Source organism: Streptomyces griseus, assembly GCF_900460065.1.
Lineage (GTDB): Bacteria > Actinomycetota > Actinomycetes > Streptomycetales > Streptomycetaceae > Streptomyces > Streptomyces griseus.
Genome location: NZ_UAVD01000019.1, coordinates 1 through 55,671 on the forward strand (window position 1 = coordinate 1; position 55,671 = coordinate 55,671).

50 protein-coding genes and 1 pseudogene (1 of these 51 only partly in view) are annotated in these 55,671 nt (G+C 72.6%); 12 read left to right on the top strand and 39 right to left on the bottom strand.

Translation table 11 applies throughout. From position 1 onward, the window contains the following. Nucleotides 1–24: 24 nt before the first annotated feature. Entirely contained in the window at nucleotides 25–642 is a 618-nt protein-coding gene (locus DTB53_RS08655) for a YceI family protein (RefSeq protein WP_012378875.1), read from the top strand. Between the two features lie 97 nt (nucleotides 643–739). On the opposite strand, the gene DTB53_RS08660 is transcribed toward DTB53_RS08655, so the two are convergent. From DTB53_RS08660 to DTB53_RS08675, 4 genes are all read right to left on the bottom strand, one after another. Further along, on the bottom strand, nucleotides 740–1,771 hold the full coding sequence (locus DTB53_RS08660) for an iron-siderophore ABC transporter substrate-binding protein (RefSeq protein WP_012378876.1): 1,032 nt from the start codon (nucleotides 1,769–1,771) through the stop codon (nucleotides 740–742). 78 nt (nucleotides 1,772–1,849) lie between these two features. Beyond that, complete coding sequence (locus tag DTB53_RS08665; RefSeq protein WP_042498289.1) at nucleotides 1,850–2,701, bottom strand: ABC transporter ATP-binding protein; 852 nt, start codon at nucleotides 2,699–2,701, stop codon at nucleotides 1,850–1,852. 19 nt (nucleotides 2,702–2,720) lie between these two features. Further along, on the bottom strand, nucleotides 2,721–3,809 hold the full coding sequence (locus DTB53_RS08670; protein ID WP_012378878.1) for a FecCD family ABC transporter permease: 1,089 nt from the start codon (nucleotides 3,807–3,809) through the stop codon (nucleotides 2,721–2,723). Beyond that, nucleotides 3,806–4,873 carry a FecCD family ABC transporter permease gene (locus DTB53_RS08675; protein WP_003966026.1) on the bottom strand — a complete coding sequence of 356 codons (1,068 nt, stop codon included), beginning with the start codon at nucleotides 4,871–4,873 and terminating at the stop codon, nucleotides 3,806–3,808. The genes DTB53_RS08670 and DTB53_RS08675 overlap by 4 nt, the downstream gene beginning before the upstream one ends. Before the next feature lie 255 nt (nucleotides 4,874–5,128). Between DTB53_RS08675 and DTB53_RS08680 the strand changes: the two genes are divergently transcribed. Then, on the top strand, nucleotides 5,129–5,692 hold the full coding sequence (locus DTB53_RS08680) for an MSMEG_1061 family FMN-dependent PPOX-type flavoprotein (RefSeq protein WP_012378879.1): 564 nt from the start codon (nucleotides 5,129–5,131) through the stop codon (nucleotides 5,690–5,692). A gap of 187 nt (nucleotides 5,693–5,879) precedes the next feature. Continuing rightward, nucleotides 5,880–6,428, top strand: coding sequence for a hypothetical protein (locus DTB53_RS08685; RefSeq protein WP_012378880.1), 549 nt, complete (start codon nucleotides 5,880–5,882; stop codon nucleotides 6,426–6,428). 78 nt (nucleotides 6,429–6,506) lie between these two features. On the opposite strand, the gene DTB53_RS08690 is transcribed toward DTB53_RS08685, so the two are convergent. After that, the gene (locus tag DTB53_RS08690; protein WP_012378881.1) at nucleotides 6,507–7,121 is read right to left on the bottom strand and encodes a GNAT family N-acetyltransferase; all 615 of its coding nucleotides are present in this window, start codon (nucleotides 7,119–7,121) and stop codon (nucleotides 6,507–6,509) included. A 92-nt stretch (nucleotides 7,122–7,213) separates the two neighbouring features. On the opposite strand from DTB53_RS08690, the gene DTB53_RS08695 reads away from it, so the two are divergent. Then, nucleotides 7,214–7,687: an NUDIX hydrolase gene (locus tag DTB53_RS08695; protein WP_012378882.1), complete on the top strand. Its 474-nt coding sequence runs from the start codon at nucleotides 7,214–7,216 to the stop codon at nucleotides 7,685–7,687. Nucleotides 7,688–7,899: 212 nt separating this feature from the next. Here DTB53_RS08695 and DTB53_RS08700 read toward each other — a convergent pair whose 3' ends face one another. Together DTB53_RS08700 and DTB53_RS08705 are read right to left on the bottom strand one after the other, a co-directional pair. Continuing rightward, entirely contained in the window at nucleotides 7,900–9,423 is a 1,524-nt protein-coding gene (locus DTB53_RS08700; RefSeq protein WP_012378883.1) for a catalase, read from the bottom strand. Between the two features lie 152 nt (nucleotides 9,424–9,575). After that, nucleotides 9,576–9,842: a GlsB/YeaQ/YmgE family stress response membrane protein gene (locus tag DTB53_RS08705; protein WP_003966032.1), complete on the bottom strand. Its 267-nt coding sequence runs from the start codon at nucleotides 9,840–9,842 to the stop codon at nucleotides 9,576–9,578. Between the two features lie 345 nt (nucleotides 9,843–10,187). Here DTB53_RS08705 and DTB53_RS36830 point away from each other — a divergent pair, with 345 nt between their 5' ends. Next, complete coding sequence (locus DTB53_RS36830; protein WP_003966033.1) at nucleotides 10,188–10,358, top strand: hypothetical protein; 171 nt, start codon at nucleotides 10,188–10,190, stop codon at nucleotides 10,356–10,358. Between the two features lie 21 nt (nucleotides 10,359–10,379). Here the strand turns inward: DTB53_RS36830 and DTB53_RS08710 are convergent, their stop codons facing one another. From DTB53_RS08710 to DTB53_RS08725, 4 genes are all read right to left on the bottom strand, one after another. Beyond that, a complete protein-coding gene (locus tag DTB53_RS08710) occupies nucleotides 10,380–11,363 on the bottom strand; it encodes an NAD(P)/FAD-dependent oxidoreductase (protein ID WP_012378885.1) in 984 nt (327 codons plus the stop codon). 258 nt (nucleotides 11,364–11,621) lie between these two features. Further along, complete coding sequence (locus DTB53_RS08715; protein ID WP_042496022.1) at nucleotides 11,622–11,864, bottom strand: hypothetical protein; 243 nt, start codon at nucleotides 11,862–11,864, stop codon at nucleotides 11,622–11,624. Nucleotides 11,865–12,058: 194 nt separating this feature from the next. Next, a complete protein-coding gene (locus DTB53_RS08720; protein WP_012378887.1) occupies nucleotides 12,059–12,931 on the bottom strand; it encodes an AraC family transcriptional regulator in 873 nt (290 codons plus the stop codon). Nucleotides 12,932–13,024: 93 nt separating this feature from the next. Beyond that, the gene (locus DTB53_RS08725) at nucleotides 13,025–13,906 is read right to left on the bottom strand and encodes an NAD(P)-dependent oxidoreductase (RefSeq protein ID WP_012378888.1); all 882 of its coding nucleotides are present in this window, start codon (nucleotides 13,904–13,906) and stop codon (nucleotides 13,025–13,027) included. Nucleotides 13,907–14,044: 138 nt separating this feature from the next. Here DTB53_RS08725 and DTB53_RS08730 point away from each other — a divergent pair, with 138 nt between their 5' ends. Further along, on the top strand, nucleotides 14,045–14,632 hold the full coding sequence (locus DTB53_RS08730; RefSeq protein WP_012378889.1) for a TetR/AcrR family transcriptional regulator: 588 nt from the start codon (nucleotides 14,045–14,047) through the stop codon (nucleotides 14,630–14,632). A gap of 103 nt (nucleotides 14,633–14,735) precedes the next feature. Here DTB53_RS08730 and DTB53_RS08735 read toward each other — a convergent pair whose 3' ends face one another. Together DTB53_RS08735 and DTB53_RS08740 are read right to left on the bottom strand one after the other, a co-directional pair. Then, on the bottom strand, nucleotides 14,736–14,969 hold the full coding sequence (locus DTB53_RS08735; RefSeq protein ID WP_003966039.1) for a hypothetical protein: 234 nt from the start codon (nucleotides 14,967–14,969) through the stop codon (nucleotides 14,736–14,738). A gap of 83 nt (nucleotides 14,970–15,052) precedes the next feature. Next, entirely contained in the window at nucleotides 15,053–15,592 is a 540-nt protein-coding gene (locus DTB53_RS08740; protein ID WP_012378890.1) for a hypothetical protein, read from the bottom strand. Between the two features lie 112 nt (nucleotides 15,593–15,704). Between DTB53_RS08740 and DTB53_RS08745 the strand changes: the two genes are divergently transcribed. Both DTB53_RS08745 and DTB53_RS08750 read left to right on the top strand, forming a co-directional pair. After that, nucleotides 15,705–16,715 (top strand): YdcF family protein, encoded by a 1,011-nt coding sequence (locus DTB53_RS08745; protein WP_012378891.1) that lies wholly within the window; start codon nucleotides 15,705–15,707, stop codon nucleotides 16,713–16,715. 118 nt (nucleotides 16,716–16,833) lie between these two features. Further along, nucleotides 16,834–19,131, top strand: a complete 2,298-nt coding sequence (locus DTB53_RS08750; protein WP_012378892.1) for a FlgD immunoglobulin-like domain containing protein — start codon at nucleotides 16,834–16,836, stop codon at nucleotides 19,129–19,131. A 41-nt stretch (nucleotides 19,132–19,172) separates the two neighbouring features. Here the strand turns inward: DTB53_RS08750 and DTB53_RS08755 are convergent, their stop codons facing one another. From DTB53_RS08755 to DTB53_RS08840, 18 genes and pseudogenes are all read right to left on the bottom strand, one after another. Next, on the bottom strand, nucleotides 19,173–20,477 hold the full coding sequence (locus tag DTB53_RS08755; protein ID WP_012378893.1) for a hypothetical protein: 1,305 nt from the start codon (nucleotides 20,475–20,477) through the stop codon (nucleotides 19,173–19,175). Between the two features lie 203 nt (nucleotides 20,478–20,680). Continuing rightward, nucleotides 20,681–22,060 carry a hypothetical protein gene (locus DTB53_RS08760; protein ID WP_012378894.1) on the bottom strand — a complete coding sequence of 460 codons (1,380 nt, stop codon included), beginning with the start codon at nucleotides 22,058–22,060 and terminating at the stop codon, nucleotides 20,681–20,683. A gap of 3 nt (nucleotides 22,061–22,063) precedes the next feature. Then, nucleotides 22,064–22,258: pseudogene (locus DTB53_RS37975) on the bottom strand (hypothetical protein); the annotation flags it as partial. Nucleotides 22,259–22,414: 156 nt separating this feature from the next. Then, nucleotides 22,415–23,827, bottom strand: a complete 1,413-nt coding sequence (locus tag DTB53_RS08770; protein ID WP_012378895.1) for a GH1 family beta-glucosidase — start codon at nucleotides 23,825–23,827, stop codon at nucleotides 22,415–22,417. A 35-nt stretch (nucleotides 23,828–23,862) separates the two neighbouring features. Beyond that, entirely contained in the window at nucleotides 23,863–24,849 is a 987-nt protein-coding gene (locus tag DTB53_RS08775; protein WP_003966046.1) for an ABC transporter ATP-binding protein, read from the bottom strand. Then, nucleotides 24,846–25,850, bottom strand: a complete 1,005-nt coding sequence (locus DTB53_RS08780; protein ID WP_012378896.1) for an ABC transporter permease — start codon at nucleotides 25,848–25,850, stop codon at nucleotides 24,846–24,848. Before DTB53_RS08780 ends, DTB53_RS08775 begins: the two co-directional genes overlap by 4 nt. Nucleotides 25,851–25,912: 62 nt before the next feature. Then, entirely contained in the window at nucleotides 25,913–26,893 is a 981-nt protein-coding gene (locus DTB53_RS08785) for an ABC transporter permease (RefSeq protein WP_003966048.1), read from the bottom strand. After that, on the bottom strand, nucleotides 26,890–27,984 hold the full coding sequence (locus tag DTB53_RS08790) for an ABC transporter ATP-binding protein (RefSeq protein ID WP_012378897.1): 1,095 nt from the start codon (nucleotides 27,982–27,984) through the stop codon (nucleotides 26,890–26,892). Before DTB53_RS08790 ends, DTB53_RS08785 begins: the two co-directional genes overlap by 4 nt. Before the next feature lie 28 nt (nucleotides 27,985–28,012). Next, nucleotides 28,013–29,692, bottom strand: a complete 1,680-nt coding sequence (locus tag DTB53_RS08795; protein ID WP_012378898.1) for an ABC transporter substrate-binding protein — start codon at nucleotides 29,690–29,692, stop codon at nucleotides 28,013–28,015. Nucleotides 29,693–29,780: 88 nt separating this feature from the next. Beyond that, nucleotides 29,781–30,755 (bottom strand): LacI family DNA-binding transcriptional regulator, encoded by a 975-nt coding sequence (locus DTB53_RS08800; RefSeq protein WP_012378899.1) that lies wholly within the window; start codon nucleotides 30,753–30,755, stop codon nucleotides 29,781–29,783. Between the two features lie 300 nt (nucleotides 30,756–31,055). Continuing rightward, complete coding sequence (cimA, locus tag DTB53_RS08805; protein ID WP_003966052.1) at nucleotides 31,056–32,663, bottom strand: citramalate synthase; 1,608 nt, start codon at nucleotides 32,661–32,663, stop codon at nucleotides 31,056–31,058. A 308-nt stretch (nucleotides 32,664–32,971) separates the two neighbouring features. Next, nucleotides 32,972–33,586 (bottom strand): TetR/AcrR family transcriptional regulator, encoded by a 615-nt coding sequence (locus DTB53_RS08815; protein WP_003966053.1) that lies wholly within the window; start codon nucleotides 33,584–33,586, stop codon nucleotides 32,972–32,974. Further along, complete coding sequence (locus DTB53_RS08820) at nucleotides 33,583–34,626, bottom strand: agmatine deiminase family protein (protein WP_012378900.1); 1,044 nt, start codon at nucleotides 34,624–34,626, stop codon at nucleotides 33,583–33,585. The genes DTB53_RS08815 and DTB53_RS08820 overlap by 4 nt, the downstream gene beginning before the upstream one ends. Nucleotides 34,627–34,803: 177 nt before the next feature. Continuing rightward, nucleotides 34,804–35,907, bottom strand: a complete 1,104-nt coding sequence (locus DTB53_RS08825) for a branched-chain amino acid aminotransferase (protein ID WP_012378901.1) — start codon at nucleotides 35,905–35,907, stop codon at nucleotides 34,804–34,806. A gap of 256 nt (nucleotides 35,908–36,163) precedes the next feature. Continuing rightward, a complete protein-coding gene (locus DTB53_RS08830; RefSeq protein WP_012378902.1) occupies nucleotides 36,164–37,207 on the bottom strand; it encodes a 3-isopropylmalate dehydrogenase in 1,044 nt (347 codons plus the stop codon). A 110-nt stretch (nucleotides 37,208–37,317) separates the two neighbouring features. Then, nucleotides 37,318–37,446, bottom strand: coding sequence for a hypothetical protein (locus tag DTB53_RS37350; protein ID WP_003966058.1), 129 nt, complete (start codon nucleotides 37,444–37,446; stop codon nucleotides 37,318–37,320). A 321-nt stretch (nucleotides 37,447–37,767) separates the two neighbouring features. Next, a complete protein-coding gene (locus tag DTB53_RS08835) occupies nucleotides 37,768–38,319 on the bottom strand; it encodes a GNAT family N-acetyltransferase (RefSeq protein ID WP_012378903.1) in 552 nt (183 codons plus the stop codon). Between the two features lie 242 nt (nucleotides 38,320–38,561). Next, the gene (locus DTB53_RS08840) at nucleotides 38,562–39,629 is read right to left on the bottom strand and encodes a S1 family peptidase (RefSeq protein WP_012378904.1); all 1,068 of its coding nucleotides are present in this window, start codon (nucleotides 39,627–39,629) and stop codon (nucleotides 38,562–38,564) included. A gap of 203 nt (nucleotides 39,630–39,832) precedes the next feature. Between DTB53_RS08840 and DTB53_RS08845 the strand changes: the two genes are divergently transcribed. Then, on the top strand, nucleotides 39,833–40,543 hold the full coding sequence (locus tag DTB53_RS08845; protein WP_042496027.1) for a nitroreductase family protein: 711 nt from the start codon (nucleotides 39,833–39,835) through the stop codon (nucleotides 40,541–40,543). Between the two features lie 148 nt (nucleotides 40,544–40,691). Here the strand turns inward: DTB53_RS08845 and pruA are convergent, their stop codons facing one another. Both pruA and DTB53_RS08855 read right to left on the bottom strand, forming a co-directional pair. Beyond that, nucleotides 40,692–42,323, bottom strand: coding sequence for an L-glutamate gamma-semialdehyde dehydrogenase (gene pruA / locus DTB53_RS08850; protein WP_012378906.1), 1,632 nt, complete (start codon nucleotides 42,321–42,323; stop codon nucleotides 40,692–40,694). Nucleotides 42,324–42,402: 79 nt separating this feature from the next. Further along, complete coding sequence (locus tag DTB53_RS08855) at nucleotides 42,403–43,329, bottom strand: proline dehydrogenase family protein (RefSeq protein ID WP_012378907.1); 927 nt, start codon at nucleotides 43,327–43,329, stop codon at nucleotides 42,403–42,405. A gap of 191 nt (nucleotides 43,330–43,520) precedes the next feature. On the opposite strand from DTB53_RS08855, the gene DTB53_RS08860 reads away from it, so the two are divergent. After that, on the top strand, nucleotides 43,521–44,669 hold the full coding sequence (locus DTB53_RS08860; protein ID WP_030705632.1) for a PucR family transcriptional regulator: 1,149 nt from the start codon (nucleotides 43,521–43,523) through the stop codon (nucleotides 44,667–44,669). Between the two features lie 52 nt (nucleotides 44,670–44,721). Here DTB53_RS08860 and DTB53_RS08865 read toward each other — a convergent pair whose 3' ends face one another. The 3 genes from DTB53_RS08865 to DTB53_RS08875 all read right to left on the bottom strand — a co-directional run bounded on the left by DTB53_RS08865 (nucleotide 44,722) and on the right by DTB53_RS08875 (nucleotide 46,812). Then, nucleotides 44,722–45,504 (bottom strand): isoprenyl transferase, encoded by a 783-nt coding sequence (locus DTB53_RS08865; protein WP_012378908.1) that lies wholly within the window; start codon nucleotides 45,502–45,504, stop codon nucleotides 44,722–44,724. An 82-nt stretch (nucleotides 45,505–45,586) separates the two neighbouring features. Continuing rightward, on the bottom strand, nucleotides 45,587–46,117 hold the full coding sequence (locus tag DTB53_RS08870) for a hypothetical protein (protein WP_012378909.1): 531 nt from the start codon (nucleotides 46,115–46,117) through the stop codon (nucleotides 45,587–45,589). After that, nucleotides 46,114–46,812 (bottom strand): hypothetical protein, encoded by a 699-nt coding sequence (locus tag DTB53_RS08875; protein WP_012378910.1) that lies wholly within the window; start codon nucleotides 46,810–46,812, stop codon nucleotides 46,114–46,116. Before DTB53_RS08875 ends, DTB53_RS08870 begins: the two co-directional genes overlap by 4 nt. 316 nt (nucleotides 46,813–47,128) lie before the next feature. On the opposite strand from DTB53_RS08875, the gene DTB53_RS08880 reads away from it, so the two are divergent. Both DTB53_RS08880 and DTB53_RS08885 read left to right on the top strand, forming a co-directional pair. After that, nucleotides 47,129–47,551, top strand: a complete 423-nt coding sequence (locus DTB53_RS08880; RefSeq protein ID WP_012378911.1) for a hypothetical protein — start codon at nucleotides 47,129–47,131, stop codon at nucleotides 47,549–47,551. Between the two features lie 13 nt (nucleotides 47,552–47,564). Further along, nucleotides 47,565–50,447 carry an ATP-binding protein gene (locus DTB53_RS08885; protein ID WP_012378912.1) on the top strand — a complete coding sequence of 961 codons (2,883 nt, stop codon included), beginning with the start codon at nucleotides 47,565–47,567 and terminating at the stop codon, nucleotides 50,445–50,447. A gap of 21 nt (nucleotides 50,448–50,468) precedes the next feature. Here the strand turns inward: DTB53_RS08885 and DTB53_RS08890 are convergent, their stop codons facing one another. From DTB53_RS08890 to ilvC, 3 genes are all read right to left on the bottom strand, one after another. Further along, on the bottom strand, nucleotides 50,469–52,967 hold the full coding sequence (locus DTB53_RS08890; protein WP_042496031.1) for a Tox-REase-5 domain-containing protein: 2,499 nt from the start codon (nucleotides 52,965–52,967) through the stop codon (nucleotides 50,469–50,471). A gap of 280 nt (nucleotides 52,968–53,247) precedes the next feature. Beyond that, complete coding sequence (serA, locus tag DTB53_RS08895) at nucleotides 53,248–54,840, bottom strand: phosphoglycerate dehydrogenase (protein WP_003966070.1); 1,593 nt, start codon at nucleotides 54,838–54,840, stop codon at nucleotides 53,248–53,250. Nucleotides 54,841–55,138: 298 nt separating this feature from the next. Then, nucleotides 55,139–55,671, bottom strand: partial view of a ketol-acid reductoisomerase gene (gene ilvC / locus DTB53_RS08900; protein ID WP_003966071.1) — the 3' portion only. 469 nt of this gene lie beyond the right edge of the window; 533 of the gene's 1,002 nt are visible here — the last part of the coding sequence; the start codon falls outside the window, past its right edge; the stop codon is at nucleotides 55,139–55,141.

A 55,671-nucleotide genomic window follows, 5' to 3' on the forward strand; every position in this document is an offset into this window, starting at 1 on the left:
GCAGCGCATCCCCGAGGAGGAGCCATGGCTCTGTTCAACCGCAAGTCGACCGCCGCCCCCACCGTCACCGAGGCCCCCGCGGTGGACCCGGCGCTGGCCGCCCTGACCGGCACGTACACCCTGGACCCCGCGCACAGCAGCATCGGTTTCACCGTGCGCCACGCGATGGTCACGAACGTGCGCGGCTCCTTCGGTGAGCACGAGGGCACCCTGGTCGTCGACGGCACGGACCCGGCGAACTCCTCCGCCTCCATCGACGTGAGGATCGCCAGCGTGGACACCGGCATCGCCGACCGCGACGGCCACCTGGTCAGCGGCGACTTCTTCGACGCCGAGAAGTTCCCCCTCATGACGTTCCGCTCGACCAGGGCCGAGCAGCTGGGCGGCGAGGCGTACCGGATCACCGGCGACCTGACCATCAAGGACGTCACGCGCCCGCTCGCCATCGACCTGGAGTTCAACGGCTCCGCCACCGACGTCTACGGCAACGAGCGCGTCGGCTTCGAGGGCAGCGCGGACATCCTGCGCTCCGACTGGGGCCTGACCTGGAACGCGGCGCTGGAGACCGGCGGCGTCATGGTCAGCGACAAGGTGAAGCTGACCTTCGACATCTCCGCGATCAAGGCGGCCCCGGCGGCCTGACGCCCTCGGCGCCCCGACACGACGGGCCGCGCCGCCCGTACACAGCAGCGCCCCGCACCCGGTTCTCCCGGGGACGGGGCGCGCGGTGCGTCCGGGACTACTTCGCGACCTTCTCCGCGAAGATCGGGACGACCTTCTCCAGCGCGTACGAGACGGACAGGATGGAGTCCGTGGCGAACGCCTGGGAGATGTCCTTGTCGTCGAAGACGAGGGCGTTGCCCGCCTTCACCGACGGCACCGCCTTGTACAGCGGGTCGCCGCTGATGTCGGTGGCCGGGATGCCGATCGGGGTCATGACCGTCAGGTCGGCGTCGAGCAGGTCCAGGTTCTCCTTGGAGACGGACACCGAGAAGCCCTCGCCGGCCTGGGCCTCGGCCTTCGGGTTGTTCTCGAAGCCGAGCCGCTCGACGAAGTCGATGCGCCCGGTGCCGCCGACGTAGACGCCGAAGCCCTCGGAGGTGCGCGAGCCGATCGTGATGGTCTTGTCCTGGAACTCGGGGTGGGCCTTCGCGGCGGCCTCGAACTTCTTCTCCGTCTCCGCGATCAGCTTCTCGCCCTTCTCCGGCACCCCCATGGCGGCGGCGATCATCGTGGCCTGCTGCTCCCACGAGAGCTTGTACTGGTCGCCGCCCTTCGGCACGCCCACGGTCGGGGCGATCTTCTTCAGGGTGTCGTAACGGGTCTGGTCGCCGCTGGACTTGGTGTCCAGGATCAGGTCGGGCTGGAGGGAGGCGATCTTCTCGAACTCCGGCTCCATCGTGCCGATGAGCTCGGGCTTCTTGTCGTACATGCCCTTGGCCCACGGGCCGACGCCCTCGCCGCCGAACGGCAGCCAGTCGCTGGCCCCGACCGGCTGGCCGCCGAGCGCGAGCACGGTCTCGGCGTCGCCCCAGCCGAGCGCGACGATGCGCTTGGGCTGCTTGTCGACGGTGACCTCACCGAACTTCGTCGCCACCTTGGCGGGGAAGGCGCCCGAGGAGGCCCCTTCGGAGGCGGAGGCGGCGGAGCCGTCGGAACCACCGTCCGACGAACCGCAGGCCGAGAGGCCGACGAGCAGGGCGGCGACAGCGCCGGCCGCGAGGACGGGGGTGCGGCGGGGGCGCCGGGCACGGGAAGCGGAAGCGTTCATACCCTTTAGGTTAGCCTCACCTAATGACAACGGTGCCATCGGGCTGCCCCCGGGCACGACCGCCCGGGGTACCCCACCTCAGGCGGCCGGGTCCCTCACATGGTGGCGGCCCAGCGGCACGACCATCGGGGTGGCCGACGCCGGGTCCTCGATCACCGAGCAGCGCATCCCGAAGACCTCGCCGACCAGCTCCTCCGTCACGATGTCGACCGGCCGGCCCTCCGCGACGATCCGCCCCGCCTTCATGGCGATCATGTGGTCCGCGTACCGGCAGGCCAGGTTCAGGTCGTGCAGCACGGCCACCATGGTGACGCCCCGCTCCCGGTTGAGGTCGGTGAGCAGGTCCAGGACGTCCAGCTGGTGGCTGGCGTCCAGGAAGGTCGTCGGCTCGTCGAGCAGCAGGATGTCCGTGCGCTGGGCGAGGGCCATCGCGATCCACACCCGCTGCCGCTGGCCGCCGGACAGCTCGTCCACCGAACGGTCGGCGAGTTCGAGGACGTCGGTCGACAGCAGGGCCCGTGCGACGGCCTCGTCGTCCTCCGCGCTCCAGCGCCGGAACCAGCCCTGGTGCGGGTAGCGGCCACGTCCCACCAGGTCGGAGACGGTGATGCCCTCGGGGGCCGTCGGGCTCTGCGGCAGGATGCCGAGCACGGCGGCGACCTCCTTCGTCGGCATCTCCTGGATGGACCGGCCGTCCAGGAGCACCGCCCCGGCGGAGGGCGCCAGCAGCCGGGCCATCGCCCGGAGCAGCGTCGACTTCCCGCAGGCGTTGGGGCCCACGATGACGGTGATCCTCCCGGGCGGCACGGCCACGCTCAGTCCGGGGACGATCTCGCGTTCGCCGTAGCCGAGCCGGACGTCCCGGGCTTCCAGGGTGTGATCGGCCACGAGGGGGCCATGCCTTTCGTCGTCCTGTCGATACGTCGCCATGTCCTGGGACCTCTTCATCTCAGCCCCCGCTGCCGACGCGGTTGGCGCGGGCCAGGAGCAGGAGCAGATACGGGGCTCCGATGATGCTGGTGACCACGCCCACCGGCAGCTGCACGGAGGGCAGCGCGTGCTGCGCCGCGAAGTCGGCGACCAGGACCAGCAGGGCCCCGGTCAGGGCCGCCTGCGGCAGGGCCGCGCCCCGGCCCGGGACCAGGCGGCGGGCGATCGGGGCGGCGACGAACGCCACGAACCCGACGGGTCCGGCGGCGGCGGTCGCGACCCCGGCGAGCGCGGTGGCGCAGCCCAGCAGGGCGAGCCGCCCGCCCTCGACCTTCGCGCCGAGCCCGGCGGCGGCGTCGTCCCCGAGCTGGAGGGGGCGCAGCGCGTGGGCGGCGAGGACAGTGAGCGGGACGAGGACGCCGAGGGCGGTGAGCAGCGGCCACACCTGGCTCCAGGAACGGCCGTTGAGGCTGCCCGCGAGCCAGCGGAACGCCTCCTGCGCGTCGGTGGCCTCGGAGCGGGCCATCACGTACCAGACGATGCTGGACAGCCCCATGCCGACGCCGATGCCGACGAGGACCAGGCGCTGGCCGGCGATGCCCTGCCGCCAGGCGAGCAGATAGATGGCGGCTCCGGCGCCCAGGGAGCCGGTGAGGGCGCTCGCGGACAGGGCGAGTCCGCTGACCTGGAAGACCAGGGCTGCGGTGACGGCGACCGCGCTGGCCCCGGCGCTGATGCCGATGAGGTCGGGGCTGGCGAGGGGGTTGCGCAGCACGGTCTGGAAGACGGCTCCGGAGAGTCCGAACGCGACGCCGACGAGGATCGCCAGGAGGGCGCGGGGCAGCCGCAGTTCCAGCACGACGAACCGCGATCCGCCGTCGCCGCCGCCGAACAGGGTGGCGACGACCTTCCCGATCGGCATCACCATGTCGCCGACGGCGAGCGAGACGCCGAACACGACGGCCACGGCGGCCAGCAGGGCCGTGCCGACGGCCACGGAGCGCCGCAGGCTCCGGCCGCGTACGGCGGACACCTGGCGTACGGCGTCGGCGAGCCGCTCCCCGTCCGCGCGGGCGACGTCCCCGGCGACGGCGGTCTCCCGGCTCACAGTTCCACCAGCTTCCTGCGCCGGACCAGCCAGATGAACGGGATGCAGCCGATGGCGGCCGTGATCACACCGACCTGGACCTCTCCGGGGCGGGCGACGACGCGGCCGACGATGTCGGCGACGAGGAGCATGACGGGGGCCAGAACCATGCTGTACGGGAGCACCCAGCGGTAGTCGGGTCCGGTGATGAGGCGGGCGGCGTGCGGTACGGCGAGGCCGACGAAGCCGATGGGCCCGGCGACGACGGTGGCCGCGCCGCAGAGGATCACCACGGCGAGGGCGGACACCATCCGGATGGCCCCGACCCGCTGGCCGAGGCCGCGGGCCAGGTCGTCGCCGAGGGAGAGGGCGTTGAGCTGCGGCCCGAGGGCCAGGGCGAGGACGGTGCCGACGAGGATGAACGGCGAGACCTGCCACAGCACCTCGGCGGGCCGGGCGTTCAGCGCCCCGAGCTGCCAGAACCGGAACTGGTCGTAGCTCCCCCGGTCCTGGAGCAGGATCGCGCTGGTGACCGAGGTGAGGACGGCGGCGGTCGCGGCCCCCGCCAGGGCCAGCTTCACCGGGGTGGCGCCCTCCCGCCCGAGCGAGCCGACCCCGTAGACGAGGAGGGCGGCGAGCAGCGCGCCGAGGAAGCCGAACCAGATGAACTGGGTGGCGACCGTGAACCCGAGCAGGGTGATCGAGCACACCACGGCCACGGACGCGCCCGCGTTGATGCCGAGGAGCTGGGGGTCGGCGAGGGGGTTGCGGGCGACGCCCTGCATCACCGTGCCCGCGAGGCCGAGGGCGGCGCCTGCCAGCAGCCCGGCGACGGTGCGCGGGATGCGGACCTCCTGGACGATGAGCTGGCCCTTGACCGAGGTGTCCGGGTCGAGGACCCCGTCGACGACGTCCCGGAAGGGCACGTCGCCGGAGCCGACGGCGAGACTGGCGACCACGGTGAGGAAGAGTACGGCGAGGGCCCCGAGCAGGCCGAGGGCGAGGACGGGCCGGCTGCGCTTGCGCCGCGTCTCCTTGCCGCCGCCCGACGCCTTCTCCTTCGCCAGGAGGGCGGGGCCGCTCACGCCCGTGCCACCGGGGCGGCCGGAATGCGGTGGTGCACTGTTCGTTCCTCACGCTTGTTCGTCGGGCGCCGGGGGCTCCCCGGGCACGGGTGAGCCCCGGGCACGGGTCAGCGCCGGGGATTCCCCGGGCACGGGGGCGCCCTCGCCGGCCGGTCCACCCCGGACGGGGAACACAGGGGGGCCCAAAGTAAGGTCACCCTAACAGCGCCTGTTCGACCGCGCGCTGCCGCACCCCACGAGCTCCGGAGCACTTCCTTGTCGTACGCCGCCGACCCCGCCGCCCCCGTCATCGGCCCTCTGGCCGGGGCCGTGCCCCTGGGCTCGGCGGAAGAACTGCGTGAACTCCTGGGGACCCCGCATCCGATCGTCATCGACAAGGTCCACGACCGGCTCACCGACGACGACCTGGACCTGCTGGCCCGCTCGCCGCTCTGCACCATGGCGACGTCGGACGCGGCCGGCAACTGCGACGCCACCCCGCGCGGCGACGCCCCCGGCTTCACCCACGTCCTGGACCCGGGCACCATCGCCCTGCCCGACCGCCCGGGCAACCGCCGCGCGGACAGCTTCCACAACATCCTGGCGAACCCGCGCGTGGGCCTGCTCTACCTGATACCGGGCGCGATGGACGTCCTGCGCATCAACGGCCGGGCCCACATCGTCACGGACGCCCCGTTCTTCGACGCGATGACGCTGAAGGGCCAGCGCCCGAAACTGGCCCTGGTGGTCGAGATCGACGAGATCTTCCGCCACTGCCCGGCGTCGCTGAAGCGGTCGGGGGTGTGGGCGCCGGAGACGTGGGCGGGGGCGGCAGGCTGACGACAGGGCCTGAGGGCTGTCCCGCAATTCCCGGTGGATCAGCGCACGGCGTCAGACGCGGTGCGTCGCAAGGCCAAGACGCACCCGCGTACGGGAGGTATTCGGGTGCTTCGACAACGCGGCGAGGCGCCGTAGCTGTCGCCGTGCGCCCGCCGGGAATTGCGGGACAGCGCTTAAGATCCACGACATGATCAGCGATCCCGTGACCGAGCTGCGTCTTGCGGGCGCACCGACGGTGGAGCACATCGACTTCGAGGTCCTCGACGGATTCCGCTTCCCCGACGGCGGGGGGCTCCCGGATTCCTATCGGGCGTTCGTCCGCCACGCGGGATGGGGGCGCGCCTTCGGGCTGTGGCTGGTCTACCCACCGGTTCTGCCGGGGTACGCCGACGGACTGCACGGTCGGGGTGAGCGGCTCACGGAGCGTTTTCGCGCGAGCTACCGAGAGGGCGAGGCCGAGGGGTTCGACTGGATGACCGAGCCGGACGGCCACTGGTCCCTGGCGGCCACCCTGGAGGTCTTCGCGTGGAGCGAGAACGGCGACGCCCTGTTGTGGAACACCGCGTCACGCGACGCGAACGGGGAGTTGGCCGTCTGGGAGTCGCGCGGCGGCGGCTCGCTGCATCACCTCGGCGCGGGCCTCCGTCAGGCGCTGCCGCTGGTGCGCGCCCGCTCCGAGCACTCCTCCGGGCCCCGCCCGTTCGCCGTGGAACCCCTCCCCGCCGTCCGTCTCTGAACAGGCCGAAGCGCCGATCGTGGTCGATGCGGGCCCGACGCGGCGGGCGGGACTCTCGGATCCCGCCCGCCGCGTCGGCTAGCGCGCGGCCGGGGCGGGCTCGCGCCGCATCACCCACAGCGCCGGACCGCCGCCCGGCAGTGCCGCCTCGCCCAGCACCGTGAAGCCGAAGTGCTCGTAGAAGGGCAGGTTGTCCGGCTTGGAGGACTCCAGGTAGACCGGCAGGCCCGCCGCGTCGGCCTTGGCCAGCCCGGAGCGCAGCAGGGCCGACCCGTGCCCCTGGCCCCGGGCGGCCGGGTCCGCGCCGACGACCGCGAGGTACCAGTGCGGCTCCTTGGGGCCCTGCTCGGCGGCGGCCCCGACTGCCTCCCGGAACAGGGGCGCCCGGTCGCCCAGGATCTCCTCCAGCTCCGCGACGGTCTCCGCGTCGGGAACGGCCTTGTCCTGCCCCTCGGGCGCCACCCAGAACGCGGCCGCCGACCCGGTGCGCTCGCACACCCCGTGAAGGCCGTACTGCCGGGTGAAGATCGTGGTGAAGTAGCGGACCAGATCGGGCTCGCGTGAGGCGCCTCCGGGGAAGAACCACCCCATCATCGGGTCGTCGGCGAAGGCGCGGGCCAGGGTGCGGCTGATCGACGGAGCGTCGTCGAGCGTGGCCGTCCGGGGCGTGTTCGTTGTCGACATACGGGTCATTCTGCACCCCGATGATCTTGAGCGGGGAGGGGGGTGCCGAGAGCGACGGGCCCGTCGCATGCCGGTGAGCGCGCCGGGGATAGCCTCCCCGGATGGATCGGCGACTGGCCGCGTACGCGGTGTGCATCGAGGACGGGCGGGTGCTGCTCGCGCTCGCCGTGGGCCCGGGCGGCGAGCGGACGTGGACCCTGCCGGGCGGCGGGGTCGAACACGCGGAGGATCCGTACGACGCGGTGATCCGGGAAGTAGCCGAGGAGACCGGCCTGGAGGCCGTGGTCGAGCGTCTGCTCGGCGTGGACTCGCGGGTGGTTCCGGCGGGTGAGCGCCGCCGGCCCGGAGCCCCCGAGCTCCAGAACATCGGCGTGTTCTACCGCGTCCGCGTCACCGGTGGCCGGCTGTGGCCCGAGCCGAACGGCGACACCGCCGCGTCGGTGTGGACCCCGCCGGCCGAGGTGGCCGGTCTGCGCCGGTCGTCGCTGGTGGACGTCGGGCTCGCCCTGGCCCGGACCCTTCCGCCCTCCGGGCACGTCGCCCCGGTCCCGGTCGGCGGCCTGATCGAGCACTGAGCGGACCCGCGCGACGGGCCGGGGCCGGCGGTGGCAGCCGTCGTGGTCTCCCGCCCGACCGGGACCGGGGCGACGGGCGCGCGCCCGAGCAGGAACAGCGGAACGGGCGAGCCGGGCGCGGCGCCCTCCCGCCCGGTCCACGGGCAGGGACGGAAACGGCAGGGCCCCCGCCCGTCGGGGCGGGGGCCCTGCCGTTCGGCGCCGGATCCGTCTCAGGCCTTGTGCTGCATCGACGACCGCGCCGGGTTGCCCTGCTCCGCCGCCTTCGGGTCCTTCTCGCCCGCCTTCGCGCGGACGCCCTGCTCGACGCGCTTGCCGAGGGTGGCGTCCACGTTCGTCCAGTACTGGAACGCCCGCTTCAGCACCGGCTCGGTCACCCCGTTCAGCAGGTGGCCGACGATGTTGTCCACCAGCCGGTCCCGCGCCGCGTCGTCCAGGACGTCGCGGACCATCGTGCCCGCCTGGCCCCAGTCGTCGTCCTCGGCGTGGTCCACGTAGGCGGCCCGGGTGATGTCGCCGTCGGCGTACCAGCTCGGCGGGGTGCCGTAGCGCTCGGTGTCGGCCGCCGGGCCGCCCTTGGAGTTCGGGGCGTAGACGGGGTCGCTGGTCTTCCGGTACGCCATCGCCCCGTCCTTGGAGTACGTGTGCACCGGGACGACGGGGGCGTTGACGGGAAGCTGCTGGTAGTTGCCGCCGATGCGGTAGCGGTGCGAGTCCGCGTAGCTGAACAGCCGGGCCAGCAGCATGCGGTCCGGGCTCGGGCCGATGCCCGGGACCAGGTTGTTCGGCTGGAAGGCCGCCTGCTCGATCTCGGCGTGGTTGTCCGTGGGGTTGCGGTCCAGCGTCATCCTGCCGACCTCGATCAGCGGGTAGTCGCCGTGCGGCCACACCTTGGTGAGGTCGAACGGGTTGAACCGGTAGTCCTTCGCGTCCTCGTACGGCATGACCTGGACCTTCAGCGTCCAGCTGGGGAAATCGCCGTCGCGGATGTGCTCGAAGAGGTCACGCGTGTGGTAGTCGGTGTCCGCGGCGGCCATCTGGTCGGCCTCGTGCTGCGTGAACGTCTCGACGCCCTGGTCGGTCTTGAAGTGGTACTTCACCCAGAACCGCTTGCCCTCGGCGTTGATCCACATGTAGGTGTGCGAGGTGTAGCCGTTCATGTGGCGCCAGGTCCGCGGGATGCCCCGGTCGCCCATCAGCCAGGTGACCTGGTGGGCCGACTCGGGCGAGAGGGTCCAGAAGTCCCACTGCATGTCGTGGTCGCGGAGGTTGTTGTCCGCGCGGCGCTTCTGCGACCGGATGAAGTGCTGGAACTTCATCGGGTCCTTCACGAAGAACACGGGGGTGTTGTTGCCCACCATGTCGTAGTTGCCTTCGCTGGTGTAGAACTTCACCGCGAAGCCGCGGGGGTCACGCCAGGTGTCCGGGCTGCCCCGCTCCCCGGCCACGGTGGAGAACCTGATGACCAGGTCGGTCGTCGTGCCGGGCTGGAAGAGAGCCGCCTTCGTGTACGCGGAGACGTCCGCGGTCACCTCGAACTTCCCGAAGGCGCCGCTCCCCTTGGCGTGCGGCTGCCGTTCGGGGATGCGTTCGCGGTTGAACTGGGCCATCTGCTCGATCAGGTACGAGTCCTGGAGCAGGATCGGCCCGCCCGCGCCAACGGTGAGCGAATGCTCGTCGCTCTCCACCGGGGCGCCGGAGTCGGAGGTGGTCGGCTTGCGAGAGGTGTCGGTCATGTCGTCGTTCCCTCTTGTCCTCTTGTTTGTCTTCCGCGGACGTGTCGGCGATGGTTCCCCGTACGGCTGCCCTACTGACCCTCTGCCAATGTAGGCAGACACGGACGAATCGACTCGTCGAGGAATCGCTCCCGCCGGCACTCGGCGCAGCGTCAGCGCGACCGCTGTCCGGTGACCAGCCGGTAGACGAGCAGGACGATCACCGAACCGACCACGGCGGCGACCCACGTCGAGAGGCTGAAGAATCCGTCGATCGAGTCGACGCCGAAGATCACCTTGCCGAGCCAGCCGCCGAGCAGCCCGCCCACGATGCCGATGACGATCGTGACGAGGCAGCCCCCGGGGTCCTTGCCCGGCGTCAGCGCCTTGGCGATGAGCCCCGCGAACAGGCCGATGAGGATCCAGGCGATGATGCCCACGGAAAACTCCCTTGATGGTGCCGAGGCCCGGCCACCCTCGTGGTGCCGGGACCCTCCGCGTATCCCCTCAAACGGAACTCACACATCCCTCCGGCCTCGCCCCTCACCCGGGAGCTCCGTCATTGACCTGCCTGCGTTACGCCGGACGGGCGGGGGCGTGGACCGGCACGGGCAGCCGCCCGCATCCGGGGCGGGCCGAGCCGGCTGAGTACGTTCGCCCCCCGGCCTGAGTACGGCGCCGCGCCCCGCGGGCCGTCCGACCGTGCGAGGCTGCACCCCACGGAGCCGGGGGGCTCCGATCACCCGGTCTCGGGTGACGCCGACGGGGTGGGACGGGGACGGGCCATGGATCTGTTCGATGGGGAGCTGGGCGGGCGTGACGAGCCCGCGGCGGGACCCGGGGGCAGCTGCTCCTGGGTCACCGCCGTGATCCTCGGCATCCTGGTGGTGCTGGCGGTGCTGGTGCATACGTTCTTCGGATGGGCCCGCGACCTCCTCGGGGCCCTGATCTCGTGACGTCTCGTGGCGGCGCCCCGCTCAGCCGCGCCGCCGCGCCTCCACCGCGTTCCGGGTGTCCTCGGCGATCAGGTCGCCGTTGACCGCGCCCGCCGCCATGAGGCCCGCCGCGGCGGCACCGATGACCTGCTCGGTGAGGCGGGTGACGTTGCCCGCCGCCCAGACTCCGGGGACCTCGGTCGCGCCGGTCGGGTCGGTCGGGACGTAGGTGCCGATCACCTCGCCGCCCATCTCCTGCGCGACCGGGACCAGGCCCAGCGACTCCAGCACGGCCGAACGCGCGACGAAGCGCGCCTGGACCACCAGCGCCTCGCGGGGGATCACCCGGCCACCGGCCAGCCGTACGCCGGTGAACCGGTCGTCCGCGACCTCCAGGCCCGTCACCTCGCCGTCCACCACGGCCACGCCCCGGGCGGCGAGCTGCTCGTACTCCTCGTCCGAGGGCTCCGGGCCCGTGTGGCGGAAGAGGGTGACGTCCTCGCTCCACTGCCGCCACATCAGCGCCTGGTGCACGGCGAGGGGGCCGGTGGCGAGTACGCCGATCGGGCGGTCCGCCACCTCGCGGCCGTGGCAGTACGGGCAGTGCAGCACCTCGCGCCCCCAGCGCTCCGCCAGACCCGGCACGGGCGGCAGCTCGTCGACGAGCCCCGTCGTCACCAGCAGCCTGCGCGCCTCGACGCTCCGGCCGTCCTCCGTCTCCACCCGGAAGCCCTGCTCCCCCGGCAGCCGCTCGGCCGAGGCCACCCGGCCCGCGACGATCTCCGCCCCGTACCCGGCGGCCTCGCCCCGGCCGATCGCCAGCAGCTCGCCGGGCGGGGTCGACTCGCGCCCCAGGTAGTTGTGGATGTGGGACGCGGGCGCGTTGCGGGGCTCGCCCGCGTCGATCACCAGGACCGAGCGCCGGGCCCGCGCCAGGGTCAGCGCCCCGCTCAGACCGGCGGCCCCGCCGCCCACGATGACCACGTCGTACCGCCGCTGCTTCATCTCGTCACTCCTGCTCTCCATACGGACCACCTCCGGTTGTGGAGATGGTGCGCGCGGCAGGGCCGAAACGACAAACATCCTTGCCGGAACAGCAAGTCAGGAGAGAGCGGACTCGCACCACACGATCTTGCCGGGGTTCCGCTCCTCCCTGCGCTCACGGCAGCAGAGGGCGGCGCGGCCGTCCGAGCCGCACCCGCACCCGTCCACGACGGGAACCGCCCCGCCCCCGACCGCGGATGCGGCCGGAAGCGGGGCGGTTCCCGTCCGTGCGCGGCGGGATCAGTAGCGCACCCACAGCTCGTACACGCCCGGCTTGCCCGCGAACGGGTTACAGATGAAGACGCGGCTCCAGAGAGCGTTGTCGGCGCCGGCGTTCCCGACCGCCTGGCACTCCGCCAGGCTGGCGTGATGGCTGCGGAGGTAGAAGCCGGGGCCCGTCGCGGAAGCGGTCGAGGCGGTGCCGAGCAGCATCGCGCCGGCGGTCGCCACGGTCACCGCGAGAGCGGCAATACGTCTGTGCATGTCGGTAACTCCTATTTCAGTCAACGCACATGACTGTGCATCAGTGAATGGACAGAGCCGAACCGATCAGCGCGCGCCGCCAGGAGAAAGCTAGCGAGCGGAGCACGCCCGCACAATAGGTCTGGACCATTAAGGCATCGCATATGCCCCATGGCCGTAAACCTCTGTCGTGCCGCATATTTCGTTCCGGCGGCTCACGTGCCGGGCGAGCGCTCCACGGGGATCCACAGCTCGGCCTCCGCCCGCTTCCCCTCCTCCGTCAGCCGCACCCGCAGGATCTCCGGGCCGGGCCGCGAGACGTACGGGTTCGACGGGAACCACTGGGTGAAGACGTCCCGCCAGAGGTACTGGAGGGCCCCCGGGAACTCGCCCTCGTTCTCGAAGACCGCCCAGCTCCCCGCCGGTACGGAGAGGGAGTCCAGGTCCTCCGGGGGCTCCGCGCCGCTGACGACCCCGTGGTAGTAGTCGAGTTCGGTGCCCTCCGCGCGGCTCGGGTCGAGCTGGTCGCTCACCCCGACGAGGCCCGCGGGATCCTGGTCGGAGAGGGCCGCGATACGGTCCAGCTCCTCCCGGCCGATCCCTCGGATGAACTCCGCGATGGCCGGATTCGGCCCCTCGTGCACGAGCGGGACGCGGGCCCTCCTGCCCACCACCCGGAACGCGTCCTTCTCCACAAGCCGGTACTGCATGGCCGTACTCCCTTCGACGACGAGTCGGAAGGTCAGCCGTTGCTGGGACCGCAGAACCGCACCGCTCCGCCGGGCCTCGCCGGGGCCGATGCCGTGCACGGCCCGGAAGGCGCGGGCGAAGCCCTCCCCCGTGTCGTACCCGTACCGCACCGCCACGTCCAGCAGCGTCCGGTCGGGGGCGCCGAGCACCTCGGCCCCCGCGACCGTCATGCGGCGGCGGCGGACGTAGTCCGACAGCGGGAGTCCCGCGAGCGCGGAGAACATCCGGCGGAAGTGGTACTCCGACGTCATCGCGATCCGGGCGAGCTCCGCCGCCTCGACGCGCTCACCGAGGTGTGCCTCGATGTGCTCCATCGCCTCGTTCAGCCGTTCCAGCAACTCCTGACTCCTTCCCTTGCCCGTTCACCGTAGGAAGCGGCCATCCTGCCGGACCCGACCGGCCGTGCCCGGATCGGTCGGTGCGGCGAAGCGCTACGCCCCGGGCTTCGCCATCAGCTCCACCAGGGCCGAGAAGCTGTCCGCGCCGCGCCCCGCCTCCACTCCCCGGCGGAACAGGTCGACGACGGCGGCCGGGAGGGCGGTGTCGACGCCCGAGTCGGCGTTGGTCCGCAGGACGTGCTCGACGCTCGCCATCCCCATGGCCAGGCGGTCCACGTCGCCGGTGTGCACCCCGGAGTCGATGCGGTCGGCGTAGAAGGCGAAGAACCGCGTGAGGGAGTTCGCCGTGTCGTCGGCCTGCGCCAGGAAGTCGGCCGCCGTCAGGCCGTTCGCGCGGGCCAGCGCGACGGCCTGCCAGTAGCCCAGCATGGCGGTCCAGAACATGCCCACGCCGAGCTGGTAGAGCAGCGCGGCATGTCCCGGGTCCTCGCCCTGGTGCTCGGCCCGGCCGGTCAGCACGTCGAGCACCGCCCGGTGCCGGTCGAACACCTCGCGCGGCCCGCTGTAGAAGGTCAACGACTCGGGCTGCCCGATGCCGGACGGAGGCACGTTGACGCCACCGGTGAGCTGTACGGCCCCGTGGTCGGCCGCCCAGCGCGCTCCGGCGCGGGCCTCCTCGGGCGTGGCGGAGGTGAGGTTGAGCAGGACCCGGCCGTCCAGGGCGTGCGTGGCGGGCTCCAGCACGGCGTCGACCGCCGCGTAATCCGTGAGGCTGATGATGACCACCTCGTTCGCCACGACGGCCTCGGCCGGGCTCTGCGCGAGCGTCGCCCCCCGCGCCACCAGGCCGTCGGCACGGGAGGCGGTGCGGTTCCAGACGGTGACCGCGTATCCGCGATCGAGCAGGACCTCGGCCATCGCGTGGCCCATGGGGCCCAGCCCGATGACGGTGACGGCGTTCCGCGCGCTGTTCATTGCCTGCCTCCAACAGGTCGGCCGGGCGGGAGGTCAGCACCGCCGCCCGACTAAAACGATCGCTCTATTCAGAGCACGACCAGAACGTAGCACAGCTCTAGAACGAACGCTCTACCCAATGCCCGCTACAGTGACGGCATGGAGACCAGCACCCGGGACCGGATCGTCGTGGCGACCGCGCGCCTCATCCAGCGGCAGGGCTACGTCGGCACCGGCATCAAGCAGATCGCGGCGGAGTCGCAGGCCACACTGGGATCGATCTACCACTTCTTCCCGGGCGGCAAGGAGGCCGTGGCGGTCGCCGCGATCCGGTACAGCGCGCGGGAGTTCACAGCGCTGCTGGAGGACGCCCTCGACGGCGAGGCCGACCCGGCGGAGGCGGTGCTCGCCTGCACCCGCCGGTTGGCCGCCGAACTCAGGGAGTCGGGCTGGGTCGACGGCTGCCCGGTGACGGCGGCGGCCCTGGAGACGCTCGGGACCGCCTCGGAGCTCCAGCAGGTCTGCGCCGACGCGCTGAACGGCTGGGAGCGGCTCGTCCGCGACAAGTTGCTCGGCTGCGGATTCCCGGCGGAGGCCGCCCACGAGCTGGCGACCACCGTCATCAGCGCCTTGGAGGGCGCCGAGGTCACCGCCCAGGTCAACCGGAGCGAGGAGCCCCTCCTCGCGGCGGGCCGGCAGCTGGCCCGCCTCGTGCGGTCGTACGGGGTCGGTACGCCGGGGCGCTGAGGCCCGACCAGGAGGCCGGGGTGCGACCGGGAGACTCCGGGCACGGAGAAGGGTGGGGCGGCGGCCCTTCGGCCGCCGCCCCACCCTTCCGTTCCCAGCCGGTTCAGCTGAGCTTGGCGCCTTCCACGGTGCTCGTGACCGTGCCGGCGGTGGAGGTGGTGGCCCCCGCCGCACCGTCGACCAGCGTGCCGAGCTCGCCGACGTTGTCCAGCGCGCCCAGGCTGACGGGCGGCTCGGCGGCGTGCGCGGTGTCCCCGCCTCCCGGGGGCGGGGAGATGGCGGCGATGACCGCTCCGGTGGCGAGGGTGAGGGCGGCGAGTACGCTTCGCTTCTTCATGACGGGTTCAACGGCCCGGACCCCGCAAAGGGCACGCCCCGATCGGGGATCACCGTCCCGGGCGGGGTCCGCCGCCGCCTCCGTCACCGGACGGCGGAGGCGTCGTCCGCGCGGCGCAACTCCCCGGCCGCCAGCACGAGGGCGGCGGCGGTGGCGGACAGGAGCCCCGGGATCACGAACATCATCCGGCGGCTGCTCGGCAGCAGGGCGAGGTACTCCTCGCGCGTCAGCTCGACCGCCCGGTCCGTGGGCACCGATGTGTCGTGGGCGACGTAGCGGCCCTCGCGCGCCTCCGCGTCCTGGAGCCGCTGGTCCCCCGCCGCCACGAACCCCAGCACGATGATGACCGCGCTGGAGGCCAGCAGGAATCCGAGCCCCGCCCGCACCCTGCCGGGCAGGCAGCGGAACGCCTGCCACTGCGCACTGCGATCCGCACCGGTCGCGAACTGACGTGCCAGGGCGGCCAGGAACAGCAGCAGGGCCAGGCAGAAGACCGCCACCATCGGCCACGCCGGCTCGAACAACGGCAGCGCGCCGGGGAGCCAGGTGAGCGCGGCCAGTACCAGGGCGGCGGCACTCAGCGCGGCCGCCGCGCCGCCGTGCAGTGTGAAGCTCCGTCTCATGGGGCGGAGCCTCGCACAGGGGCCGGCCACCGGCCGCCCCGCCCCCCGCCGGGGCCCGGTTCCGCACACCCTCGCCGTCAACGGCTCCCGGAGTGCTGCCTAGTCTGTGCTCATGCTCGTCTACGCCCCGGCGGCGCTCCTCTTCCTCGTCTTCTGCGTGAGCGTGCTGCGCGAGCGCCGCAAGTTCAGCAACGCCGTCGTCCTCGGACTCGCCGTGCTCTGCGCGCTGGCCGGTCTGCTGTACCGGCTGGTCGACTCCGGCTCCGTCTCCGCGCCCGTCGTGGTGTGGTCGCTGCTGGGCCTGGGGGCGGTGGCGGTGCTCGTGCTGACGTGCTTCCTCTTCCTCAACGGCGTACGCATGCTGCGCAAGGAGGGGAGAAGTCCGTCGAACCTGCTCTCCCTGCTGGCCGCACTGGCCATCCTCGCGGTGGTCGCCCTGCTCGCCATCGCCGCCGCCCTGCGGACACCGGTGCTGATCGGCGTGGCGACGGCGGCCGGCGGGCTGGCGGTCTACTTCTCGTTCCTGTTCCTCTGCTTCGTCTGCTACGCGTTCCTGTACGGGCGGCTGCGGGTGCGCCGCAAGGCCGACTTCGTCGTCGTCCTGGGCTCGGGGCTCGTCGGCGGGTCCACCGTGCCGCCGCTGCTGGCGAGCCGGCTGAAGCGGGGTCAGGCGGTCCACGCGCGGCTCTCCCGGCGCGGCGGGTCCCCCGTGCTCATCACCTCGGGCGGGCAGGGGCCCGACGAGGACCTGCCGGAGTCGCACGCCATGGCCGACCACCTGGTGGCCGAGGGGTTCCCCGAGCACCTCATCGAGCGGGAGGACCGGTCGACGAACACCGAGGAGAACCTGCGGTTCAGCAAGGCGATCATGGAGAAGGCGAAGCCCGACTACCGGTGCGTCGTCGTCACGAACAACTACCACGCCTTCCGCGCCGCCCTCACCGCCCGCCGGGTCCGCATCCGGGGGCAGGTGGTGGGCTCTCCCACGGCCGCCTACTTCTGGCCCAACGCGACGCTCCGTGAGTTCACCGCGATCCTCGTGGACTACCGGCGGAGCAACGCGGTGATGTGCGGGCTGATCGTCCTCGGCGGCGTGGCCGCGTGGTGGGTGAGCCTGCGGTAGCGAGCGCTCCGTATCACTACTTCCGCATGTTTCGGTCACAACTCCCCCACAGGTGAATAAGCTTGATCGCGTTCGCATCGCGGATGCGCACCATCGGTCAACTGACAAGGGGGGTCAGGTGTCCCGACACCTGTACACGAACAGCCGCGCAGGCAACCGCCGTACCGGACGGGCCGCGGGAGCGGCGGCCGTCGCGGTGGTGCTGGCCGCGGGGCTCGCCACCGCGCTGCCGGCCACGGCACACGCCGCCGGGGCGGAGGCGGCCGAGATCCTGATACCCGCGCCCGACGCGTTCGGCGAGGGGCCCGAGAAGATCCTGGCGACCGGCAGGTACGGGGTACTGCACCGGGAGGGCGACGACTACCTCTGGACGAACTCGTACAACAGGCGGACCAGGGTCGTCACCGAGCTCGCCGAGGTGCCGGAAGAACTGCTCGTGGGCGGCCACGACGAGCACAACCGGGCCATCTACACGCGGCAGCGTGCGGACGGCGGGACGGACGTCGTACGGATCGGCATCGAGGACCCCGCCTTCAACAGCACCCTCACGGTGCCCGCCGGATACCTCAACCCGCGGTTCGCGGCCGGCTGGGTGGTGGTCACCGTCGACAAGGGCGACGGGACGTACGAGATGCGGGTGGCCCGGGGCGGGGCCCCGTCGGCGGACCCCGTCGTGCGGCTGCCCGCCGGCGCCACCACGGACGCCCGGCCCGTGGTGCTCGGCGCCCAGGGCAGCGAGGTCCTCATCGGCTACCGCCTCGCGGACGGCTCCCCGGGCTACGGCATCCTCACCGCGTACGACGGCCGGGTGAAGCCGCTGCCGGTGACCGGTGACGCGAGCAGCTTCCGCATCACCCAGATGAACGTCAGCTGGTTCTCGCGGAACGGCAGCGGGGGCCAGGGCCTCCGCATCCTCCCGCGCAGCGGCACGGGCACGCCCGAGGTCGTCCCGCTGGACACCCGGTCCCCGGACAGCGAGGTCACCGCGTTCGTCGTGGAGGACAGCGTCGTCTGGCACGAGGGCCTCGGCGGCCCGCTGCGGCTCACACCGCACGCCGGCGTGGACACCGAGCGCACGCTCCTGCCCACGGTGGAGTTCGCCCAGCTCCGGGCCGAGGGCTACGGGGACGTGCTGGCGCTCGGCAAGGACGCCGACGGCAGGCGAGCCATCCACGTGTTCACCCAGGACGGCAGCGGAACCGTCTTCGACCTGGTGATGCGCGAGGTCCCGAAGGTCAGGACGGCGGACGGCGAGATCGGGGCCCTGAGCCTCGACCGGGGGCGGCTGCGGTACGTCAACTCGCTGGCCGGGAAGGACACGTTGCACGGCAAGGCCGTCGGGACCGGCCTCGACCCGGCGGAGGGCGCCCGGCTCGCCGACTTCCCCGGTCTCGCGGCGGGCCGGTTCACCGACGGCACGGACGAGGGTCTGGCCCGGCTGGTCGCCGACCCGGCCACCGGCAAGGACACGCTGGTCACGGGCGACGACCCGGAGCGGCCGTCCCAGGGCCTGGTCCTGCCCGGCACGGGCGGCCGCATCCTGGACGCCTCACCGGAATTCGTGCTGTACGAGGCGGGCGGCCGGCAGTACGTCGTCGACACCGCCCGCGACCTCGTCGTCCGCGACCAGCCGGTGCAGGGCGCGGCGCTGGACGGGGACCGGCTGATCAAGTCGGCCCCGGGCAAGCCCGGCACGGTGAACGTGGTCGACCCGCGCTCCGGGCGGGCGACCGGGAGCCATGACCTGGGCGTCGACTGCGTGCCCTCCGAGCTCCAGGCCGCCGGCACCCTCGTGTACTGGAGCTGTGCCTCGCAGGACGCCGCGGGCGTGTACGACACGGCGACCCACCGGGACTTCCCCGCACCGGTCTCCGGAGTCCTGCTGGGCGACCGGTTCCTGGCCGCGCGCGAGGCGTCCGGGGAGCTGCGCCTGACCGCTCTGCGGCCCGACGGGTCCACCGGCGACCTGGGCACCGTCACGGGCGTGAAGCCGCCCGCGACCGGCGACGGCCGGGGCTCCACCTGGACCCTGGACCCGGCGGCGGGCAAGCTCGCCTGGGTCGGGACGGACGACACCGTGCACGTCACCGCCCCGCAGCAGGCCGTCTCCCCGCTCGGCGTCGGCCACAGCACCGTGCCCGCCACCTCGGCGGGAGCGTGGAGCGCCGCATGGTGGCTCTCCAAGCCGGCCGCGTCCTGGAAGGTGACGCTGGTGCGCCGCTCGACCGGCGAGACCGTCCGCACCTGGACGGGCGAGGACACGCGGGGCGCGGTACGGGTGGACTGGGACGGTACGTCCGCCTCCGGTGCCCCGGTCCCGGCCGGCGGCTACACCTGGCGGCTGACAGCGGCCCCCTCGGACGGCTCGGGCCCGGACGCCACGGCCTCCGGCACGTTGCGGGTCACCGCCGGCTGAGCCCCGGCCCGCAGGCGAGTGGCGGGCTGCGGGCGGCGGGCCTAGGGAGTGTCTCCCGCCTGCGCGGTGGCTTCCCGCGCCTGGCTCCGGCGGTCGAACGCGCCCCGGGCCGCCGCCCGCAGCCGTACGTAGAAGGGATGGTCCTGGTCCGTCTCCCACAGGTGGAGATAGACCAGCATCTGGTTGATCACGGTGTCGTACTCGATCAGCGTGCCGGACGCCGAGCCCGCCGCCGCGTCCCAGGCGACCAGCTGCGCCTGCTGCTCGGGGGTGATCTTGCCCGCCGCCGCGAAGGAGTCCGCGTACTTCTTGAGCTTGCCGCTCTGGCCGCCGTACCCCAGCTTCTCCTCCAGCATCCTCTGCTGGAACTCGCTGAACCCGTCCCCCTCGCCGAGGTCCTGCCGCAGGCCGGCGAGGACCTGCTTGCGCTCCTCGGCCAGCGCCGCGACCTCGGCGACGGTCGCGCCGGACCGCACCAGTTCCATGACCGGGCTGCTTCCGAACGCCTGATGGGCCGCGACGTGGGTCAGCTCGTGGGCGACGTGCCCGAGCATGAAGGAGGATCCGCCCCTGGCCTGGGTGTCGACGTTGAAGGTGAACGCGGGGTCCTCACCGGCGGCGGTGGTGAGCTTCATCCCGGGCATGCCGCCCCGCGGGTACTGCTTCACGGTCACCAGGTCCACCACGGCCATCAGTTCACCGATGACCGCGCGGGTCTCGTCCGGCAGACCGGCGTCCCCGCGGAGGGCGCGCAACCGGTCGATGAAGCCGTCCATCACGGTGGTGAAGACGGGCCCGGACATGCGCTGCGACGCCTTCTGCGCCTCGCCGGCCGGGAGGCGCCGGTCCATATCCGGGTCCTCGCCCCCGGCCACCATCCGGTCGATCTCGGCCAGCAGCCCGTGGAAGACCGCTTCGGCGTCGAGTGCCGACTGCGCCTCCCGGGCCTGGTTGTTGAGCCGCTCCACCCCGTCGACGCGGTCCCCTTCACCGGACTTGTGGGCGACGTAGGCCTCGCAGGCCGCGACGATGTCCTTGAGGGCGTACAGCCGCGCCACCTGACCGCCGTCCGGCAGGGCGTAGAACGCGCGCAGCGCCTCGTCCACCCTGCCGATCTCCGAGGCGTTCCGCTTGGCCCCGAAGCGCTTGGTGCTCTGCTTGAACTCGTCCTCGGACATCATCCGGGACACGGTGATCATGCGGGTCACGGCCGTGTTGCCCAGGGTGCCCTGGAGGCTTCCCGGGGATCGCGGGCCCGGGGAGTCTGCGTCCCGTTCCGCCGCCCGGGCCACGGGGGCGGGCCGCTGCCGGTCGTGGGTCCTGGCCGGAGTCTCGTGGGAGTGCATGGAGTCACGCTAGGCGGACGGGCGGGCCGCGCCCAGGGACGCGAGGGCAGCATCCGGGCGGGCCGGGGCACCGCCCGCTGCCTCTCCCGGACGGACGGCGCAGCCGACAGGCGAAGGGGCGGGCGCGCGGGCGGGCCGACACGCGGGCAGGCGGACCGGCGGGCGCGCGAGCACGGGCCGGTCCGACTGCGGGCGGACCGGCTTCAGAACCCGCCGCCGTCGAAGCCGCCTCCCCCGAAACCCCCGCCGTCGCCGAAGCCGCCGCCCCCGAAGCCGGAGGAGTCGAAGTCGGAGCCGGAGAAGTCGCCGCCGCCCCAGTCGCCACCCGCGCCGCCGCCGAAGTCACCGCCGCCGTACTCGGAGGCGTACGCCGGAGTGGCGAGCATCGATCCGAGCATGGTGCCGACCAGGAGGCCGGGGAGCAGGCCGCCGCCGAAGTAGCCGCCGGCCCAGGGGCCGTACGCCGGGCCCGCTTCCCAGTACGGGCGGCGGTTGCCGTCGCCGACGTCGACCGTGCGGCTCATGGGGTCCTCGCCCCGGGTGAGCCGTGCCTCGTCCGCGCCGCAGACGGGGACCTCGCGGGACGCGCCGCCGGACGGCGTCCAGAGCACGTCGGCGACCGAGGGGCCGTGGCGGGGGTCGAAGAAGCACGGCGGGCGGCGGGCCGGGATCTCCCCGCCCGTGCGGCGGGCCTCCAGGACCGCGAGGGAGTAGCGGCCGTCCTCCAGGGCTCGGGTGACACCGCGGACGTCCGAGGGGTGCCTGGCCCGGTCCATCTTCGACTTGGCGCTCTCGTAGGAGTCCAGGGCCCGCTCGTAGTCGGCGCGCATGGCGTCGTCCGCGCCCTTCTCGGCGGGGTGGAAGTCCAGGCGTTCCAGGGTTTCGCCGTACGCGGTGATGTCCTCGTCGACGACGACCCGGAGCTTGTCGAGCGCGGCGCGCTCCTCTTCCTCCCTGCGGCGCCTGTTGCGGCGGGAGATCGCGTACGCGCCGGCTCCGCCCGCCGCGACCAGCGCGCCGAGCGTGATCAGACCGCCGACCGGGGCTCCGGCCCCGTCCGCCGCTCCGCCGCCGCCGGACCAGGAGGCGGGGGCGCTGCCCCGGGCCTGTTCGACGGCGCGGTCGACGAAGGCGTTCAGCTGGGTGTCGGCGTCGCCGGCGGTGGTGGGGTTCTCCACGGCGGCGGTGAGGTTCTCCACCGCCCGGGTCGGCATGACCTGCGGGTCCGCGCCCGCGTCGAAGCCGTCGCCGAGGCGTATCGCGTAGACGCCGGTGATGCCGGTGTCGCTGCGCAGGGTCTGGAGGAGGCCTTCCTCGGGGAAGGCCGGGGTATCGGGGAGGACGGCCACGAACACCGGCTTGTCGGCGTCCGTGATCTTGTTCTCCAGAGCCTTCTCGTCAGCGGCGGAGAGCTGATCGCGCGCGCCCGGGTCCACATAGACCGGGTCGTCGCGCAGGGCCTGGGCGGCGTCCTGGATGGTCGCGGCGGGCGCGGCCGACGCGGGGGAGGTCGGGGCGAGGGCCGCCGCTGCGAAGATGAGCAGCAGGCCCGCCAGCAGCGCGGGGATGAGCCTTTTCCTCATACTTCACGCTACTCCAGACGGGCGACGAACGCCGTCGCCCGCCCGGGAGCGCCTCTCCTGGGCGGCTCGGTACGCCGTGCGCGGCCGGTCGACCGCCCCGGTCGGATCACCGGTGAGCAGCAGGTGGTCCGCCTCCGCGAACGGCTTCGAGACCTCCTGGGTGACGCCGGTGCCGATCTTCCGCTGGACGAGCAGCCGCCGGGGTCCCCGCCGCCTTCCTCGTGCCGGTCCGGCCGGCCGCGGGGCCGGCCGCCGGTGCCGTCGGGGCGCGGATGGGGGGTGCGGGGCACCTGGGAGCGCTCCCCTCCCGGGACGGAGTCCCGGGAGCGTCGGCGCCGGCGGTGCTGTCGGGCGCTATGCGCGCTCGCGGCGGGTGAGGCGGATGGTGTCCCGGTACCACTTGGCGCTGTCCTTGAGGGTGCGGACCTGGGTGTCGTAGTCCACCCGGACGATGCCGAACCGCTTGTCGTAGCCGTACGCCCACTCGAAGTTGTCCAGCAGCGACCAGGCGAAGTAGCCCCGGACGTCGGCCCCTTGCGCGCGGGCGGCGACGACGGCGGCGATGTGGTCGGCGAGGTAGGCCGTGCGGTCGGCGTCGGGGACGGAGCCGTCGGCGGCGACGGTGTCGTCGAAGGCGGCGCCGTTCTCCGTGATGACGGTCGGGAGGGCGTAGTCGCGCTGCAACCGCACGAGCAGATCGGTGAGTTCGGTGGGGGTGATCTCCCAGTCCATCGCGGTGCGGGGCAGGTCGCGCTCGACCACCCGCGTGACGGGCAGGCCGTCGGCCCCGGTGGCCGAGCCGTCCTCGGTGACGCCGGAGAACCGCATGCCTCGGTAGAAGTTGACGCCGAGGACGTCGAGCGGAGCGGCGATGGCGGCCGGATCGCCCTCCCTGACCGGGAGTTCGATGTGCTGGGCGGCCAGGTCCGCGACGACGTCCTCCGGGTAGCGGCCGTGGACGAGCGGGTCGAGGTAGAGCCGGGCGCCCATGCCGTCGGCGCGACGGCAGGCCTCGCGGTCGGCCGCGCTGTCGGTCTCGGGGGTGGCGGTGCCCAGGTTGAGGGTGATGCCCAGCTCCAGGGGGTTGTTTCCGGCGGCGTCCCGCAGTGCGCCGGCGGCCAGGCCGTGGCCCAGGAGCAGGTGGTGGACGGCGCGCATGGCGTCGCCGAGGTCGCGGCGGCCGGGGGCGTGCACCCCGTGGGCGTAGCCGAGCATCGCCGAGCACCAGGGCTCGTTCAGCGTGGTCCAGTGCTCGACCCGGTCGCCGAGGGCCTCGTGGGCGAGGGCGGCGTACTCCGCGAAGCGCAGGGCGGTGTCGCGTGCGGGCCAGCCGCCCGCGTCCTCCAGCTCCTGCGGCAGGTCCCAGTGGTACAGGGTGATCCAGGGGGTGATCCCGCGCCCCTGGACCTCGTCGACCAGGCGTTTGTAGAAGTCGAGGCCCTTGGCGTTGGCGGGGCCCCGGCCGCCCGGCTGGATGCGCGGCCAGGCGAGCGAGAAGCGGTACGTGTCGATGCCGAGGCCCGCGACCAGCTCCACGTCCTCGGGCATCCGGTGGTAGTGGTCGCAGGCCGCATCGCCGCTCTCACCGCCCTCGACGGCCCCGGGCACCCGGCAGAAGGTGTCCCAGATGGACGGGGTGCGGCCGTCCTCGGCCACGGCTCCCTCGATCTGGTACGCGGAGGTGGCGACGCCCCAGCGGAAGTCGGCGGGGAGCCCCCGTACCGGGGCCGGCCGGAGGAGTCGCTGCGGGATGGGGGCGGGGTTCATCGGTCTCCGTACGTAGGAGGGGAGAGGGGCCCTGGTCAGCTGTGCAGATGGCAGGCGACGGCGCGGCCGGGCCCGTCGGCGGGCGGGGCGAGCAGCGGGACCCGGCCGGCGCACGGGTCGAAGGCCTTGCCGCAGCGCGGGTGGAAGGCGCAGCCGGTGGGCATCGCGGAGAGGTGCGGCGGGGAGCCCGGGATGCCGGTGAGTTCGCGCCGGGGGCCGTGGAGCGCGGGGAAGGAGTGCAGGAGCCCGTCGCTGTACGGGTGGCGGGGGTCGCGGTAGATCTCCGCCGCACCCGCCTGCTCCACGATGCGGCCCCCGTACATGATCGCGATCCGGTCCGAGAACTCGATCAGGAGGGAGATGTCGTGGGTGATGAACACGACCGAGAAGTCCAGCTGTCGCCTCAACTGGACGAGCCGTCGCAGGATCTGCCGTTGCATGACGACGTCGAGCGCGGTGGTCGGCTCGTCCATGATGACGATCTCGGGTTCCAGGGCGAGCGCCATGGCGATCATCACGCGCTGCCGCATCCCGCCGGAGAGCTGGTGCGGGTAGGCGGCGAGCCGGTCGGCGGAGATCCCCACCAGGCCGAGCAACTCAACCGCTCGTTCGGTGCGTTGGCGCTTCCTCAGTTCGGGCCGGTGGGCGGCGAGGACGTCGGTGAGCTGGCTGTGGACGGTGTGCACGGGGTTGAGGGAGTTCATCGCCCCCTGGAAGACGATGGACAGCTCCTGCCAGCGGAAGGCGCGCAGCCGCCGCGGGGCGAGGGAGAGGATGTCGACGCGGTCGCCGCCGGGGCGGTGGTAGTGGACCTCTCCCCCGGTGATGACGCCGGGCGGGGACAGCAGCCGGGTCACGGCGTAGGCGAGCGTCGACTTTCCCGAGCCCGACTCCCCTGCCAGGCCGAGGACTTCACCCCGGTTGAGGGTGAGGTCGATGTCGCGCAGGGCGTGGACGGCGCCCGCGTCGGTGCCGTAGTCGACGTTGAGTCCGCTGATGGTCAGGACCGGCTCGGCGCTCATGGGCGCGGCTCCTTGCTGCTGTGCTCGCGGGGTCCGTCGCCGGTGGACTTCCGGGCGACCGGGGTGAAGCCGACGCGCATCTTCATCTTCCGGGAGGAGCCGGTGGCGGTGCGCAGGCGGGGGTTGACGAACTCGTCGATGCCGAAGTTGATGAGGGCGAGCGCGGTGCCCAGCAGGGCGATGCAGAGGCCGGCCGGGACGAACCACCACCAGGCTCCCTGGGCGAGGGCCTGGTTGGACTGGGCCCAGAACAGCACGGTTCCCCAGTTCCAGTGGGAGATGTCGGCGACGCCGATGAAGGCGAGGGTGATCTCGGTGAGGACCGCGAAGATGACCGTGCCGACGAATCCCGAGGCGATGACGGCGGTGAGGTTCGGCAGGATCTCGAAGAGGATGATCCGGGGCGTCGACTCGCCCGTGGCGCGGGCCGCCTCCACGTAGTCGCGGCGGCGCAGGGACAGCGTCTGGGCCCGGAGGATCCGGGCGCCCCAGGCCCAGGAGGTCAGGGCGATGGCGACGGCGATGACGATGTCCCCGGTCTCGGGGACGAAGCTGGCGACGATGATGATCAGCGGGAGTCCGGGCAGCACCAGGAAGATGTTGGAGAGCGCGGAGAGGATCTCGTCGACGGCCCCGCCGAGGAATCCGGCGCTGACTCCGACGAGGACGGACAGGGCGGTCGCGATGACGGCGGCCAGCAGCCCGACGACGAGGACGCCGCGGGTGCCGACGAGGATCTGCGAGAAGACGTCCTGCCCGGTGTGCGTGGTGCCGAACCAGTGCCCGCCGGAGGGAGGTTGGAGCAGCTGGTCGCTCATCGCGTCGGGGTCGTGGGGGGCGAGCCAGGGCCCGGCGACGGCCAGCAGGACGAAGAACGCCAGCAGGATCAGGCCGGTGCGGGTCTTCCCGCCGCGCAGGAACCGGAGCCGGGCCCGGCGGGTGGGCGCCGCGGGCGGGGGCGCGCCGTCGAGGACGGCGACGTCGGTGGCGGTGACGGACATGGGGCCTCAGGCCTTCCGGGTACGGGGTCGGGCGGCGCGTGCTGCGCGGTCGGGCACGGGGTCTACGCCTCCTTCCGGGTACGGGGGTCGAGGGCGGCGTAGACGAGGTCGGCCAGCAGGTTCGCCGCGAGGACGGAGAGCGTGATGATCAGGAAGACGCCCTGCATCAGGGGGTAGTCCTTGCCGCCGACCGCCTGGAGCAGCTGGAAGCCGATGCCCGGGTAGGTGAAGACCATCTCGACGAGCAGGGTGCCGCCGACGATGAAGCCGAGGGAGAGGGCGAAGCCGGAGATGTTGGGGAGCACCGCGTTGCGGGCCGCGTAGCCGAACATGACGCGCCGCTCGGACAGGCCCTTGGCCTGCGCCACCATCACGTAGTCCTCGGAGGAGACGGTGACCATCATGTTCCGCATGCCGAGGATCCAGCCGGCGACCGCGCTGAGGACGATCGTCACCCCGGGCAGGACCGCGTGGTAGAGGGCGCTGGAGATGAACGGCCAGTCGAAGGCCGGGACGAGCGCGTTGTCGTAGCCGCCGGAGTTCGGGAACAGCGACCACTTCTCGGCGAACAGGGCGATGGCGACGAGGCCGAGCCAGAAGTACGGGATGGAGGAGATGAAGGTGGTGACCGGCAGCAGGGAATCGAGCCAGGAGCCGCGCTTCCAGCCGCTGTAGACGCCGATGCCGGTGCCGAGGACGAAGCTGATGAGGGTGGTCGTGCCGACCAGGGCCAGGGTCCAGGGCAGGGACTGGCCGATGACCTCGCTGACCGGGGTGGGGAAGAAGGTGAAGGAGAGGCCGAGGTCGCCGTCGAGGAGGTGGGCCCAGTAGTCGGTGTACTGCTGCCACATCGACTGCTGCTCGTCGAGGCCGAAGAGGGCCTTGAGCGAGTCGATGGCCTTGGTGTCGAGCTGCCCCTGGTAGCGGCTGAGCAGGGCCTGGACCGGGTCGCCCGGCATGAGGCGGGGGATGAGGAAGTTGATGGTGATCGCGGCCCACGCGGTGACGGCGTAGAAGGCGAGGCGCTGGAGGACGTACTTCACCGGGTGGCCTCCTTCGCGGTGGCGGGGTCGGCCACCGGTTCGGTGCCGTTCGCCGCCGCCCCGTCGTAGAGCCAGCAGGCCGCCCACTGCCCGTCGGACAGGTCGAAGCGCGGCGGCGGTTCGGTGCGGCAGCGCTCCATCGCCTTGGGGCAGCGGGGGTGGAAGCGGCAGCCGGCGGGCGGGGTGATCAGGGAGGGCGGCTCGCCGGTGCCGGTCTCCTCCTGGTCCTCCTCGGCGACGACCCGGTCCGGGTCGGGCGCCGAGGCGATCAGGAGCTGGGTGTAGGGGTGGGCGGGGTGCTGGGTGACGCGTTCGCTGTCGCCGCCCTCGACGATCCGGCCCGCGTACATCACGAGGGTGGTGTCGGCGAAGTAGCGGGCGGAGGCGATGTCGTGGGTGATGTAGAGGATCGCCAGGTGGAGGCGTTCCTTGAGGTCGCGCAGGAGGTTGAGGACGCCGAGCCGGATCGACACGTCGAGCATCGAGACGGGTTCGTCGGCGAGGAGGACCTGCGGGTCGGCGCCGAGCGCCCGGGCGATGGCGACGCGCTGGCGCTGCCCGCCGGAGAGCTCGTGCGGGAACTTGTCCAGGAACTGCTGGGGCGGGGTCAGCTGGACCCGGTTCAGCAGGTCGGCCAGGTTCTGTTCGAGTTCCGTCTCCCCGCTGCCCGCCCGGCCGTGGATCTTCAGGGCGCGGGTCAGGTGGTAGCGCACGGTGTGCACGGGGTTCAGCGAGGCGAAGGGGTCCTGGAAGATCAGCTGGACCCGGCGTACGTAGCGGCGGAAGGACCGGCCGCGACCGGCCACCGCCGGCTCGCCGCCCAGCCGTATCTCGCCCGAGGTGAGCGGATGGAGCTGGGCCAGCAGGCGGGCGACGGTGGACTTGCCCGAGCCGGACTCCCCCACCAGGGCCGTGACGGTGCCGCGTCTCAGTCGGAGCGAGACGTCGTCGACGGCGTGGACGCTGCGGCGTCTGCGGGCGACCAGGTCGCGGGCGGTGCGCCGCAGGGGGAAGTGCTTGGTGACTCCGCGCGCTTCGAGCACCACATCGGTGCCGGACGGCGCGTGCCCGGGGTGATCGCTGGTGGTCATGGCCGGTTCTTCCCGTTCTTCCCCGTGCCTACTTGGAGGAGGGCTTGAGGTTGAGCACGATCTCCAGCGCGGTGGGCTGGGTGTGCTGCGGAGGGGCGTACGGGTTGGCCTCGGTGGGCCAGCCGATCCAGTTCTTCGTGGAGTACTCGGCGCCGATGGGCGCGGCGGCCGTCGGGATGACCGGCGCCTCCTCGACGAAGATCTTCTGGATGGTGTTGAGGGCCTTCGTGCGGGCCGCGTCGCCGGTGGCGTTGGCGTACTCCTTGAGCGCCGCGGTGGCCTCGGGGCTCTTGAAGCGCCCGAAGTTGCCCTGCTGGGAGTTCTTGCCGATGGGCTGGAGGATGGCCCCGTCCATGATGTTCTGGTACATGTCGTAGGGGGTCGCGCCGCTGTTGGTCCAGTGCAGGGTGGCGTCGAAGTTGCCGTTGGCGACGTCCGCGCCCCAGGCCTCGGCGGTCTGCGTCTTGACCTTGGCGTCGATGCCGAGTTCCTTGATGTTGTCCTTGATGATCGCGAGCCCGGTGATGTAGTCGTTCCAGCCGGCCGGGTCGGTGAAGGTCAGCTTCACCGGCTTGCCGCCGGGGTCCTTGAGCACCCCGCCGCTCAGGGTGAACCCGGCCTCGTCGAGCACCTTCTTGGCCCCGGCGACGTCCGGCTTGGTGGTGGCGTCCTGGTACTCGGGGGCGAGGAAGGGCTCACCGGCGGGGAGCGGGATGCCGGTCGGGTTGGTGATCTCCGGGTAGAGCGTGGCCTGGGCTTGGATGTGGATGGCCTTGCGGTCGACGACCATCGCCATCGCCCTGCGCAGCGCCGGGTTGTCGAAGGGCTTGCGGGCGGTGTTGAACCACAGGCCGTGGATGCCGAGGCCGGAGGGGAACCAGAGCTGGTGGTTGTCGGGGTCCTTGTCGATGAACAGCTGCTTGTGGTTCGGCATGAAGACGAAGGACCACTCGACCTTGCCGGTGGCCAGCGCGGTGGTGGCGGCGCTGTTGTCGTTGTACGCGGTGTAGCGCAGCTCCTTGACCTTCGTGGTGCCGTTCCAGTAGCTCGGCGTCGCGGTCAGGGTGGTGGTCTGCGGGGTGAACGTCTTGAGCTTGTACGGGCCCGAGCCGACCGGGTTCCGGTTGGGCCAGGTCTCCGGGTTCTTGACCTTCTCCCAGATGTGCTTGGGGACGATGAAGGTCTGGATGATCTTGTTCTGGTTGACGAACTGGGACTCCTCGAAGGTCAGCACGACCTTCCCGTCCTCGACGGCGATCCCGTCGAAGGGGATGCCGTTCCAGTTGAGCGCCGAGTGCTTCTTGAGGAGGTTGAAGGTGTACTCCACGTCGGCGGCGGTCAGGGGCTTGCCGTCGGCCCACTTCGCCCGCTCGTCCAGGGTGAAGGTGACCTTGGTGAAGTTGTCCTCCCAGGCCCATTCGGAGGCGAGCCAGGGGTCGGCCTTCTCCGTGGGCTTGATCATGTTCGTCATGGCCAGCGGCTCGTAGATCATGTACCGGTAGCCGAGGACCGCGCCCGCCGAGGTGTTGAGGAACGGGTTGCTGTTGTTCGTCTGCGGCCCGTCCGGCTTGCCCAGGGTCAGTACGCCGCGCGCGGCGCCGCCCCCTTTGTCGGCGCCCGAGTTGGCGTTCGAGCAACCGGCGGCGAGCGCCACCACGGCGGTGGCTGCGGCGACCGCTCTGAGGGTGGTGCGACGGCGTGCGGACATGGCGACTCCAGGAAGGGGCTGCCGGGGTCGGAGGAACCCCGGCGGGCGGAAGGGGGCGAAGCGGGGCGCGGCCGGGCGGCCGGGTCCGTCACGGCGCCGAGTGGCGCACGACCAGTTCGGTGGGCAGCACGGCCGGCCGGTCGGGTACGGGCGTGCCGCCGAGGTGGGAGAGCAGCATCCGGGCCGCCGTCTCGCCCATCCGGCGGGTGGGCTGACGCACGGTGGTCAGGGGCGGTTCGGTGTGCTCCGCCATCGGGATGTCGTCGAAGCCGACGACGGCGATGTCGTCCGGGACCCGGCGGCCGGCGGCCCGCAGGGCGCGGAGGACGCCCGCCGCGCTGATGTCGTTGTGCGCGAAGACGGAGTCGAAGGCGACGCCGCGCGCGAGGAGTTCCTCGACGGCGAGCCGGCCGCCGTGTTCGGTGAAGTCCCCTTCGACGACCAGCTCGGTGGGCAGCACGGAACGGAATCCGTCCAGCCGGTCCCGTACGCAGCCGAAGTGCTGGGGGCCGGTCAGGACCAGGGGCCGGGAGCGTCCGGCGGCGTGCAGGTGGCGGGCCGCGGACGCGCCCCCCTCGTGGTTGGTGGTCACGACGGAGGGGAATGCGGGGTGGTGGCCGCGATCGTCGATGAGCACGATCGGCAGGCCGTCGCGGTGCAGTTCGGTGAGGTGGCCGAGGGTGTTCTCGGGCTCCACGACGACGAGCCCGTCGAAGGCGCGCGCGGACACCTGGCTGGTGAAGCGCTGGACGGACTCGGCGCCGCGGTTGCAGGTGAACAGCAGCAGCCCGTAGTCGGCGGCTTCGACGGTGTCGACGACGCCCTGGAGCAGTTCGCCCATCCACGGCCAGGTCAGCGAGGGCACGAGCATGCCGACCGTACGGCTGGAACCGCGGGCGAGGCCGACGGCGCCGGAGCTGGGTACATAGCCGAGCTGTGCGATCACTTCACGAACGCGGGCGGCCGTGGAGCGGTCCACCTCGCCCTTGGTGTTGATGACCCGTGAGACGGTCGTCTTGCTGACGCCGGCCTCACGGGCGACATCGGCGATGGTGACACGCATCCGGGCCTCCACTGGACCAGGCAGGGGTGGGGGAACGAGCAGACGGGAGCAGGGTGGGGCAGCGCGGCGGGCAGAACTGCGGCACGTCCGCCGACGCGTTCGGTACCGGTTCCGGAACCGGTACCGGCGTTGCGGCTGGAGTTAACCGCGCCGATACGGGGCCGTCAATACTTCACGCCGAGATTGGTCCGGGCCCATCTGCCCACCGGGCAGGGAGGGTTGTGCGTTCACCTCTTGAACGCGCGAGAGCCGCCACCCGGTGACGGGCGGCGGCTCTGGCGCGGCTGGGTTCGCGGCGGGTTACTCCGTGGGCTCGACGCCCGCGCGCAGCAGTCCGTAGGTGTACGCGTCCTCCAGCGCCTGCCACGAGGCGGCGATGACGTTCTCGGCGACCCCCACGGTCGCCCAGTCGCCGGTGCCGTCGCCCGTGGTGATGAGGACGCGCGTGGTGGACTCGGTGCCCGTGCGGCCCTCCAGGATGCGGACCTTGTAGTCGACCAGTTCCAGCTTGGCGAGCTGCGGGTAGATCCGCTCCAGGGCGACGCGCAGCGCCCGGTCCAGGGCGTTGACCGGGCCGTTGCCCTCGGCGGTGGCGACGATCCGCTCGCCCTTGGCCCAGAGCTTCACGGTGGCCTCGTTGGCGTGGGTGCCGTCGGGGCGGTCCTCGACGATGGCCCGCCACGACTCCGTCCGGAAGTAGCGCCGGGCACGGCCCTCGACCTCGCCGCGCAGCAGCAGTTCGAAGGAGGCGTCGGCGGCCTCGTAGGTGTAGCCCTGGAGTTCGCGCTCCTTGACCCGCTCCACGACCCGGCCGACCAGGGCGCGGTCGTCACCGAGGTCGATGCCGAGCTCCTTGCCCTTCAGCTCGATGGAGGCGCGGCCCGCCATGTCGGAGACCAGCATCCGCATGGTGTTGCCGACCAGCTCGGGGTCGATGTGCTGGTAGAGGTCGGGGTCGACCTTGATCGCGGAGGCGTGCAGCCCGGCCTTGTGGGCGAAGGCCGAGACGCCCACGTACGGCTGATGGGTGGAGGGCGTGAGGTTGACGACCTCGGCGATGGCGTGCGAGATGCGGGTCATCTCGGCGAGCGCGCCCTCGGGCAGCACCTTCATGCCGTACTTGAGTTCCAGGGCGGCGACGACGGGGAAGAGGTTGGCGTTGCCGACCCGCTCGCCGTAGCCGTTGGCCGTGCACTGGACGTGGGTGGCGCCGGCGTCGACGGCGGCCAGGGTGTTGGCGACGGCGCAGCCGGTGTCGTCCTGGGCGTGGATGCCGAGCCGGGCGCCGGTGTCGGCGACGACGGTGGAGACGACGGCCTGGACCTGGGCGGGCAGCATGCCGCCGTTGGTGTCGCAGAGGATGACGACCTCGGCGCCCGCCTCGTACGCGGTGCGGACCACGGACTTGGCGTACGCGGCGTTGGCGCGGTAGCCGTCGAAGAAGTGTTCGCAGTCCACGAAGACCCGGCGGCCCTGCTCGCGGAGGTGGGAGACGGTGTCGCGGACCATCTCCAGGTTCTCCTCCAGGGTGGTGCGCAGGGCCAGCTCCACATGCCGGTCGTGCGCCTTGGCCACCAGCGTGATCACCGGGGCGCCGGAGTTCAGGAGCGCCTTCACCTGGGGGTCCTCGGCCGCGCTGCCACCGGCCCTGCGGGTCGCGCCGAACGCCACGAGCTGGGCGTTCTCGAACGTGATCTCCTGCTGGGCGCGGGCGAAGAACTCCGTGTCCCGCGGGTTGGCCCCCGGCCAGCCGCCCTCGATGTACCCCACGCCGAAGGTGTCCAGATGACGGGCGATGGTCAGCTTGTCGGCGACCGTCAGGTTGATGCCCTCACGCTGAGCACCGTCGCGCAGTGTGGTGTCGAAGACATGGAAACTGTCGTCGGTGGCGTTGGCCTTGGTGGTCATGCTGATCTGACTCCTGTCGGATGAGTGGATCCGGACGATCGGGTTCCACTTGCCCCCATCATCCCGCTTGCTCGTTCCGGCCCGGGTACGGGCCGGAAAACGAAAAAACCCCTCGCGGGTGCGAGAGGTCTGCGCGCGGGTCTGGGGCACGATGGCCGCGCCGCACATGGTGGTACGGGGCGGTCACTGCGGACCGGCGCGCCTGCTGCCAATAATCATGACGGACGAGGACACGGGAGCAGTCTGGCACAGCGGGCTCTGTGTGACGGCGGTGTCTCAGGATGCGGTCGTGACACTGGTCGCACCGCTCAGTGAACGCCTCGCGTCAGCGTCTCGTCCAGGAACTCCGCCGCCTGTGCCAGCACCTGATCGCGGCCCGTCCCCGGGATCCCGACCGTCACGTGGACGCTGAATCCGTCGAGCAGCGCCCGCAGCCGGGCGGCGAACCGGTCGGCGTCCACCGGCCGGAACTCGCCGCGCGAGATCCCCTCGGCGAGCAGCGCCACCAGGTCGCGGTGCCAGGCCCCCTCGATGGCGGCCTGGCGGGAGCGGGCGGTGTCGTCGGCGTTCTGCGAGCGCCCCCAGACCTCCAGCCAGAGCGTCCAGTGGGGGTCGCGGTGCCCGGCGGGGAGGTAGAGGCCGATGTACGCGTCCAGCCGCTCTCGGGCCGTTCCGGGCCGGGCGAGCAGGGCGCCACGCTCGGCTCCCAGGCGCCGTTCGCTCCACTCCAGGGTCTGGAGGAGCAGTTCGTCCTTGGTGCGGAAGTAGTAGAGGAGGTGGCCGCTGCTCATCCCCACCTCCCGCCCCAGCCCGGCCATGGTCAGCCCGTCGAGGCCGCGCTCGGCGACGGTGGCCATGGCGGCGGCGAGGACGTCCTCGCGGGGCGGGGCGGCGTGGTGGCCGCGACGGGGGGCGCGGGTCATGGGGTGGCTCGGACCTTCGGCTGCTGCTGGGTGACGCAGTGGATGCCTCCACCGCCGGCGAAGATCGTACGTGCGTCGACGAGGGTCACCGTACGGTCCGGGAAGAGGCCCCGGAAGATCGCGGCGGCCTCCTCGTCGCGCGGGTCGTCGAAGGCGCAGAGGACCACGCCGTCGTTGCAGAGGTAGTGGTTGATGTAGGAGTAGTCGGCCCACTCCCCGTCCTCGTCGCGCAGCACGGTGGGCGCGGGTACCTCGACGACCTCCAGGGCGCGGCCCCTGGCGTCGGTGGCGGCGCGCAGGACGGCCGACAGCTCGCGGGTGACCTCGTGGTCGGGGTGGGCCGGGTCGGGCTGGACGTGGACGAGGACGGTGCCCGGGCGGGCGAAGGCGGCGACGATGTCGACATGGCCGAGCGTGCCGTACGTCCCGTAGTCGGCGGTCAGTCCGCGGGGCAGCCAGATGGCCTTCTCGGTGCCGAGGCGGGCGTGGATCTCCGCCTCCACCTGCGCGCGGCTCCAGCCGGGGTTGCGCTCCCGGCCGAGCTGGACGGTCTCGGTGAGCAGGACGGTCCCTTCGCCGTCCACGTGGATCGCGCCGCCCTCGTTGACGAGCGGGGAGCTGTGGGCGGGGGCGCCGGTGAGCTCGGCGACGGCCCGGGCGATGTGCTGGTCGCTCTCCCAGCGGGCCCAGCCCTGGGCGCCCCAGCCGTTGAAGGTCCAGTCGACGGCCGCGAGGGTGCTGCCGTCGGTGACGAAGGTGGGGCCGATGTCCCGCATCCAGGCGTCGTCGAGCGGCCGGACGACCAGCTCCACGTCCGGCCCGAGCAGGGCCGCCGCCCCCTCCTCCTGGCCGGGTCCGACGACCATCGTGACCGGCTCGAAGCGGCGTACGGCCCGGGCGACGGCGGCCCAGGCACCGCGGGCCCGGGCCAGCTCGGCGTCGGAGGCGAAGGTGGGGTTGGGCCCCGGCCAGGCCATCCAGGTGCGCTCGTGCGGGGCCCACTCGGGGGGCATGCGGAAGGGGGCGGGGGCGGCGGGCATGGAGACTCCAGGGACGATGACTTTAGAACGCCACTCTAACGGTTGGTAGGGGATACACCAGGGGACTTTGGTCCTTGTTTCGAGCGGCGCTCAATGCGCCGGACACGGAAAAGGCCGCACCGGCTGCGGAGCCGGTGCGGCCTTTCGGGGCCGGGGAGTCCCCTGGGCCCTGTCGACCTAGCCGAGCGGGTGCATCCAGCCGTGGGTGTCCTCGACCACGCCGCGCTGGATGTCGAGAAGACGCTCCCGGAGCCTCATGGTGACCTCGCCGGGCTCACCGCCGCTCTGGGTCCACTCGCCGCCCTCGGACTTCACCAGGCCGACGGGGGTGATGACGGCGGCGGTGCCGCAGGCGAAGACCTCCAGGAGGGTGCCGTTCGCGGTGTCGTCGCGCCACTGGTCGATGGAGATCCGGCCCTCCTCGGAGCCGTGACCGAGGTCGCGGGCGACCTTGAGGAGGGAGTCGCGGGTGACGCCGGCGAGCAGCGAGCCCGTGAGGGACGGGGTGATGATCTTCTTCGAGCCGTCCTCCTGGGCGTACACGAAGTAGAGGTTCATGCCGCCGAGTTCCTCGACCCACCGGTGCTCGACCGCGTCGAGGTAGGCGACCTGGGCGCAGCCGTGCGCGGCGGCCTCGGCCTGGGCGAGGAGGGATGCGGCGTAGTTGCCGCCGGTCTTGGCGTCGCCCATGCCGCCGGGGACGGCGCGGACGCGGTTCTCCGAGAGCCAGATGGAGACCGGCTTCACCCCGCCGGGGAAGTAGGCGCCGGCGGGCGAGGCGATGACCAGGAAGAGGTACTCGTTGGCCGGCTTCACGCCGAGGCCGACCTCGGTGGCGATCATGAAGGGGCGCAGGTAGAGGGATTCCTCGCCGCCGTGGGCCGGAACCCACGCCTTGTCCTGCTGGACCAGCGCGTCGCAGGCCTCGATGAACGTCTCGACGGGCAGCTCGGGCATGGCCAGACGCGCGGCCGAGCGCTGGAAGCGGCGGGCGTTGGCGTCGGGGCGGAAGGAGGCGACCGTGCCGTCGGGCTGGCGGTAGGCCTTCAGCCCCTCGAAGATCTCCTGCGCGTAGTGCAGGGTCATGTTGGCCGGGTCCAGCGACAGCGGACCGTAGGGGACCAGCTGGGCGTCGTGCCAGCCCCGGCCCTCGGTCCAGCGGATGGTCACCATGTGATCGGTGAAGTGCCGGCCGAATCCGGGGTTGGCCAGGATCGCCTCGCGCTCCGCGTCGGACAGCGGGTTCGAGGAGGGCTTGAGCTCGATCGTGGGCGTCGTCATGAGTCGTGTCCTTCACCGGTCTTGTGTGTGATGGACCGCGCTCACGCCTGTTCGTGCCCGACGCTTTTCGGTCAGGTCCTAGGACGTCCGAGCTTTACCGCGAGCCACGGCCCCGCGTTCGATTATCTCTTGCGGGGGGCCGTGCACGAAATGGTGTGCATGCGGTCCTGGGGTCGATGGTGGCACCCGGGGGCCGCACAGGTGAAGCCGCCGGGCGCTGAGTGCGACCCGGCGGCTTCGAAGTGGAGTCGTCGGGTCAGCTCGCTACGCGTACCGCGAGGGCGTCGCCGATCTCGTCGGTCGTGCGCGCGACGGATCCGTCGCGCTCCGCGAGGTCGGCGGAGACGGCGTCCTCGATGCGCGCGGCCTCGGCCTCGTAGCCGAGGTGGCGCAGCAGGAGGGCGACGGAGAGGACCGTGGCGGTGGGGTCGGCCTTGCCCTGCCCCGCGATGTCGGGGGCGGAGCCGTGGACCGGCTCGAACATCGACGGGAACGCGCCCGTCGGGTTGATGTTGCCGGAGGCGGCCAGGCCGATGCCGCCGGAGACGGCGGCGGCGAGGTCGGTCAGGATGTCGCCGAAGAGGTTGTCGGTGACGATGACGTCGAAGCGCTCCGGCTGGGTGACGAAGAAGATCGTCGCGGCGTCGACGTGCAGGTAGTCGGTGCTGACCTGGGGGTACTCGGCGGCGACCTTGTCGAAGGTGTTCTTCCACAGGTGGCCGGCGTAGACGAGGACGTTGTTCTTGTGGACCAGCGTCAGCTTCTTGCGCGGGCGGGCCGCCGCGCGCTCGAAGGCGTCCCGGACCACGCGCTCGACGCCGTACGCCGTGTTGAGGCTGACCTCGGTGGCGACCTCGGCGGGGGTGCCGGTGCGCAGCGAGCCGCCGTTGCCGGTGTACGGGCCCTCGGTGCCCTCGCGGACGACGACGAAGTCGATGTCGGGGCGGCCGGCGAGGGGGGTCGCGGTGTTGGGGAAAAGCTTGGAGGGCCGCAGGTTGATGAAGTGGTCGAACGCGAAACGCAGCTTCAGCAGCAGCCCGCGCTCCAGGACGCCGGACGGCACGGACGGGTCGCCGATGGCGCCGAGGAGGATGGCGTCGTGGCCCTTGAGGGCTTCCAGCTCCGCGTCCGGGAGGGTGTCGCCGGTGCGGTGCCAGCGCTGGGCGCCGAGGTCGTACTCCTTGGTCTCCAGCTTCACGTCCTGCGGGAGGACAGCGTTGAGGACCTTGAGGCCCTGGGCCACGACTTCCTGGCCGATTCCGTCACCGGGGATCACTGCGAGATCGATGCTGCGAGACATGCCGGAAGCCTAACGGTGCGTCCCACCCCATGACATCCGGCGTCCACCATACGGACGAGGCGCAAGGGCGTTCGGGGGGTCGGGGTGGGGTCGGGTGGTACGCGGGCGGCTCAGTGGCCGGTCGAGCCGCCGTTGTCACGGCGGTCCAGGGCGCGCTGGAGGGCGGCGGCGGCGTTCTTGCGGTCCGACTCGGACTGGCGGGCGGCGTGGCGGACGCGACGGGCGGTGGTGGTGGCCATGATGGATCGACTCCTTGAGATCGCATGGATGCCGGGGGCGGGCCGCACACCGTGGTGCGGCGCCGGGGCCGGGCCGGGATCGGATTTCGAGGTGCCGGAAGGAGCGGGGGGCGTACGCCGCAGGGGGTTACCTGCTTCGGGGCGTGCACCCGCTACCGCCACAGTCGCTCGATCGAGCGATTCGTTCGGCTCCTACCAAGTTAGGACAGCGGAGCCGTCCTGTCTCCACAGTTAGTCGGACTTCCTACTATCTGAGACGGCTCATGGGATCGACCCAGGTCAGAGCGGTGGAGGGGTAAGAGGGACGAGCGGCCCGCCCGCTCAGAGCAGGTCGCCCCCACGCCAGTCGAAGGCCAGCGGGTGGGCGGGGGCGGGGAGGGGAAGTCCGGCGGCCGGGCGGACGTAGGTGGTGCCCTCCTCCTCGGGCAGCGGGACGGGGCCGGCCGGGCCGAGGGCGGCGAGCCCGCCGGGCCAGACCTGCCAGCCGCTCGACGCGTAGAGCGCCGCGCCTTCGGCGGAGGCGGACAGGGCCCCGAAGTCGTAGGCCGTGTCGATGACGCGTTCCAGCCCGGCCATCACCCGGCGGCCGAGGCCCCTGCGGCGGTGGCCGGCCCGGACGGCGACGGCCTCGACGTACCCGACGCGGTAGGAGCGGCCCGCGTGCAGGACGCGGCGCTGGACGACGCTGCCGTGGGCGGTCGGGCGGCCGTCCGGCTCGCACAGCAGGACGTGGATGCCGCCGAGGGAGTGCTCCCAGTCCTCGTCGCCGAAGTCGCCGTCGAAAGCGGTGTCGAGCAGCTCGCGGATCCGGCCCCGTTCGACCGGGGTGAGCTCATGGGTGTGGGCGACGCGCGGTGCGGGAGAGCGGTCCATGCCCCTCAGCCTGCCAGCCGCCCCGGCCCGCCCGACACCGAGATTCACCGCCGCGCGCGGACCCGCCCGGACCGGGGTGCGCGGGGTCCGGGCGGGCGGGGTCGGGCAGGGCCGGCGACGGCGGTGACCGTGGCCGCGGTCCGGGCGGTGGCCGGGGCGGCGACCTGGCCACGTCCGGACGGTGCGCCGACAGTGACCGGGGCCGCGGAGGCGACCGCGGCCCCGGTCGCTGCCGTGGCGGCTCAGTACACCGTCACGCCGTACGCGGAGAGCGCCTCGGTGACCGGCTGGTGGATGGCCGAGCCCGCGGTGCCGGAGCAGCCGGAGCTGCCCGAGTGGATGCCGAGGGCGACGGACCCGGCGAAGTGCGCTCCGCCGCTGTCGCCGCCGGCCGAGCAGGCGGTGGTGCGGACCATGTTGTAGACGGGCCCGTCGCCGTAGTTGACGGTGACGTTGACGGCGGTGACCGTGCCGGAGGTCACCTTCGTGGTGGATCCGCTCTTCTTGATGGCCTGGCCGACGACGGCGTTGGCGGCGGAGGAGATGTCCTGGGTGGAGCCGTTGTAGAGGTCGACGGTGCCGGCGGGCGACGAGCCGTCCGTGTAGCGGACGATGCCGTAGTCGTTGGTCGGGAAGCTGGTGCCCTCCCGCACTCCGACGACCGAACCGCCGGAGCTGGCCGACCAGTTGGCGGAGATGTTGGTGCAGTGCCCGGCCGTCACGAAGTAGCGGGCCCCGCCCTTGGTGACGTTGAAGGCCGCCGAGCAGCGGCTGCCGCCGCCGTAGATGGCGCCGCCGCCCAGCACCTCGCGGTGGAAGACGCCCGGCACGCGCTTGATGTCGACCGCGCTGCCGAGGCGTTCCGCGACGGCTTCGAGGCGGGCCATGTCCCGCGCGGAGACGGAGGAGTCGGCCTCGACGGCGACCCGGTTGGTGCGCGGGTCGACGCCCCAGGAGGTGCCGGTGATCTTGGCCTCGGCCTCCAGGGTCGCCATCGCGGCGTCGAGCTGGGCGGCGCTGCGGGCCACTCGGCGGACGGTGGCCCCGGCGGCGCGGGCCTGCTCCTCGGCGCGGTCGGTGGTGACGGTGACGACCAGGCCGCCGGTCTTCGCGTCGAGGTAGGTGCCGGCGGTGGCGGCCCCGAGCTGTCGTTCGACGGCGGCGTCGAGCGCGTACGCGGACGGGGCGGGGATCGCCGAGGGGGCGGCCGGCGGGGTGTCGGCGGCGGTGGAGGGGGCGGCTCCGAGTCCGAGGGCGCCGGCGACGAGCAGCAGGGAAACACCGAGGCGCGCGCGGGAGTTGCGTCTCATGGGGGAGCTCCTTCTGGGGTGACGTGTGGGGACGTACCGAGAAGGAATTTGACATGCTCATTACCTGGTTCACAAGACCGCGTACCCGGGGTCGCCGGAGGGCGGACAGCCGGTCCCGGTCAGCGGACACTGACCGGGACCGGTCCCGCGCCTGTCCGAAGCCCCGCTTCCCCCGGGCCTCCCCCACCGCGCACACTGCGGCCATGTCCGACACCACGCCCACGCCCCGGCCGTGGTCGCCCACCCATGGCGACCCGTACCGCCCCGTGCCCCACCGCCCCGAGCGGATCGCCCCGGAGGAGTCGCTCGCCCGCGCCGCCCGGCTGCGGGAGCGCATGGACGAGCGAAGGACCGTCCGCGCCTTCTCCCCCGACCCGGTCCCCGAGCAGGTGGTGCGCGACGCCATCGCGTGCGCGGCCACCGCGCCCTCCGGCGCCCACCAGCAGCCGTGGACCTTCGCCCTGGTCAAGGACCCCGGGGTCCGCCGCAGGATCCGGGAGGCGGCCGAGCACGAGGAGAAGGTGAGCTACGACGGGCGGCTCGGCGAGGAGTGGCTCGCGGCGCTGCGCCCGCTGGGCACGGACGCGGTCAAGGCCCACATGACGGACGCGCCCGCCCTGATCGTGGTGTTCCAGCAGCGCTACTGGCTGGGCGAGGACGGTACGAAGCGCAAGCACTACTACGGGGACGAGTCGGTGGGGATCGCGGTGGGCATGCTGCTCACCGCCCTGCACCTGTCCGGTCTCGCCGCGCTGATCCACACCCCGAGCCCGATGCGCTTCCTCGGCGAGGTCCTGGACCGGCCCGAGAACGAGAAGGCGTTCGCCGTGATCCCCGTCGGCTATCCCGCCGACGACTGCGAGGTCCCCGACCTGGTGCGCAAGTCGCTGGAGCAGGTGCTCGTGGAGATCTGAGAAGCCCGCCGCGAAAGCCCGTACCGGCGGCCCCTCCATGGAAACCGCCCCCCGGCCGGCAGGGGGGCCGGTCGGGGGGCGGTGCTCAGAGGACCTCGCGAGGAGGCCACTGGTCCGGGGCGTCGTGCTGCGGCGCCCCGGAAGGGTGTCAGCCCTGGTGGGGGTAGGTGTAGTCGGTCGGCGGGACCAGCGTCTCCTTGATGGCCCGGGTCAGGGTCCAGCGCTGGAGGTTCTGCGGGGCGCCCGCCTTGTCGTTGGTGCCGGAGGCACGGCCGCCGCCGAAGGGCTGCTGGCCGACGACGGCGCCGGTCGACTTGTCGTTGATGTAGAAGTTGCCCGCGGCGTAGCGGAGCTTGTCCATCGTGTACGCGGCGGCCGCGCGGTCGCCCGCGATGACCGAACCGGTCAGCGCGTAGTCGGAGACCGACTCCATCTGCGCGAGCATGGCGTCGTAGTCCGCGTCCTCGTAGACGTGGATCGCGAGGATCGGGCCGAAGTACTCGGTCGTGAAGACCTCGTTCTCGGGGTCGGTGCAGACGATGACGGTCGGGCGGACGAAGTAGCCCACCGAGTCGTCGTAGGTGCCGCCCGCGATGACCGTGCAGGTCGGGTCGGACTTGGCGCGGTCGATCGCCGCCTTGTTCTTGGCGAACGAGCGCTCGTCGATGACGGCCCCGATGAAGTTGCTCAGGTCGGTGACGTCACCCATCGTGATGGAGTCGACCTCGGCCGCGAACTCCTCCTGGAAACCGGAGTTCCAGATGGAGGCGGGGACGTACGCCCGCGAGGACGCGGAGCACTTCTGGCCCTGGAACTCGAAGGAGCCGCGGGTCAGCGCGGTCTTCAGGATGGCCCGGTCGGCGCTGGGGTGCGCGACGACGAAGTCCTTGCCGCCGGTCTCGCCGACGAGCCGCGGGTAGGTGCGGTAGTTGGCGATGTTGTTGCCGACCGTCTTCCACAGGTGCTGGAAGGTGGGGGTCGAGCCGGTGAAGTGGATGCCGGCCAGGTCGCGGTGGTTCAGCGCCACCTCGGAGACGGCCTTGCCGTCACCGGTGACCAGGTTGATGACGCCCTTGGGCAGCCCGGCCTCCTCCAGGAGCTGCATCAGCAGCACGGCGGCGTGGGTCTGCGTCGGGGACGGCTTCCACACCACGACGTTGCCCATGAGGGCGGGGGCGGTGGGGAGGTTGCCCGCGATGGCCGTGAAGTTGAACGGCGTGATCGCGTAGACGAAGCCCTCCAGCGGGCGGTGGTCCATGCGGTTCCACACGCCCGGGGAGTTGGCCGGGGGCTGCTCGGCGAGGATCTGGCGCGCGTAGTGCACGTTGAAGCGCCAGAAGTCGATGAGCTCGCAGGGGGTGTCGATCTCGGCCTGCTGGGCGGTCTTGGACTGCCCCAGCATGGTGGAGGCGGCCAGCGTCTCGCGCCAGGGGCCCGAGAGCAGCTCGGCGGCGCGCAGGATGATCGCGGCGCGGTCGTCGAAGGACATCGCGCGCCAGGCCGGAGCGGCGGCGAGGGCCGCGTCGACGGCGTCCCGGGCGTCCTGCTCGGTGGCGCCCGCGAAGGTGCCGATGACGGCCTTGTGGTTGTGCGGCTGCACGACGTTGACCCGCTCGCCGCCGCCCATCCGCTTCTCGCCGCCGATGGTCATCGGCAGGTCGATCGGGTTGTCGGCGAGCTCCTTGAGCTTCACCTCCAGGCGGGCGCGCTCCGGGGAGCCCGGGGCGTAGGAGTGAACCGGCTCGTTGACCGGCGCGGGGACCTGGGTGACGGCGTCCATGGTTGCCTTGTCTCCTTGGTGTCGGCGGGGGTGGGTGGGTCGGCCGTGGCCGGTTCAGCCCCGGGTCGGGGCCGGGCGCTCAGCCCTTGGTGAGGATCGAGCGGCCGAAGAACAGCAGGTTGGCCGGCTTCTCCGCGAGGCGGCGCATGAAGTATCCGTACCAGTCGGTGCCGTACGCCGTGTAGACGCGCATCCGGTGGCCCTCGGCCGCGAGCCGGAGGTGCTCGTCGCTGCGGATGCCGTACAGCATCTGGAACTCGTACTCGTCCAGTTTGCGCCCGGCCTGGCGGCCCAGCTCCTGGGCGATGGCGATGAGACGGGGATCGTGGGACCCGATCATCGGGTAGCCCTCGCCCTCCATCAGGATCCGGGTGATGCGGACGTACGCCTTGTCGATCTCGGCCTTGTCCTGGTACGCGACGGTGGCGGGCTCCTTGTAGGCGCCCTTCACGATGCGCACGCGGCTGCCGGCGGCGGCGAGCCTGCGGGCGTCGTCCTCGGTGCGGAACAGGTAGGACTGGATGACGCAGCCGGTCTCCGGGTAGTCCTTCCGCAGCTCCTCGTGGATGGCGAACATCGAGTCGAGGGTGGTGTGGTCCTCGGCGTCCAGGGTGACCGTGGTGCCGATAGCAGCCGCCGCCTCGACGACCGGGCGCACGTTGGCGAGGGCCAGCTCGTGCCCGCCCTCCAGCGACTGGCCGAACATCGACAGCTTCACGGACATCTCGGCGCGGGTGCCCAGGCCCAGGTCCTTCAGGCGCTCGATGAGCTCCAGGTAGGCGTCGCGGGCGGCCTCGGCCTGCGCGGGGGTGGTGATGTCCTCGCCGACGACGTCGAGCGTGACCTCCAGGCCCTTGTCCGCGGCGTCCTCCACGATCGGCACGACCTGGTCGACGGTCTCACCGGCGATGAAGCGGTCGACGACCTGCTTGGTGCCGGGCGCGGCCGAGACGAACCGGCGCATCTTGTCGCTGCGCGATGCGGCGAGAATCACGGGACCCAGCACGGGGCACCTCCACGAATATACGGACGAAGGGCCGCAACGGTACGAACGTGAACGGACCGGTACGGCACGGATAACCACTGTGAAATCTAGGTACCCCGTGCGGGCTGTGCCATCGACACCTGTCACGCATCCGTGGCCGCCACCTCAGACATCTGTATGAAGAAAGGCGGCAAGAGGTGCAGAATGGCGGAGTGACAGGCGATTACCAGGAACTGGTCGACGAGATCTCCGCGCTCCTCGACGCCCCGGCCACCCTGGAGAACCGGGACTTCGGCCTGGTCGCCTTCGGAGCCCACGACAGCGACGACGACAGTGCGATGGACCCGGTCCGCACCCGATCGATCCTGACCCGCCGCTCCACGCCCGCCGTGCGCGCCTGGTTCGAGGGGTTCGGCATCACCCGGGCGACCGGGCCCGTCCGGATCCCCGCCGCCCCCGAGGCCGGGGTCTTCCGGGACCGCATCTGCCTGCCGGTACGCCATCGGGGTGTCGTCCTCGGTTACGTCTGGCTCCTCGACGCCGACCCCGGCCCGAGCGACGAGCGGCTGAACGCCGCGATGGAGGTCGCCGCCCGGATCGGGGCGCTGCTCTCCGACGAGGCGCGGGCGGGCGCGGACCTGTCGCGGGAGTTCGGCGCGGCGCTCACGGCGGGCCCCGGCCGGCAGCGCGACACCGCGGTCGCCGCGCTCGGCGAGGCCCTGGGCCAGGACGCGGACGGGCTGCACACCGTGCTCTGCGTGACCCCGTGGGCGGATGACACGCCCGCGGTACGCGGGGTGGCCTCGGCGGCCGCCCTGGCGACGGTCGCCGCACCGGGGGGAGCCGGGCCGCTGTCACTGGCCGCGCTCGTCCGGCTGCGCGCGCCGGACCGCCTCGACCCGGCCCTGAGCGCCGCGGACCGGTTGCGCGCCGACGCGGGCCCGGCCGCCACCGGGGGGATCGCCACGCCGCGCCGGGGCCTGGACGGGCTGACGGTCTCCTGGCGGGAGGCCACGGCGTCCGCCCGCGCGGCCCGCGCCGAGCCCCGCCTCGGCCCGGTCGCCCGGTGGTCGGCGATCGGCCCGTACCGCCTGCTGACCGCCCTCCCGGGCGCCGCCGACGCCCCCGGGGACCCGGTGGTCGCCCCGCTGCTGACCCCGCCGCACCGGGAGCTGGCGCACACCGCCGAGGTGTTCCTGGACCACGCGGGCCAGGCGGGCCGGACGGCCGCCGCGCTGGGCATCCACCGCCAGACGCTGTACTACCGGCTCTCCCGGATCCAGCAGATCACCGGCCTCGACCTGAACGACGGCGAGGACCGGCTGCTGCTGCACATGGCGGTGAAGCGGGCCCGACTGTAGGGCCGGGACACGGCGAAGACCGGGGCAGCCCCTCGGGGAGCGTGCGGATCGGTCACTTGCCGAAGCGGCGTTCCCGGTTCGCGTACGAGCGCAGCGCGCGCAGGAAGTCCACGTGGCGGAAGGCCGGCCAGTAGCAGTCCACCCAGTGCATCTCGGCGTAGGCGGACTGCCAGAGCAGGAAGCCGGACAGCCGCTGCTCCCCGGAGGTGCGGATGATGAAGTCGGTGTGGTCGGAGACGGGCGAGTAGAGGTGCCGGGAGATGTCGTCGATCCCGAACCGGGCGGCCAGTTCGGCCGGGTCGCCGCCGGCCGCGATGTGCTCCTCGAAGGCACTCCGCACGGCGTCGACGATCTCGCGCCGGCCACCGTAGCCGACCGCCACGTCCACCTTGAGGCCGCCGCGCCCGGCCGTGGCGGCGGTGGCCTCCTTGAACACCCGGGCGCTGGCGGCGGGCAGCATGTCGAGCGAGCCGATCGCCCGGACCTCCCAGTCGCGGCCCTCGGCGGTGATGTCCCGGACGGTCTCCTCGATGACCTCGATCAGCGGGCCGAGCTCCTCGGCGGGGCGGCCCAGGTTGTCGTCGGAGAGCATGAAGAGGGTCACGTGCTCGATCCCGGCGGCCGTGCACCAGCCCAGGAACGTGGTGACCTTGGCGCCGCCCGCCCGGTAGCCCTCCCGGACGTCCGTGTGCCCGGCCTTCCGGGCCCAGCGCCGGTTGCCGTCGACCATGATCCCCACGTGCTGGGGGCGCGGCAGGCCCACCAGGGTGGCGGCGAGCCGGCGCTCGTACACCGCTTCGATGGGCCGTCGGAGGAACAGGGGAAGCAGCTTCATGTCCCCACTCCATCACAGGGCCGTCGGCGCCGGAGCGCCCGGCCGACGCTCCCGGACGTCTCCGCCGCCATCCCGCGGGTCCTCACAACGGGCTGTCCCTGTCGTCCGGTTCGGTGATCGGACGGTCGCTGACCAGGGCGGCCAGCACCGGCGGGGCGTCGCCGTCGCTGTGCCCCACGGTCAGGGCGATCCACCGGCCACCGGGAGCGAGCGGCCCCCAGACCACCAGGTCCCCGTAGAGGTCCTTGGCGAACAGCGCCTCGAACAACGGCTCCACGGGCGCCCCGGCCTCCCACCGCAGCAGCGCCACGTGCAGCCGCACCGTCCGGTACGGGTCCCAGCCTCCGCCCAACGCCTCCGCCACCTCGGCCGGCCGGCGCTCGGCGGCCTCCACGGCGTCGTTCCACTCGGGGGCGTACACGCCGGTGAGGGAGGGCCCCTCCCAGAGCGGCACGATCCGGAAGCCCTCCCCGACGACGGCCGTCCACGCGCCGGTGACCGGGTCGCCCTCGTCGGTGGTGGGGCCGGTCGCCGGGACCGGGGCGGCGAGGAGCCCGGCCACCTCCGCCGCCGCACGCCCGGCGTCGAAGTCCTCGCCGGCCCGGGAGGTCACAGGACGGCCCGGTCCATCGGGCGGGGCAGCGGAGCCAACGCCCCGGCCTCGCGCAGCCGCTGGTACACCCGCACCACGCCCGCGCTGTCGCCCGGGGCCGCGATGCTCAGCAACACCCCGCCGCCGGGCAGGGGTTCACGGACCACCTCCAGGCCGTCGGAGACGAGGGCGGCGCGGCCCGGGGAGAGATAGCCGGTCCGGCCGACGACCGGGTCGCCGACGGAGTAGCCGGCGTCGTCCTCCAGCGCGTCCAGCACGTCGTCGTCGCTCACGTCGCCGAAGTCCGGTTCCCACACCCGGGCGACGAGGGACAGGAGCACCTCCTCGGGAACCACGGCCTCGTCCGGGGCGTGCAGGATGATCGCGAGCGACTGGAGCAGGAACTCCGGCGTCCCGCCGGCCAGTCCGCTGACCTCGGCCTCCCAGCCGGGCGCCCCGGTGCCGACGAGCCGCAGCCCGGTGCCCGTGAGGTCCGACCAGTCGGCCGCGCCCTGGGCGGTGCGGAGCGCCCCGAGCAGGGTGTCCCCGTCGGGGGTGAAAGCGGTGGCGGGACCGTTCCCGTGGACCTGGCTCCAGGCGTCGGCCGCCTGCGGGACCAGCTCGGCGAGCCCGTCGAGGGTCCGCAGCCACCGTTCGGCGAGCGCCTCCGCCGGCTCGGGCCGGGGCCCCCAGAAACCCCGCACTACACGTCGCATGCCTGTCTCTCCTCCGTCGGCCGGCCCACAGCGCGCGGTTCACCCGGCGGGACGACGGCCGGGATCACCACGCGTGCAGGCTACTAGGGCGTGTTGCGAACGGAGCGCCGTCCGCCCGGAGGACGTCGCCGAGCAGGCGGGACTTTCGCAACACGCCCCAAGGGCTGTCCCACACATCCCGGCGGGCGCACGACAACGGCCTCCGCAGGGCCTCGCCGCGACAGCGCCGCGCCATCGCGGGAAACGGCCACCGGACGATCGGCACGCGTCCTATTCTCGTCGCCAGGAGGGTAGTCGGGGCTGCGAGGGGGACATGATGGATCCGATCACTGTGGCAGGACTGGCCGGGACCGCGCTGGTGGGGGCCATGGCCACCGACGCCTGGCAGCAGACGCGCGACGGGGTCGTCGCCCTGTGGCGGCGCGTCCACCCCGAGCGCGCCCAGGAGGTGGATCAGGAGCTGACGCGGCTCCACTCGATCGTCGGGGAACGCGGAACAGCCGAGGTCGAAGCGGCGATGACGCAGCTGTGGCAGCTCCGCCTGCGCGATCTGCTCCTGGCAGACCCGGCGCTCACCGCGGAGCTCACCACCCGGCTGGCCGCCCTTGCCGACGAGATGACCGCGCGGGGCGCGTCCCCGGACACCCAGGTCGTCGGCAGTCAGCACCTGGAGGCCCACGCCTCCGAGAGCGGCCGGGTCTACCAGGCCGCGCGGGACATGCACATCACCGAGAGCTGAGGGGCGCCGGCTCATGGGTGAGCGGGGCACGGCGGAGGGCCCACCGATCCCGCCCGCTCCCCCTGCGGGCGGCGGGCCGGGGCCCGGGCCGGGTGCCGGGCCCTCCCCGGGAGCGGATGCCGCCGGAGCGGGCCCCGTCCGGCTGGACGCCTTCGCGCCGGGCGGCCGGGTCTACCAAGCCGCCCGGGACCTGTACGTCTCGGAGGCCCACCACGTCGGGCCGGCCGGGCCCCTGGCCGTCGTCGAACCCGTGCTGCCCACCGACGAAGCGGCGGCCGAGGTGTTCGTGGGCCGGGGCACGGAGGTACGGGAGGTTCTGGCCGTGCTCGACCCGGCCCACGGCGCCACCGGCATGATCGTCGCCTCGTCCGTCGCGGGGCTCGCCGGCATCGGCAAGACCGCCCTCGCCCGCTCCTGCGCCGCCGAGGCCGTGGGGCGGGGCTGGTACGCGGGCGGCGCCGTGTTCGTCGACCTCAACGGCTACGCGCGCGACCCCGCCGACCAGGTCATGCCCGAGCACGTTTTCGCCCCCATGCTCCACGCCCTCGGCTTCCGGGGCCGTCCGGCCGACTCCCCCGCCGGGCAGGCGGCCCAGTACCACCGGATGCTGGCCGACCGGGCCGCCGAGGGCCGCCCGGTCCTGCTCGTCCTCGACAACGCGTCCAGCACCGCCCAGATCGCCGGCCTCATGCCCCGCTCCCGGGCCCACCGCACCCTCATCACCTCACGCCACACCCTGGTGACACGAGGCTCCCGCACCCTCGAACTCGGCGCCCTGTCACCCGCCGGTGCGCGGGCCCTCGTCGAGGAGCAGCTTCAGTTCCTCTCCCCCGGCGGGACCCGCACCGGACAGGACGCCACGGGCACGGAGCGCCTCTGCCGCCTGTGCGGCCATCTTCCGCTGGCGCTGCACATCGCCACGGCCCTCCTCGCCCGCGATCCGGACCTGACGCCGTCGGACCTCGCGGACGAACTCGCCCGCGCACGCCACAGACTGGACGTCCTCGACGACGGGGAGCGGGCGGTGCGCGCCGCGTTCGAGCTCTCCTACCGCCGGCTGACGCCCAAGCAGGCGCGCATGTTCCGCCTGCTGCCCGTCAACCCCGGGCCGCACATCGCCACGGACGCCGTCGCACGCCTCGTCGACCTGGCCGACGACCAGGCCGTCGGGCTGATCCGGGAGCTGGCCCGCGCCCATGTCGTCGAACGGGTGGGCAACGGAGTCTGGCGACAGCACGACCTCATGCGCGCCTACGCCATCGAACTGCTCGGCCACCACGGCGACGACCAGGGCGCGGCCTCCAGCCGGCTCATCGAGCACTACATAGCCCTGGCGGCCGACGCCCTGGCGGCCCTGCACGGCGAGGGGTCCGCCACCTCCTTCCCCACGGTGGAGGCCGCACTGGCCTGGTGCGACCGTGAGCACCCCAACCTCCAGGCCGCGACCTCGATGGCCGCGACCTTCGGCGACGACGACGGCGCCCTGCGCATCCAGGAGACCCTGATCGCGCTGTACGCCCATCGCGGACAGACCGCCGAATGGGAGTCCGCCGCCCGGGCGGCCGTGAGCTTCGCGAGGGAGGCGAAGGACCACCCCGGCCGGTCCCGCGCACTGCACCAGGTGATGGTCGCCCTGGAACGCGCGGGACGCCGGGCCGAAGCGGTGGCGGCGGCAGGGGCGTTGCTGCGCTTTCAGCACGTGGTCGTCGAGGCGGCCTCCCGGGCCGAGCATCCCCTCGACTGCCAGCGCCTCCTCCAGCACGCCGTCGCCGCGGTGGCGGAGAGCGGGCGCCTGCTCGGCGACCGTGAGGACTGGCTGCTGCACACACGGCGCGCCGACATCGCGCGGGTGGCGAACGCCCGTCGCCTGGACGAGTCCTTCCAGGAGATCGGCCCACGACCGCCACGTCGCCCGGCGGTGCCGGACACCGAGGACGTGCCGGACGGGGACTTCCGGGAAGCCGCCCCACGACGACCGCACCGCCCGCCCGGGCCGCCCGCCGAAGAGGAGGTACCCGACGTCGCCGTGGAGGCGACGCGGTGGGCCCGAGAAGCTCTGGACCGCCTGGCGGAGCACTCCCCCGGAATCGCCCACACGGTCGCCGGGGCCGCCCCCGCGCAGAGGGCGGCCCGGCGCGCGCTGTCCCTGATCCCCGAGGGCCTGCGGCCGGAGGACGCCGACGACTGGCGGGGGGTGTGCGCACTGCTGGCGCGCTTCGCCGCGGCACGGCTCGCGGGCGGCCCGACGTCGCGCGACGCGGGGCGGCTCGCCCAGCAGAACTGGTCCTCGCTGGTCCTGCCCCATGTGGCGAGCACGTACGAGATCGCCGTGCTGGCCCACCGACGCGTCAACGACGCGGCGGCCCAGGTGCGCCTGTACACCGACCTCGCGGAAGAGAGCTTCCGGTCCGGGGCCTACCCCCTGGCCGTCACGTGCCGGCTCGCGGCGGCCGGGATCGCGGAAGCGACGGGCGACGAGGGCGGCCAGGGCGAGGCCCTCTCCGCCGCCGCGCACGCCAACCTGCTGCTGGCGAACCACGAGGAGGCCGCCCGGTTGGCCGAGAGGGCCGCCCCCCTCCTCACCGCCGCGAAGCGCCCCGGGCCCGCGGGACGGGCGCTCACCACCCTGGCGAACGCCCGGTACAGCCTGAACTCCCCGGCCCGGGCGCTCTCCGCCGCCCTCCGGGCCGATGCACTCACAGCGTCGGCGGACGATCTGCCGGGCCGCACGGCGGCGCTCCTCGTCCTGGGTCTCGCACAACGCGACACCGGCCGCGCCGCCGACTCCGCCGCCTCCTGGCAGAGGGCGCTGCGCATCGCCCGGGCCCTCAAGGACCCCTACCTGACCCCCAGCACGGAGTCCTTCCTCAGGAGCGTGGGCCACCTGGGCGGCTGAGATGTGCCCACGGCCTCCTGCCTACTCGTCGAACGCCCCCGGTTTCCTGGTGCTGTCGTTGGGCTTCGTCGGGCTGTGGATCACCTTGATCGGCAGCCCTTCGTCCCGGAAGGCCTTGCGCGCGGCCTTCGCCACGTCCGGGTCGGAGAAGTGCCACTCCACGCTCCGGCCGCCGGACGCCTCCACCTGGGCACGGGCCTCGGTGACGAACTTGTCCTTGCCCGACGGGGTCAGGGTGCCGCTGTCGGACTTGGACAGATAGCTGCCGTAGCCGTTCTTGGCCTCCAGGAACGTCTGCCGGGAGGAGTCCCAGCCGTCGTACTCCACCGCCGGCTTGCCCTCCCGGGGATGCGGCACGACGTACTCCTGGCCCCGGTTGGTGCCGGTCACCTGCTCCTGGTAGCGCAGCCAGGACTCGTTCTTCCAGTTGGGCGCGGGGTTGCGGTCCCGGCTGGCCCAGTAGCCGTCGCCGGCGTCGGCGTCCCCGAGCGTACGGTCCTTGAGGTCGTCGGCCCAGGACGGCGGGTTGTAGTTGCGCGGGTCGGAGGTGTCGTTGCGCTGCGCCTCCGGGTACTTCTTCTTGTCCACCTCGGCCTTGCGCGCCCGCTCGGGCTCCTCCAGCCGCTTCTGCTCCAGGTGGGCGGCCCGCTCGGCGGCCCTGGCCTGGGCGGCGGCCGCCTTGGCCGCCTCGTCGCACCCGTCGTTCGCGAGGACGATCCGGCGCGGGGAGCCGCCCGCGAGCACTCCGGTGCCCGAGCCCGGCACACCGGTGGCCCCTCCCCCGCCGTACCGCACGCTCGGCGGACCCGAGGCGATGACGCAGCCGGTCCGGCGCGCGGCGTCCTCGGCGGTGTCCGCCGCGTCGTCGGCCTCCTTCGCCGCCTTCCGTACGCCGTCGAGGTCGCCGGCCTCGGCCGCCTTGCGGGCCCGGCGGGCTGCCGCCCCCGCGTCGTCCGCGGCCTTCGCCACGGCTCCGGCGACCTTGCCCAGCACCCCGAGCTTGCCGACCTTGCCGACGACCTTCCCGACGTTGTAGCCGGGGATGAAGATCGAGCCGACGTTCCAGATCACATCGGTGACGGCCCGGGTCTTCTCGCCGTTGTTCCAGCGCTCGCGGACCTCGTCCCCGACGAACACGTCGTCCCCGACCGTGACCACCGTGCCGACGGACGCCTTGCCCCAGTCCCAGATCGCGCCCAGGTAGTCGCCGTCCGCCCACTTGTCGCCCGCGCCCGAGGAGTCCTTCATCCACTGGTCGCCGAGCTGCTTGCCGTAGTCGGCGAGGCCCGACCAGGTCTCCGGCTTGAACAGGTCGATGATCCCGGTGATGTCGCCCCAGATCCCGTCGACCACGAGGCCCTTGACGACCTGGGTCGTACGGTCCCAGGCGCAGCCGAAGAAGCCCCAGCCGCCGCAGTCCTCCTGCTCCTCGGCCTGCTGCCCGCCGCTCTCGCCCTCACCGTCGTCGGACGCCTGTACGTCGTGGGCGGCCTCGGGCTCCTCGTTGTCCTCGGGGAAGGTGTCCTCGCCGGTGCCGGGGCGGCCGTCGTCGTCGGGGCCTCCCGTGCCGCCGGTCGTGGTCGAGCCCTCGGAGCCCCCCGAGCCCTCGGTGCCCCCCGAGCCCTCGGAGCCTCCCGAGCCCTGCGTACCGCCCGTCCCCTCCGTACCGCCGGTGGCTCCGGTGCCTCCCGTGGCGTCGCCGCCGGTGGCCCCGTCCGTGGTCCCTCCGGTCACGCCGCCCGTGGTCGTCGAACCGCCGTCGGCGCCCGCGTCCGCACCTCCGTCGGCACCTCCGTCCGCGCTCCCCGACGTACCGCCGTCGGCTCCCCCGTCCGTACCGCCGTCCGGGCGTTCGCCCGCCTCGACGGAGCCGGGGTCCGGGGAGACCGGGCAGGAGCTGCCGGTCAGCGAGCAGATCGCGGACTGGAGGCCCTCGGTGATCCGGCCGCCGAGGCCGCCCACCGCCATGGCCGCGATCAGCGCGACGACGATCAGGACCAGGCCCAGGTACTCCAGGGCGGTCTGCCCCCGGTCCCGCTTCCAGGTGATCATGTGCGGGAGCGAGAACTTCGGCGGCTGACCCCGTTGGCCCGACGGCAGGCGGAACCACGCCCGGCCGGCCTCGCGGTTGATCAGGACGAGGATCAGGACCGGCACGACCAACTGGGTCAGTCCGTCCGGAGACCCGTCCCCGAGGTTGGCGAGGCCTCCGAGGATCAGCCACACCTGGACGGCGACGATGCCCCACCGCACCCGCGTGGAGCCGGTCCGCACGTGCCGGGCCAACAGGGCCGCGAGCACCCCGGGGGCCGAGGCGTACAGCAGGATGCCGAGCACCTCGGCGCCCATCGCGTCCGCGGCGAGGGCCGAGCCGGACAGGCCGACCGCCCCCAGCAGCGTCGCCCCGAACAGCACCAGGAGCAGCACGCGGACCAGGACGAGCGGGCGCGGGAGTTCACGCCGTGGGGCGACGGCCCCGGCCGGGCCTCCCGCTACGGGTATGCCACCGACAGCAGACATACGTGATCCGACCCCCGGCACCCATGAGTGACATGACAACCGGTCACCCTAGGGTCGGGCACCCGCTCCCGTCGTGGGCCCCAGGACCCAACCCCGGGCCCACCTCGGCGGGTTGACCGGGCCCGGGAAAGCAACGTACCCGGCGGCGGGGCCGCTCGTACGGGACGAGCGGACCCGCTACCGGGTACGGAGCGGGGTCGTGCGGCGGTGCGTGAGCGTCAGCCGGTGAGCTTCACCCACGTGCACGCGTCAGCCGGTGAGCTTCACCGACCTGTACGCGTCAGTCGGTGAGGTTCACCGAGCGGGCCGAGGACGCGCCGATCTCCTCGGAGATCTCGGTGAGCACCGACTGCGGCACGGTCTCGTCGACGGTGAGGACGACCAGGGCCTCGCCACCTTCGGCGGCCCGCGAGACCTGCATACCGGCGATGTTCAGCCCGGCCTCGCCGAGGATCTTGCCGACCGCTCCGACCACACCGGGACGGTCCTGGTAGCGCAGGACGACCATGTGGTCGGCGAGCGCGAGATCGACGTCGTGCTCACCGATGGCGACGATCTTCTGGAGGTTCTTCGGGCCGGCCAGCGTGCCGGAGACCGCGACCTCCTGGCCGTCGGAGAGCGTGCCGCGCACGGTGACCACGTTGCGGTGGTCGGGCGACTCGGAGCTGGTGGTGAGGCGGACCTCCACACCGCGCTCCTGAGCGAACAGCGGGGCGTTGACGTAGCTGACGGTCTCGTCGACGACGTCCTCGAAGACGCCCTTGAGAGCGGAGAGCTCCAGCACCTTGACGTCGTGCTGGGTGATCTCGCCGTACACCTCGACGTCGAGCCGGGCCGCGACCTCGCCCGCGAGCGCGGTGAAGATCCGGCCGAGCTTCTCGGCGAGCGGCAGGCCGGGGCGCACGTCCTCGGCGATGACGCCGCCCTGGACGTTGACCGCGTCCGGGACCAGCTCGCCGGCCAGCGCGAGGCGGACGGACTTGGCGACCGCGATGCCCGCCTTCTCCTGCGCCTCGTCGGTGGAGGCGCCGAGGTGCGGGGTGCAGACGACCTGGTCGAACTGGAACAGCGGGGAGTCCGTGCAGGGCTCCTTCGCGTACACGTCCAGACCCGCGCCGGCGACGCGGCCCTCCTTGAGGGCGGAGTACAGCGCCTCCTCGTCGACGATGCCGCCGCGGGCGGCGTTGACGATGCGCACCGAGGGCTTCACCTTGTGCAGCGCCTCGTCACCGATGAGACCGAGGGTCTCGGGGGTCTTCGGCAGGTGCACGGTGATGAAGTCGGCGACCTCCAGCAGCTCGTCCAGGCTGAGGAGCTTGACGCCCATCTGCGCGGCGCGGGCCGGCTGGACGTAGGGGTCGTAGGCGACGATCTTCATGCCGAAGGCCGACATCCGCTGGGCCACCAGGACGCCGATGCGGCCGAGGCCGACGACGCCGAGGACCTTCTCGCTGAGTTCCACCCCGGTGTACTTGGAGCGCTTCCACTCGCCGTTCTTCAGCGCGGTGTTCGCCTGCGGGATGTTGCGCGCGGTGGCCACCAGGAGACCGCAGGCCAGCTCGGCCGCGGTGACGATGTTGGAGGTCGGGGCGTTGACGACCATCACGCCGGCCTTGGTGGCCGAGGAGACGTCGACGTTGTCCAGACCGACGCCCGCGCGGGCCACGACCCGGAGCTTCTTGGCGGCGGCGATGGCCTCGGCGTCGACCTTGGTGGCGGAGCGCACCAGGATGGCGTCGACGTCGACGATCGCGGGGAGAAGCTCGGCGCGGTCCGCGCCGTTGCAGTGCCGGATCTCGAAATCCGGACCCAGGGCGTCGACCGTGGCGGGCGACAGCTCTTCAGCGATGAGTACGACAGGTTTCGAGCTCACGTGAGTCCTCACAAGTCCAGTGCGGACGGCCGTCCCGACGGCCGCAGGCGGTGGAGGGGCTAGCCGCGTGGAAGACGCACGACACTGTGGGCCCTGACGCGTGTATCTGTTGAGAAGTGTAGTCATGCGACGCGCCTCGTACTGCGCCCCGGTGCGAGGATCACCCGCACGAGGGTGGCCGTCGTGTACACCCGTACGGGACCGCCCCTCCGGCGCCCCGTGCGGAGCGGCTTCCCCGGTCCTCCGGTACTGCGGAGCGGGGCGGGTCCGCGACGGACCCGCCCCGCTCCGAAGAGGCCTAGGCCTCTTCGTCGTTCACCCAGCTCATGAGCTTGCGCAGCTCGCGGCCCGTGGTCTCCAGCAGGTGGTCGCTGTCGGCCTTCTTGTACTCGTTGTACTTGGGCAGGCCGTTGTGGTACTCGGCCATCCAGTTCTTGGCGAAGGTGCCGTCCTGGATCTCGGCGAGGACCTTCTTCATCTCGGCCTTGGTGGCGTCGGTGATGATCCGGGGGCCGGTGACGTAGTCGCCCCACTCGGCGGTCTCCGAGATGGACCAGCGCATCTTCTCCAGGCCGCCCTCGTACATGAGGTCGACGATGAGCTTCAGCTCGTGGAGGCACTCGAAGTACGCGATCTCGGGCTGGTAGCCGGCCTCGGTCAGCGTCTCGAAACCGGCCTTGACCAGGGCGGCGGTGCCACCGCAGAGGACGGCCTGCTCACCGAACAGGTCGGTCTCGGTCTCCTCGGTGAAGGTGGTCTTGATGACGCCGGCGCGGGTGCCGCCGATGCCCTTGGCGTACGACAGGGCGAGCTCCAGGCCCTTGCCCGAGG

What these genes read in the sequence shown, in the direction of transcription:
- DTB53_RS08815 (WP_003966053.1), bottom strand. Translation starts at nt 33,586, where the DNA reads ATGACCCGCGCCCCCCGTCGCGGCCACCACGCCGCCCCGCCCCGCGAG.
- DTB53_RS08885 (WP_012378912.1), top strand. Translation starts at nt 47,565, where the DNA reads ATGGGTGAGCGGGGCACGGCGGAGGGCCCACCGATCCCGCCCGCTCCC.
- DTB53_RS08790 (WP_012378897.1), bottom strand. Translation starts at nt 27,984, where the DNA reads ATGACCACCAGCGATCACCCCGGGCACGCGCCGTCCGGCACCGATGTG.
- DTB53_RS08655 (WP_012378875.1), top strand. Translation starts at nt 25, where the DNA reads ATGGCTCTGTTCAACCGCAAGTCGACCGCCGCCCCCACCGTCACCGAG.
- DTB53_RS08775 (WP_003966046.1), bottom strand. Translation starts at nt 24,849, where the DNA reads ATGAGCGCCGAGCCGGTCCTGACCATCAGCGGACTCAACGTCGACTAC.
- DTB53_RS08880 (WP_012378911.1), top strand. Translation starts at nt 47,129, where the DNA reads ATGGATCCGATCACTGTGGCAGGACTGGCCGGGACCGCGCTGGTGGGG.
- DTB53_RS08755 (WP_012378893.1), bottom strand. Translation starts at nt 20,477, where the DNA reads ATGCACTCCCACGAGACTCCGGCCAGGACCCACGACCGGCAGCGGCCC.
- DTB53_RS08735 (WP_003966039.1), bottom strand. Translation starts at nt 14,969, where the DNA reads ATGAAGAAGCGAAGCGTACTCGCCGCCCTCACCCTCGCCACCGGAGCG.
- DTB53_RS08715 (WP_042496022.1), bottom strand. Translation starts at nt 11,864, where the DNA reads ATGCACAGACGTATTGCCGCTCTCGCGGTGACCGTGGCGACCGCCGGC.
- DTB53_RS08725 (WP_012378888.1), bottom strand. Translation starts at nt 13,906, where the DNA reads ATGAACAGCGCGCGGAACGCCGTCACCGTCATCGGGCTGGGCCCCATG.
- DTB53_RS08865 (WP_012378908.1), bottom strand. Translation starts at nt 45,504, where the DNA reads ATGAAGCTGCTTCCCCTGTTCCTCCGACGGCCCATCGAAGCGGTGTAC.
- DTB53_RS08820 (WP_012378900.1), bottom strand. Translation starts at nt 34,626, where the DNA reads ATGCCCGCCGCCCCCGCCCCCTTCCGCATGCCCCCCGAGTGGGCCCCG.
- DTB53_RS08845 (WP_042496027.1), top strand. Translation starts at nt 39,833, where the DNA reads ATGTCCGACACCACGCCCACGCCCCGGCCGTGGTCGCCCACCCATGGC.
- DTB53_RS08745 (WP_012378891.1), top strand. Translation starts at nt 15,705, where the DNA reads ATGCTCGTCTACGCCCCGGCGGCGCTCCTCTTCCTCGTCTTCTGCGTG.
- DTB53_RS08695 (WP_012378882.1), top strand. Translation starts at nt 7,214, where the DNA reads ATGGATCGGCGACTGGCCGCGTACGCGGTGTGCATCGAGGACGGGCGG.
- DTB53_RS37350 (WP_003966058.1), bottom strand. Translation starts at nt 37,446, where the DNA reads ATGGCCACCACCACCGCCCGTCGCGTCCGCCACGCCGCCCGCCAGTCC.
- DTB53_RS08830 (WP_012378902.1), bottom strand. Translation starts at nt 37,207, where the DNA reads ATGTCTCGCAGCATCGATCTCGCAGTGATCCCCGGTGACGGAATCGGC.
- DTB53_RS08665 (WP_042498289.1), bottom strand. Translation starts at nt 2,701, where the DNA reads ATGGCGACGTATCGACAGGACGACGAAAGGCATGGCCCCCTCGTGGCC.
- DTB53_RS08835 (WP_012378903.1), bottom strand. Translation starts at nt 38,319, where the DNA reads ATGGACCGCTCTCCCGCACCGCGCGTCGCCCACACCCATGAGCTCACC.
- DTB53_RS08740 (WP_012378890.1), bottom strand. Translation starts at nt 15,592, where the DNA reads ATGAGACGGAGCTTCACACTGCACGGCGGCGCGGCGGCCGCGCTGAGT.
- DTB53_RS08685 (WP_012378880.1), top strand. Translation starts at nt 5,880, where the DNA reads ATGATCAGCGATCCCGTGACCGAGCTGCGTCTTGCGGGCGCACCGACG.
- DTB53_RS08730 (WP_012378889.1), top strand. Translation starts at nt 14,045, where the DNA reads ATGGAGACCAGCACCCGGGACCGGATCGTCGTGGCGACCGCGCGCCTC.
- DTB53_RS08890 (WP_042496031.1), bottom strand. Translation starts at nt 52,967, where the DNA reads ATGTCTGCTGTCGGTGGCATACCCGTAGCGGGAGGCCCGGCCGGGGCC.
- DTB53_RS08780 (WP_012378896.1), bottom strand. Translation starts at nt 25,850, where the DNA reads ATGTCCGTCACCGCCACCGACGTCGCCGTCCTCGACGGCGCGCCCCCG.
- cimA (WP_003966052.1), bottom strand. Translation starts at nt 32,663, where the DNA reads ATGACCACCAAGGCCAACGCCACCGACGACAGTTTCCATGTCTTCGAC.
- DTB53_RS08700 (WP_012378883.1), bottom strand. Translation starts at nt 9,423, where the DNA reads ATGACCGACACCTCTCGCAAGCCGACCACCTCCGACTCCGGCGCCCCG.
- DTB53_RS08840 (WP_012378904.1), bottom strand. Translation starts at nt 39,629, where the DNA reads ATGAGACGCAACTCCCGCGCGCGCCTCGGTGTTTCCCTGCTGCTCGTC.
- DTB53_RS08760 (WP_012378894.1), bottom strand. Translation starts at nt 22,060, where the DNA reads ATGAGGAAAAGGCTCATCCCCGCGCTGCTGGCGGGCCTGCTGCTCATC.
- pruA (WP_012378906.1), bottom strand. Translation starts at nt 42,323, where the DNA reads ATGGACGCCGTCACCCAGGTCCCCGCGCCGGTCAACGAGCCGGTTCAC.
- DTB53_RS08660 (WP_012378876.1), bottom strand. Translation starts at nt 1,771, where the DNA reads ATGAACGCTTCCGCTTCCCGTGCCCGGCGCCCCCGCCGCACCCCCGTC.
- DTB53_RS36830 (WP_003966033.1), top strand. Translation starts at nt 10,188, where the DNA reads ATGGATCTGTTCGATGGGGAGCTGGGCGGGCGTGACGAGCCCGCGGCG.
- DTB53_RS08795 (WP_012378898.1), bottom strand. Translation starts at nt 29,692, where the DNA reads ATGTCCGCACGCCGTCGCACCACCCTCAGAGCGGTCGCCGCAGCCACC.
- DTB53_RS08825 (WP_012378901.1), bottom strand. Translation starts at nt 35,907, where the DNA reads ATGACGACGCCCACGATCGAGCTCAAGCCCTCCTCGAACCCGCTGTCC.
- DTB53_RS08800 (WP_012378899.1), bottom strand. Translation starts at nt 30,755, where the DNA reads ATGCGTGTCACCATCGCCGATGTCGCCCGTGAGGCCGGCGTCAGCAAG.
- DTB53_RS08875 (WP_012378910.1), bottom strand. Translation starts at nt 46,812, where the DNA reads ATGCGACGTGTAGTGCGGGGTTTCTGGGGGCCCCGGCCCGAGCCGGCG.
- DTB53_RS08710 (WP_012378885.1), bottom strand. Translation starts at nt 11,363, where the DNA reads ATGGAGAGCAGGAGTGACGAGATGAAGCAGCGGCGGTACGACGTGGTC.
- DTB53_RS08770 (WP_012378895.1), bottom strand. Translation starts at nt 23,827, where the DNA reads ATGAACCCCGCCCCCATCCCGCAGCGACTCCTCCGGCCGGCCCCGGTA.
- DTB53_RS08690 (WP_012378881.1), bottom strand. Translation starts at nt 7,121, where the DNA reads ATGACCCGTATGTCGACAACGAACACGCCCCGGACGGCCACGCTCGAC.